The sequence below is a fragment of the Rhodobacteraceae bacterium M385 genome (assembly GCA_025141835.1).
In the GTDB taxonomy this organism is placed as follows: Bacteria; Pseudomonadota; Alphaproteobacteria; order Rhodobacterales; family Rhodobacteraceae; genus Gymnodinialimonas.
This window is the reverse complement of record CP081102.1, coordinates 3406728-3464398: the sequence shown is the minus strand read 5'-3', so window position 1 is coordinate 3464398 and position 57671 is coordinate 3406728. Positions and strand designations below refer to the sequence as shown.

Below are 57671 nucleotides of genomic sequence, written 5' to 3'. Positions count from 1 at the left end.
GTGCGGCCGCTGTTAAGCCTTCCGCCCGGGGAGAATTGGAAATCACCAGCCTTCTGGAAAGCTATCTTCAAGACGGGAAACTGACGGTAGAACGTATGGGCCGTGGGTATGCGTGGCTGGATACCGGCACCCACGAAAGCCTGTTGGATGCAGGCAATTTTGTGCGAACGCTGACGCAACGCCAGGGCCTGCAAGTGGGCTCGCCTGACGAAATCGCCTATGCTGCCGGGTGGATTGACGAAGACGGTTTGGCCGAGCGCGCAGCTCTGTTTGGCAAGACCCAATATGGCCGCTACCTCGCGACCACGGCGAAGGGATAGCGGCTCCGTGATCCACCGTCTCCAAACGCTCTATTTGCGCTACGCGGGGGTCCACGAAAGCCGATTGCGGGGCGTGGCCCTGGGGCCGGTTGGGCGGCGGATCGGTCAAGTCGAACAAGTCATTCGCCGCGATGACAGGGTCGAGATCACCGGTTGGGCCAACGCCCGCTCACAGCGGGTGACCTGGCCGGGGGGGGAGGTTGCGCTTACCCCTAACATCTATCGCAGCGATGTTGCCGCGCGTTTCGGCATCGCGCCGGAAACGGGGTTTGAGGGGGTGGTTCCCGCCTCGGCCAAGCCGCTGACATTGCATGTGGAACAAGATGACGGGCCCGAGTTTTCTGTCACGCTCCCCCATCCAACTGAAGCCGCGCCTGCATCGGCGCACCGCAGGCTAAAGCGAGCGTTTCTCCGTGACCTTTCCCGTGCCGGCCCCAGTATCGCCCGCTACCTGTGGAAACCCACGGCGCAGTCGAAATCCGCTGTGAAACGCGCCCTTGGGTTAGAGGTTTCGGCGCGTGGCCATCGGCTTGATCCCTCGTGGCTTCAGCCGCCCGTTCCGGTGCCCGCGGTCACGACGGGCATCACCATCATTCTACCGATCTATAACGCGCTGCCGTACCTCAAGAAGTGCCTCGCGCGGGTGGAGGCAGGCACCGATCTGTCTTGGCACCTGATTGCGGTTAATGACGGCTCAACCGATCCGGAACTCGGCCCTTGGATGGCGCAATGGGCCGCCGCGCGGGGCGACCGGGTCACGTATCTTCCGCAGGACAAGAACCTTGGCTTCATCGGCGCGGTAAACCTCGCCCTAAAGGCGGCCGAGGCGCAGGACCGCGACGGCCCTGTCGTGTTGTTAAACACGGACGCCATGGTGCCAAACGGGTGGGCCAGCCGCTTGGTCGCGCCCTTACGCGACCCCAACGTGGCTTCCGTCACCCCTCTGTCCAACGCGGCAGAGGTTTTGTCTGTGCCGGCGATGGGGCCAGGGATCGCGATCGGGGAAAACGACGTTGACGCGATCGATAGGGTCGCTGCCTCCTTGGGAGGGGAAATCTGCCCAGATGTGCCGACCGGCGTGGGCTTTTGCATGGCAATGTCGCGCCAATGGCTGGCGAAAGTGCCGCGCCTCGACCCGGCCTTCGGTCGCGGCTACGGGGAAGAGGTTGATTGGAGCCAGAAGACCAAAGCCCTAGGGGCGAGGCACCTGTGCCAACCGCGATTGTTCGTGGAGCATGTGGGCGGGCAAAGCTTTGGGTCCGACGAGAAACTGCGCCGCATCCGGGCGGCTAACGCACTGATCGCGCGGCGGTATCCGGTGTTTGACGCCAATGTGCAGCGCTTTATTGCCCAAGATACTCTGACGACGCCGCGCTTGGCCCTAGGGATTGCGCTGGCCGCTCAACGCAGCGGGCGCCTGCCGGTCTATCTGGCTCATACCCTTGGCGGCGGGGCGGAAATTGCCCTGCAAATGGAGGTTGAGAAATCGGGCGCGGCGGTCATTTTGCGCGTCGGGGGCGCGCGTGCTTGGCAGGTGGACCTATACGTGGACGGGCAAGTGACAGCCGGTCAGACCGATGATTTATCGGTCGTCGCAAAGGTCTTGTCCCCCGTGCCCGCCCTTGACCTGATCTATTCTTGCGGCGTTGGGGATCCAGACCCGATCCGCATTCCAAAGGCGCTCCTTTCCCTTCGCAGACAGGGCCGCGACGACACGATCGCCCTTCGCCTGCATGATTTTTACCCCGTCTCTCCCTCTTACACGTTGTTGGAACGGGGGGAGTTTCTGGGCACGCCCCATCGCGATAACGCTGACCCCAACCATGCTGTCACGCGCCCCGATGGATCGATGGTAACACTCGCCCAATGGCGCGATGCATGGGGCGCGTTAATTGATGCAGCGTCCGAGGTGACGGCCTTCTCCTCCTCCTCTGCCGAGCTTTTCGCGCAAGCCTATCCCGGCGCACCACTCGTAATCCGCCCTCATGAGCTGCCTACACCGGTGCGCCGGGCTCGTCCCAAGGCGGGGTCGTGCATTGGCATCCTTGGCAATATCAACCACCAGAAAGGCGCTTGGGTGCTGCGGGAAATCGCACTGAAGCACCCCGATCAGATATTTGTCGTGATCGGCAACGCTGACAGTACCATTCCCTTGCCGCGCAACGTGACCCTGCATGGCACGTATCGGCGCGAAGAGATTGCTGATCTGGCAGAGAGTTATGGCGTGTGCTGCTGGATGGTCCCCGCGATCTGGCCCGAGACTTTCTCGTTCACCACCCACGAGGCGTTGGGAACCGGGCTTCCCGTGGTCGGCTTTGCCTTGGGCGCGCAGGGAGAGGCTTTGGACAAGGCGGCCAATGGCATCACCGTCGCGCTGGAACCGAAAGAAACCTCGGTCGCGCGGCTTTTCGCGGCGCTCTGCCCAGAGGTTTCATCAATGGAGGCAGCTGAATGACGACCACGCTCCCCCCTCGGGCGTCGGACAAGATGCCTTTGTTTATCGTTGGGTCGATGCGGTCGGGCACTACTTGGCTGCGTGATATGTTGCGGCGTGTGCCGAATTTCATCTGCCCGGAGGAAACGCATTTTCTGCGGTGGTCTGATCCATTTCGGTCGCCCGGCGGCATGGGCCCTCATGTCAGCAACACTTTGCTACGCAAACACCGGGAAATGGATGGGGTCAGCGAAGAGGTGTTCGAACAACTGCTGGAACATTGCGCCACAAAGGCCAACTTGCAACGGCGCTATATCGGGGCCTTTGCCCAAGCCAAAGGCGTGGCCGAGCCGTTTCGGTGGTTCGATAAGACCCCTCAGAATATCTATGGTTTGCCCCTGATTCTGGCCGAATTCCCCCGTGCCCGCGTTGTCCATTTGGTGCGCAATCCGCTCAATGTCGTGGCCAGTTTGAAGTTGGGGCGACAGGTCTCGGTGCCCGATATAAACGGTGCGATCAATTGTTGGTCCGAGGCGGTGCTGACATGGGACGCCATGGTTCGAACTGCACCGCGTCGGATGATGGAAATCCGCTACGAGGATATGTTGGCCGACGTGCCCGGCACATTGTCGGCCCTGATGGATTTCGCCAAGATCGATTGCCCCAAGGATCTATGGCGCCCGTCCGACGCACACCGAGAAAAGAACCAATGGAAAACGGTTCTGACGCCGGAAGAGGCCGCCCTCGTGGCGCGAAGATGTGCCAAGGCGGCGGGCCGCCGTGGCTATGATTTACAGGCCCAAGTTGAGGCTGAGGTCAGCGCAGTTTAGCGCAACCGCGACTCAGTCTTAGCGTCGAAGAAATAGGCGTCGGCCACATCGAACGAGATGCCGGTTGGGGTGCCTGCTGGCGGTGCCTCTTGATCGTGGGCTTCCACCACAATCCGGGACCCATCGGGGGCAGAGACGTAGTGATAGCTCACGCCGCCCAAACGCTCGGACAGATCGACGGTATGGGTCGCACCATCAGTCAGCGTCACCTTATTGGGGCGCACGCCCACGGTCACCGGGCCGTCGCCGACCATCGAAAGCGGCGCCGCAAATTCCGCGCCGCCAAGGGCAGGCACAATAATAACGCCGCCGGTGCAATGCCCATCAAAGAAGTTCATCGCGGGGCTGCCGATAAAGCCCGCCACAAATTTGTTGTCGGGGTCGTTATAGAGATCCAGCGGCGCACCGACCTGCTCGATATAGCCTGCCCGCAGCACCACGATCTTATCGGCCAGGGTCATCGCCTCGACCTGATCGTGGGTCACATAGATCATCGTCGCGCCGATTTCCTTGTGCAGACGCGCAATCTCGACCCGCATTTCAACACGCAATTCGGCGTCGAGGTTCGACAGCGGCTCATCGAACAAGAACACCTCGGGGCCACGCACAATCGCACGGCCAATGGCAACACGCTGGCGCTGACCGCCGGACAGAGCCTTGGGTTTGCGGGCCAGATAGTCGTCCAGCTTCAGGATGCGAGAAGCCTCGTTCACCTTCTCGTCGATCTCGGCCTTGGGGTGGCCATTCATCTTCAGGCCGAAGCCCATATTTTCGGCGACGGTCATGTGGGGGTACAAAGCGTAGGTCTGGAACACCATTGCCACGCCGCGTGCAGCCGGGTCGGCGCGGGTCACGTCGCGTCCGCCGATATCAATCTGGCCTTCGGTGGTTTCCTCCAGCCCCGCGACCATGCGCAGAAGCGTGGACTTGCCACAGCCCGAGGGGCCGACGAAGACGCAGAATTCACCGTCGTCAATCGTAAGGTCGATCCCGTGGATCACCTGAGTATTGCCATAGCGTTTGATGACGTCTGTAAGTTGCAGGCCCGACATGTGCGGCGTCCTCCCTAGGGTTATTCTGCTGCATCGGGGAAGCGCCAGTCCTGGGCCTCCCCCGCAATGGATGAAACGGCCGCGTGGATGCGCGGCAGGTGGGCGTCGAGCCCGGCAAGCGACGTGCGCTCTGTCGAAGAGGTGACCGAGACGGCACCCAGCACCCGGCCCGCCCGGGTGCGAATGGGCACCGCGACGCAGATAATCCCCGGTTCATGTTCCTCGCGATCATAGGCGTGGCCGCGCTCAACAATGGCGGCCAGCTCAACGCGCAGGGCGTCGGCATCGGGGTAGGTGTGGGCGGTGAACGTGTGATAGCTTTGCTGGCGCAAGATCGGTTCCAGCTGGTCTTCGGGCAAGAAGGCGATCATCGCTTTGCCCACGCCAGTGCAATAGCAAGGCGCAACCTTACCGGCCTGAGAATACATTTGCAGCGGATCAAGGGCGTTGATCTTGTCCACATATAGGACCGAACCGCCATCGAGTTGCGCAAGATGGATCGTTTCGCCGACCTCTGCCGAAAGCGCCTCTAGGTAGGGGCGGGCGACGGGGGCGAGGGATGTGGTTTGCCAGGCGGCATGGGCCAGTCGCACAAGGCGAAGGCCCGGCGCATAGGTTTGTCGGTCCGGATCGTATGTCAGCATGGATTGCTTCGTGAGCACCTGAACCAAGCGATAAAGCGTGGCTTTGGGGTAGGGACTGTCGGCTAGAAGTTCGCCGAATCGAACGGGCCGCCCAAAGGACGCCACGGCATCCAACACGGAAAGAGCCTTGCCCACCGTACCGTCAGAGCTGTCGGCATTTTCGCTTGCCACGTCGTTCCTCCCCTTAATTTATTGGCCGGTGCCCTCAACACCGTCCAACGGATCGCCGCGATTTGCCAGAAGTCGCCGCGCTTTGCTGTTGACAAGACTAGGCAGGTTCGGACTAAGATTTCAATATAAGAAACCAAGTTTCACATAGTGGAACTAGATTTTTTGAGATCCTAGGGAGGACACCATGCGATCACTTTTCAAGACCGGCGCGGCTGCGCTGGCTGCGGCTACTATGCTTTCTGGCGTCGCTTATGCAGACGGCCACGGCGTTTCTGGCCCCCTGCGCATCTTCTCGGACATGTCGAACCCAGCACCGCGCGCGGTCATGGAAGGCATGGTCGAGCGTTTCACCGCCGAAAACCCCGACGTTGAGGTTGAGCTGGTCATCACCGACCGCGAGGCGTGGAAAACGCAGATCCGCAACGTTCTGCAATCTGGCACCGCTGATATCGTAAACTGGTACGCCGGTAACCGCATGGGCCCCTACGTTGACGCGGGTCTATTCATGGACATCTCCGACCTGTGGGAAGAGGGCGGCCTGACAGAAACGCTGGCTTCCACCCAAGGCTCCATGACGATGGACGACGGCATCTGGGGCGTGCCCTACACATACTACCAGTGGGGCGTGTACTACCGTGAAGACATCTTTGCAGAGCTTGGCCTGAGCGCCCCCACCACCTGGGAAGAAGAGCTGGCAAACTGCGAAGTGATCGTTGAATCCGGCCGCGCTTGCTACACCATCGGCACACAGTTCTTGTGGACCGCTGGCGGCTGGTTCGACTACCTCAACATGCGCACCAACGGTTATGACTTCCACATGGAGTTGACCGCTGGCGAAGTTGAGTGGACGGACCCCCGCGTTCGCGCCACGTTCGAGAACTGGGCAACCCTGATCGACATGGGCGGCTTCATTGCTGACCACCAGTCGTACAGCTGGCAGGAAGCGCTGCCCTTCATGGTTAACGGTGAAGCCACCGCATACCTGATGGGTAACTTCGCCGTTGCACCTCTGCGTGAAGCGGGCCTGACGGACGACCAGTTGGGTTTCTACCAGTTCCCGCAGATCGACCCTGCCATCGAGCCGGGCGAAGATGCACCAACGGACACATTCCACATCGCGGCCAATGCCGAGAACGTGGAAGCGGCAGAAGCCTTCCTTCTGTTCGTGGCATCGGCTGAAAACCAGACGCTGATTAACAACGGCGACAACCTGGGTCAGTTGCCTGTGAACTCCGGTTCCGCAGTGGATGACGACGAGTTCCTGAACGCGGGCTTCGACATGCTGTCGAACAACGCGGGCGGTGGCATCGCGCAGTTCTTTGACCGCGACGCCCCTGCTGAAATGGCGCAGGTCGCCATGCAGGGCTTCCAGCAGTTCATGGTTGATCCTTCCACGCTTGATCAGGTTCTGATGATCCTGGAGCAGGCGCGCGGCCGGATCTACTAAGCTACAATGCTACGGGCGGCGGGCCAGTGCCTGCCGCCCGTTCGCATCCAAGATCAGACGGCGGGATCGTTCCTGCCCCAAGGCCCGGATTTGACCGAGCCACGACTTTCAAACGCTTCGCGGGGGACCGGACCCATGGCATCTGTCACGACTGATACGCCTATGCACTCATCGCCAGCCCCACGCCGCAAGATCAGCCAGCAGGCCATCGCGCCGTGGCTTTTCCTTTTGCCCGCGTTCCTTTTCTTCGCGACCTATGTGCTCTACCCGATCATCCAGTCGTTCTACATCTCGCTGTATGAATGGAATGGTCTGTACTCGCCTCAATACCGGGGCATCGACGGCTTTACCGATCAACAATGCCTGGACCTTGGCAACCGCGCAGGGCGCGAGCCGGGGTGTGAACTGACGGGCGACACGGTTTGGAATGCCGAATATGTCGGCATGGAAAACTACCGCAACCTTTACACGGATCCGTTCTTCTGGACCTCGCTCAAGAACAACGTGATCTGGCTGCTGCTTTACTTCTTGGCGATCCCCGCGGGCCTGATGATTTCGCTGTTCCTCAACCAGAAGGTTGTGGGGATGCGTCTGTACAAATCGTTGTTTTTCTTTCCTTTCGTGCTGTCTCAGGTCGTTGTCGGTTTGGTATTTTCTTGGTTCATGTTGCCGGGCGCGGATGAGGGCCTTTTGAACGTGATCCTTGGGTGGTTCGGCGCGGGTCCGGTGAATATCCTCGGCAATAACTCGACTGCCACATACGGCATTATCGCCGCGGGCCTTTGGCCCCAGACGGCCTATTGCATGATCCTGTACCTGACGGGCCTGAATGCCGTGGACCCAGAGCAGATCGAGGCCGCGCGCCTTGACGGTGCCAAGGGCCCCAAGATGCTGTGGTACGTGGTTCTGCCCCAACTATGGCCCGCGACATTCATCGCGATCGTCGTGACGGTTATCGGCGCTCTGCGGTCTTTCGATCTTATCACCATCATGACCAACGGCGGACCGGGGTTCTACAACACCTCTGTTCTGGCGTTCTACATGTACGACGTGGCGCTTTCCGAATTCGGGTTCCGCATGGGCTACGGCTCGGCCATCGCGGTGATCCTGTTCCTTATCATGATGGTCTATATTGCCGGCTTCCTGTGGAAGATGTGGCGGGACGAGAAGGTATAAGCCGATGTTTCCACGTCCTATCGAACAATCGTCCCCCGCGTTGCGCATCGGTTATCAATTGCTGTTGCCGTTCATGCTGCTGGTCTGGCTGATCCCATTGTTGGCGGTCATGTTCTTCTCGATCAAGGCCGGCGAGGATTTTACCCAAGGCAACTATTGGGGCATCGGAGAGGGCGGCCTGCAAGGCTTTGCCAACTACTGGATGGTGTTCGCGGAATCCGACATGCCACGGTATCTGTGGAACTCGGTCGTCATCACGGTGCCCACGATGTTTGGCGCAGTAGCGCTGTCGTGCATGACAGGCTTTGCGTTGGGCGTTTACCGCTTCAAGGGCAACCTGTTGATCTTCTTCATGTTCGTGGCGGGCAACTTCGTGCCGTTCCAGATCCTCATGGTGCCGGTGCGGGACCTGACAGACCAGATGGGCCTTTACGACACCCGCATGGGTCTGATCCTGTTCCACATCGCGTTTCAGACAGGCTTCTGTACGCTGTTCATGCGCAACTTCATCCGAGCGCTGCCGCGCGAATTGATCGAGGCGGCACGGGTCGAGGGCGTCAGCGAATACCGCATCTTCTGGTACGTTGTGCTGCCCCTCATGCGACCCGCCATCGCCGCGCTTTGCGTGTTGATTTTCACCTTCATCTGGAACGATTTCTTCTGGGCCGTGGTCCTGACCCAAAGCCCCGAAAGCCAGCCCGTGACCGCTGGCATCACCGCCTTCAACGCGCAATTCCGCGCCATGTACCACCTGATGAGCGCGGGCAGCATTGTGGCCGCAATTCCCCCTGTGGCGATGTTCTTCTTGATGCAGAAGCATTTCATCGCGGGGCTAACACTGGGCGCTGTGAAGTAATGGACGGCACGACACAAAAAACCGAGGCCGCCGTGCGCACATGGCGGCTCGATGATGATGGCCGCCAGACAATGGTGCTGGCCGCCACGGGCGACCGCCTGCCGCAGGTCGTCTATTGGGGCGCGCCCTTGCCGATGGTCGAGGATCTGTCGGTCCTGCACGCGGCCCATGCCCCAGACATTACCGGGGGCATGTTGGACGAGAACCCTGATCTGTCCCTTTGTCCCGAGGCCGTGCGCACCTTTCCCGGTCAGCCGGGCCTGATCCTGCGCGACGGTGACGGCACGCCTTTGCTGCCCAAGTTCTGCTACAGCTGCGAGGAGCGAAGCGAGGAGGGGCTGGAGCTGCGCTACGTGGATCAGGCCAACGGCCTGACCTTGTCGTTCCTCTTCGCCAGTGATCCTTCGACCCGGATCATCACCGCAAAAACTAAGCTCGACGCGACGCGGCCCGTGCATCTGCATTGGCTTGCCGCGCCGGTGTTGCCTGCGCCGCAGCAATCGGACGAGATGATTGATTTCTCGGGCCGCTGGTGCGGTGAATTCCAACCCAACCGCACCGCGTGGTCCCCCGGTATGCGCTATCGTGAAAACCGCACAGGTCGCACCGGGCACGAGCATTTTCCCGGCCTTCTGGTGCCCGTGAAGGGCTGTACGAATACCCAGGGCGAGGCTTACGGCTTTCACTACGGCTGGTCCGGCGGCCATAAGATGATCGCCGAGGAACTGCCGGACGGGCGGCGGCAAATCCAGTTCGGCCATTCCGCCCGGATGGAGACTCAGGCCGCCAAATCGTTCGAGTCGGCGACCCTCTACATCACCTATTCGCAAACCGGACTGAATGGATGCGCGGTCAGCTTCCAACGCCACCTGCGCGACCGGATAGTGACTTGGCCCGACCCCGACCGCCCGCGCCCGGTGCACTACAATTGTTGGGAAGCGGTCTATTTTGACCACTCCCTGCCGGTTCTATCCGACATCGCCAACCGCGCCGCCGATCTGGGGGCCGAACGTTTTGTGCTGGATGACGGCTGGTTCGGCCAACGCGACGACGACACCCGGTCCCTTTCCGATTGGGAGGTCGACGCACGCAAATACCCCGATGGCCTCGGACCGCTGATCGACCACGTTCATTCCCTTGGGATGACCTTCGGCATCTGGTTCGAGCCCGAGATGATTAACCCCGATAGCGACATCCACCGTGCCAACCCCCATTGGGCTTTGGGCGGAGAGGATCAGACCTTGGGGCGCCAGCAAAAGGCGCTCAACATGGCGCTGCCGGAAGTGCGGGACTTCATCTATGACCGCATGGCCGCGATCTTGGCGGCGCATCCCATCGACTATGTGAAGTGGGACCACAACCGCGTGCTCCCCATGCCCGACGCGGACCAGACGCGAGGCTCCTACGCCTTGATCGACCGCCTCCGCGCCGCGTTCCCCCATGTAGAGATCGAATCCTGCGCCTCGGGCGGCGGGCGGATTGACTTTGGGATCATGAAGCGCACCCAAAGGGTGTGGCTGTCCGACAGCAACGACGCGCTGGAGCGGCTGCGAATCCAACATGATGCGGCGCTGTTTTTGCCCGTTGCCGTGACCGGATCTCATGTGGGCCCGCGCCGGTGCCATACGTCGGGACGCGTGTTTGATATCTCGTTCCGGGCGTGGGTAGCCGCGCAACGTCACATGGGGTTTGAGATGGACCCCCGAGAGTTGGACGACCACGAAGCAGCCGTTCTGCGCGAGGTAACCGCGTGGTGGAAACACAACCGTCACTGGATGTTGCAGGCCGATATTCTGCGCCTCGACAGCGCCGACAAGGCCGTGATCGCCGAGCAGCAAATGACCCGTGAGGGAGAGCGTTTCGTGGTTTTCGCCGGCAAGGCGGCCACCTCCGATCAGATCACCCCGCGCCCCCTTCGCCTGACGGCGTTGGATGAAAATGCACGCTACAAGGTCACGCTCATGAACCGCGGCACCGCTCCTGCGCTTAGCCGCGGGATGCCCGCCCTAAAAGAGGGGCCGATCGAGGTCTCGGGCGCGTGGCTTATGCATCAGGGCCTGACCTTGCCATGGAACTACCCCGACACAATGTGGGTGCTGGAGGGCGAACGCCTATGAATGATCTTGCGACATACCCCGATCTCAACGGTGCATCCGTGTTCATCACCGGCGGCGGTTCTGGCATTGGCGCCAGCCTGACCGAGGGCTTCTTGCGCCAAGGGGCCAAAGTCACCTTCGTGCAACGCACCGATGCCACGCCCTTCGCCGATGAGATGGAAGCCAAAACAGGTAGCCGCCCCCTCGCGCTGATCTGCGACATCACAGATACTGACCGTCTCAAGGATTGTATTGCCGAGGCGTCAGATACCCACGGGCCGGTCACCGTACTGGTGAATAATGCCGCCAACGATCAACGCCACTCGACGTTGGAGGTGGACGAGGCGTTTTGGGATTGGTCCCAATCCATCAACCTCAAGGCCTATTTCTTCGGCTGCCAATCGGTGATTGAAGGTATGCAAAAAGCGGGTGGCGGTTCGATCATCAACATGTCGTCGATCAGCTACATGATGGGCAACGCAGGCTACCCCGCCTACACCACCGCGAACGGTGGGATCACCGCCATGACCCGCTCGCTCGCACGGGAATTCGGGCCGGACGCCATTCGCGTGAATGCGCTGGCACCGGGGTGGGTTTTGACAGACAAGCAGCTGGAACTTTGGGCCTCGCCAGAAGATCTGGACGCCCATATGCAAAAGATGTGCCTGAAGGAACATCTGAAGCCGGAAGATATCGTCGGCGGCACGCTGTTTTTGGCCTCCAAGGTGTCCAAAGCGATGACGGGGCAAACGATGGTAATTGACGGCGGCGTGGTGACGACAGGATGACCCAGGCATGAGCAACAGCAACACGACTTACGCAGATTGGATCGCGGTCGATTGGGGCACGACGCATCTGCGCGCATGGGCGATGGTGGGTGATACCGTCAAAGCCGAAGCCTTTAGCGAAGATGGCATGGCGACCCTGACCCGCGATGGGTTCGAGCCCGCGTTGCTGCGCTTGGTGGAGCCTTGGTTGGACACAGCGCCGATGCCGATTGTCGCCTGCGGCATGGTCGGCGCGCGGCAAGGCTGGTTCGAGGCCCCCTACGTGGCCGTTCCTACCAAGCCCGGCGACCTCTCCGTCGTGTCCGCGCCCACCGAAGATCCTCGCCTGAACCTGATGATCGTGCCTGGCCTGAAGCAAGCCGACCATGCCGATGTGATGCGAGGCGAAGAAACCCAGATTGCGGGCTTTTTGGCGTCGAACAAGGATTTCGACGGCGTGCTTTGCTTGCCCGGAACGCACGCGAAATGGGTGCGCATCTCGGCCGAAGAAGTCGTCAGTTTCCAGACCTGCATGACCGGAGAGATGTTCCAACTTCTGTCCGAGAAATCTGTCCTGCGCCATTCCATCGCGGCACGCGGCGACGCGCCCGAGGCCTTTGTGGAAGCCGTGTCCGACATCATCTCGCGCCCTGAAAAGCTATCTCAACGCCTGTTCGGGTTGCGCGGGGAAAACGTTCTCAACGGTCTTGATCCGGTGACCGCGCGGGCGCGCCTTTCCGGCTATCTGATTGGGGCTGAACTGGCGGCAACCAAGCCCTATTGGTTGGGGCAGGACGTGGCGCTGGCCGGAAGCCCCGCCCTTGTCGCGGCCTATGCAGCAGCCTTGAAAACCCAAGGGGTGGAGGCGCGCAGCTATGACGCCGCCCCTTTGACTCGCGCGGGTCTTGCCCGTGTCCACGCGACCATGACGGAGTCTGTCTGATGTCTCGCCCCCTGATTGCGATCCTTCGCGGGATCACCCCACCCGAAGCTGTTCCTATGGCCGAGGCGCTGATCGGTGCCGGGATCGACCGGATCGAAGTGCCCCTGAACTCTCCTGATCCGCTGGAAAGCATCGGCGCGATGGTCGCGGCTTGTGGTGACCGGGCGCTGATCGGGGCGGGGACTGTTCTGACGACCGCCGATGTGCAAAGCGTGGCCGATGTAGGCGGCAAGCTGATCGTTTCGCCTAACGCCGATGTCGCCGTGATCCGCGAGACCAAGCGCCTTGGCCTGCAAAGCTTCCCCGGAGTGATGACCCCCACGGAATGCTTCGCGGCCCTGCAAGCCGGCGCCGATGGCTTGAAGATTTTCCCCGCCTCCCTGCTTGGCCCCAAGGGTCTTCAGGCGGTGCGCGCGATCCTGCCCAAGGGCACGCTCGTGTTTGCCGTGGGCGGCGCGGGCGCTGAGAACTTCGGCGAATGGATCGACGCCAGCGCTGACGGCTTCGGCATCGGCTCGGCGCTATATAAGCCGGGGCTGAGCGTGGATGACGTGGCCCGTCGCGCCCGCGCGATGGTCGAGGCCTATGACACCGCCACCAAAGGCCCCCTCGTATGACAATCGAGGTGTTTGACGACCGCGCCTGCACCTTGGGCGAAGGCCCGCTGTGGCATCCGACAAGACAGCAGTTGTTCTGGTTCGACATCGTCGGCAAGCGCCTTTTGACGCGCACGGAAGACGGCCCGCAGGAATGGCAGTTTGACCGCCATGTCTCGGCCGCCGGTTGGGTGGACCACGACCGCCTTCTGATCGCCTCGGACGTGGACCTGTTTGTGTTTGATCTCATTGAAGAGACCGAGACATACCTCGCCCCCCTGGAAGTCGATAACCCCGTGACCCGCTGCAACGATGGTCGCGCCGACCCGCAGGGAGGTTTTTGGATCGGCACCATGGGCCTGAACGCCGAGGCCGGGGCAGGGGCGCTTTACCGCTACTATCGCGGGGAGGTTCGGCTTCTGCGCGATAAGGTCACGATCCCCAACGCCACCTGTTTCAGCCCCGATGGCCGTTTTGCCTATTTTGCCGACACCGCCAAGAACCGGGTTTGGCGCTATGGGCTGGATGCCGAGGGCTGGCCGGAAGCGAAGCCGGACCTTTTCCTTGATCACCGGGATACCGGCTTGAACCCCGATGGCGCCGTGGTCGATGCTAAGGGCAATTTCTGGTGCGCTGAATGGGGCGCATCGCGGGTGGCTTGCTATGATCCATCCGGAGAACTTGTAGAAGAATTGACCCTCCCTGTGCCGCAACCCACATGCCCTTCCTTCGGGGGCGGGCACCTTTATGTCACCACGGCCCTCCAGGGCTTGCCCGATGACGCCTTCGACACAGCCCCCCAGTCGGGCAAGACCCTGCGCGTGGCAACGGCGGTCCAAGGCCAAAAAGAACACCGAGTAATTCTATGACCCTACAGCGCACTCTTGGCACCTGTTACTATCCCGAACATTGGCCCGAGGAGATCTGGGCCGAGGACGCCGCCCGCATGGCCGATCTTGGCCTCACCTGGGTTCGCATCGGCGAATTCGCGTGGAGCCGTCTGGAACCCACCCCCGGAGACCTGCACTTTGACTGGCTCGATCGGGCCATCGACGTACTGCATGGCGCGGGTCTGAAGGTTGTGCTTGGCACGCCCACCGCCACCCCGCCCCGTTGGATGCTGACAAAACACCCCGACATGCTGGCGGTAGATGCCGCGGGGAACCCGCGCAAGTTCGGCTCTCGCCGCCATTACTGCTTCTCTCACGACGGCTACCGGGCCGAATCCGTGCGTATAACCACGCTGCTGGCGGAACGCTTCGGCCACAAGGTCGAGGCATGGCAAACCGACAATGAATACGGCTGTCATGATACGATCTACAGCTACTCGGACCCGGCCCGCGTGGCGTTCCGCGACTGGCTGGCGCAGACCTATCAATCCACCGATGCCCTGAACCGCGCGTGGGGGAATATCTTCTGGTCGATGGATTACGACAGCTTTGATGACATCGATCTGCCCAATCTCACGGTGACAGAACCCAACCCGTCCCATGCTCTCGACTTCCGCCGCTTCTCCTCCGATCAGGTGGCGCGCTTCAACGCGGCCCAAGTCGCAGCGATCAAGCAGCACTCAGACGCGCCCATCAGCCATAACTACATGGGCCGGATCGTGGAGTTTGACCACTTCGCCACCGGCCGCCAGATGGAAATCGCCACATGGGACAGCTACCCCCTTGGCTTTCTCGAGGACCGGCTAGAGGCCACGCCCGAACACAAACGCCGCTATGCCCGCCAGGGCGACCCGGATTTCCAAGCCTTCCACCATGACATCTACCGTGCCGTAGGTCGTGACCGATGGTGGGTGATGGAACAGCAACCGGGCCCGGTGAACTGGGCCCCCCACAACCCCGCGCCGCTGCCGGGCATGGTGCGCTTCTGGACTTGGGAGGCCTTTGCCCACGGCGCCGAATGCGTCGCCTACTTCCGTTGGCGCCAAGCCCCCTTCGCACAAGAACAATATCACGCGGGCCTCCTGCGCCCTGATAGCGCCGAGGCCGAAGGCTTCGCCGAAGCCGCCGCCGTGGCCCGTGAACTCAAAGACATGCCCTCTGTGGAAATCGCCCAAGCGCCCGTGGCGCTTGTGTTTGACTACGCCAGCGCTTGGGGTTGGTCTGTGCAACCCCAAGGGGCGGGATGCGACTACTTCCGTCTGGTGTTCGAATTCTATCGTGGCTTGCGGAAACTGGGCCTCTCGGTAGATATCTTGCCGCCCGATGCAGCCTCTCTCGTTGGCTATGCGCTCGTCCTTGCGCCGGGCGTCCTCACCCTGTCCGAGTCCCTCAAACAGGCACTCGCCGCCACCAACGCGCAAGTGATCCTCGGACCGCGTACCAACGCCAAGACCCATAACCTCAGCACGCCCATTCCCTTGCCTCCGGCGATCTCCGGCCTCAACGCCACGATATCCCGCGTCGAAACCATCCGGGCCGACATGCCGATCCCGGCCCAAGACGATGGCCACGTGAAGCTCTGGTTCGAACAGCTAGACACCACGGAAACCGCCACCGAACGCACCCAATCAGGGGCTCCGATCCTGATCCAATCCGGCAATACAGCCTACCTCTCCGGCTGGCCGGATGAGGTGCTGCTCAAGCGCATCCTGACCCGTGCCGCCAGCGCCGCTGGCCTCTCCCCCCAAGACCTTCCGCAAGACATCCGCATCCGGGACACAGGCCAAACCCGGTTCACCTTCAACCACGGCCCCGAACCCGTCACCTTCAACGGCGAAACGATCCCGCCTGCGGGCGTCACCTGGACGTAGGCACCCGGCGCTCCTTCATCTTGGCCATACAACTCTCGGGGGTCCGGGGGGCGAGCCCCCCGGCTGGTCGTCCCGGCCAAAGCCGGGGCGACACCTTAGAAACCCTTAAATACCGTCGATACAGACGTATTTCGTCTCCAGATAATCTTCCAACCCCTGCGAGCCGCCTTCTTTCCCAAGGCCGCTCTCTTTCACGCCGCCAAAAGGCGCTTCCACCGTTGTGATCAGGCCCGAGTTGATCCCGATCATCCCGTATTTCAGCCCCTCGTTCAGACGGAACGCACGCCCCAGATCTGAGGTAAAGGCATAGCTCGCCAATCCAAAGACGGTGTCATTGGCCATCTCGATGGCCTCTTGCTCGGTTTCAAACTTGAAGACCGGTGCCAGCGGCCCAAAGATTTCCTCTTGCGCAAAGGCCATGTCCTGGGTCGCACCGGTAATCACCGTCGGCTCATAGAACGACCCGCCCAAAGCATGCGCCTTGCCGCCGCAAGCGACACTGCCGCCTTTTGCTGTCGCATCGTCCAGCAACTCTTGCACCTTGGCGACGGCATCGACGTCAATCAACGGCCCCTGCTCGACGCCGTCTTCGCGGCCATCACCCACTTTCATCGCTTTCGTTGCCGCCACCATTTTTTCGACGAACGCATCATGGATGCCCGCCTGCACATAAATCCGGTTTGCGCAGACGCATGTTTGGCCCGAGTTGCGGAACTTGGACACCATCGCCCCCTCCACAGCCTTATCCAGATCGGCATCATCGAATACAATGAACGGCGCGTTGCCGCCCAATTCCATCGAGACTTTCTTGACCGTATCTGCCGACTGGCGGATCAATTCCTTGCCCACTTCGGTCGAGCCGGTAAACGTCACTTTCCGCACCTCTGGCGCGTCCATCATCGCGCCCGCGATCTTCCGCGCCGATCCAGTCAATACGTTCACTACGCCCGCGGGATAGCCGACTTCTTCAGCCAGTGCCGCCCATGCAAGGCCCGAGTAGGGCGTTGCCGTTGCGGGTTTTGCCACCACTGGGCAGCCCGCCGCCAGCGCAGGGGCAATCTTTCGGGCCAACATCGACGAGGGGAAGTTCCAAGGCGTGATCATCCCCACAACGCCCACGGGATGCTTGGTCACCAAAATCCGGCGTCCGTTCACGCCCGCAGGCACGATTTCACCCTTCGCGCGGCGTGCTTCTTCGGCAAACCAGCGCACGTATTGCGCTCCGATGCCGATCTCGCCTCTGGCCTCGGCCAGGGGTTTGCCCATCTCGATGGTCAGCAGTTCTGCCAAAGCTTCCTGATTATCCATCAATGCATCGTGCAACTTCCACAATAACCCGACCCGATCCATCAACGACATCGCGGCAAAGTCACCAAAAGCGCCCTGCGCGGCAGCAATGGCACGCTCGGTCTCGGCTGTGCCGCAGTTCGGGACATGCCCGATCACTTCGCCCGTGGCGGGGTTGGTCACGTCGATGGTGTCGCCGCTGTCAGCATTGACCCATGCGCCATCCACATATGCCGCTTCTTTCATCCATGCTTGCCAATTTGCCATCCTAGGCCTCCATTCTGTCGTACCGCGCTTCGCGCCGATTGAGGGGTGTTCCGTTCAAGATTTGCCACTTCCTATCACGGTGAAGCGGCTTCTGCCCACGCTAACTCTGCATGCTCATCATGCGGGCTACATCCAGCATACGGCAGGAAAATCCCCATTCGTTGTCGTACCAGCCAAACACCCGGAGCATTCCCCCCTTGGATCGTTTGATCTCGGGGCCCGCCACAATCAGCGACTCGGGGCGCGCGCGATGGTCCGAGCTGACAAGGGGCTTGTCGGTGTAGCCAATCACGCCGTCCACACGTTCTTGCAGCAGCGCGCGCGCCGCTTCGGCCTTGGGCATTTCGCGCGTCATTACCGCTAAGTCCACGCACGATACAGAGGCCGCAGGCACCCGCACCGCGGAACCGGTGATCCGGCCTGCCAAATGTGGCAAGACAACATCCACCAACTTCTCGGCTGAGGTTGTCGTGGGCACCATCGACAAGGCCGCCGCCCGCGACCGGGCCGGGTCACGCATAGGCATATCCACCGTGGGCTGGCTGCCGGTGTAGCAATGCACCGTTGTCATCAAGGCGCTGTCGAGGCCCCATTCCTCGTCGATCAAGCGGACCAAGGGCGCGATGGCATTGGTGGTGCAGGACGCGTTGGAGACGATCCGATGATCTGGCCGTAACGCTTCATGGTTTGCGCCCAAAACCAAGGTTAAGTCAGCATCCGGTGCAGGGCCCGAAATAAGTACCCTGCCAGCGCCAGCATCCAAGGCGGCTTCGGCCACATTCCGCGTACCGCGCCCGGTGCATTCCATCAGGATATCGACGCCGGAAAGGTCCAATGCCCCGGTGTCGCGTTCTTGTGTCAGAGGGATATGGCGACCGTTCACGATCAGATCGCCGTCAACAATCGCAACGTCGCCGGGAAAGGCCCCAAAGACGCTGTCGAACTCAAACAAATAGGCGCAGGTTTCAGGGGCGGCAATATCGTTAATCGCCACGATTTCAACGTCGGGCCACGTCGGACCAAGCCGCCCGCCGCCCAAGGCCCAAGCCCGTAGAACGGATCGTCCGATCCGGCCAAAACCGTTAATCGCCACTCGGATGGTCATGGGATGCCTCCTATGGGCCGAGTGATGCACCCCTACCGCCCCATGCGCAAGGGACGCGCAGGGGTGGTGTTATGGGATTTAGTGATTGGCTTCAGTGGCGTTTGTGATGGTTCGTGGGGGCAGGTGGCCCTACCGCCCCACCTTTCCGGCGCCGTCTGGCAAAGGTTGCCCCGCATGGGCCGCCGCCGCTTTTGCCAAGGCCGCAGCGACCTCTGCGCCGGGAAGGCTCGTCTTTCGGGTGGTCAGATTAACATGCAAAAGCAGGCTTTCCACGGTCGCAGCCAGTGCTCCATCACCGCGAAACAATCGGTGAAACAGGTGCAATTTCTTGCCTTCGGCGTTCAGCACCAATGTCTCGGCCCGAAGGGTATCGCCTGCAAGAACCTCATCCAGATAGCGGACGTGGTTCTCTACGGTGAAGTAACTGCGCCCGCTGGCGATGTAATCGGCGTCCGCCCCGACCATTTCCATGAATCGATCCGAGGCTTTTGAACCGGCCTCCAGATAGTGTGTCTCGTTCATATGGCCGTTGTAATCGGTCCAGCCCTGCGGCACCTGCCGGTCCAGCGTCACGGGCAGTTCGGCCTTGGGCAGAGTCGCTTCATGGCGGGCCACAACGCCCCCTGCGCCCGAGCCGGAGTGCTTCAGCGCCCGCATAATCCCCACAAGATTGTCATCGCGCAGACGCTCAAGCTCTCGGATGCTAAGGTGGCCGGATTGCGCGTCCGATTGGCCAGCGATCAGGTCGACAAGCTCGTCGGTGAATTCGGGCACATCCATCAGCTTGGTCCAGGGCCATGTCAGGCAAGGACCGAACTGCGCCATGAAGTGTTTCATGCCCGCCTCTCCGCCCGCCACGCGGTAGGTCTCGAACAAGCCCATCTGCGCCCACCGAAGGCCAAAGCCCATGCGGATGGCCTCATCAATTTCCTCGGTGGTGGCGATACCGTCTTTGACCAGCCACAGGGCCTCGCGCCAGACGGCCTCTAGGAAGCGGTCGGCAATATGTGCGTCGATCTCTTTGCGGACGTGCAGGGGGTACATGCCAAGGGTTCTGAGCGTTTCCGCCGCTTTGGCACAACGGTCCGCGTCGCCGACCAACTCGATCAAAGGCAGCAGATAGACCGGATTGAAAGGATGGGCGACGATGACGCGCGCGCCTTTTTCAGTCAGCTCCGAGGGTTTGAAACCGCTGGTGGATGATCCGATAACAGCGTGTTCCGGTGAAAGGGCCGTTAGGTCTGCGTGGACCGTGTGTTTGATAGAGAGCCGTTCCGGCACACTTTCCTGGACCCAATCCGCACCCGTACAAGCCTCTGCCAGATCATCGGTGAAGGACAGCGTGCCTTCCGCTGGTAGGGCTGTGTCATAGAGAGAGGGCAGAGCGCGCCGGGCGTTGTCCAAGACCTCGCCAATCTTGCGTTCGGCTTCCGGGTCGGGATCGAAGACCGTGACATCCCACCCATTCAACAAGAACCGCGCGGCCCATCCGCCGCCGATGACGCCGCCGCCAATGATCGCTGCTTTCATGGGGTTACACTCCGGGTCAGTTGGGTGAGGTCATAGCCGTTGAAATCAAGCACTTCGCGGGCGGCCGTCAGACGATCGGCGGGAATGTCGGGGTCTCGGTTCAAGATCCACCCCACGCGCCCGCTTGGACTGCCGACAACTGCGGTGCGGTAGCCCTCATCGACCCAAAGCACCCAATAGGGGGCGGCCACGGGGACGCCCTGCAAACGAACAGATAGGCGACCAAGCCCTTCATCCGTGGCAGTGCCCGTGATTGTGCCAGAGGGCTGCCCGTTGGCATCAAGGCAAGTATTCGTCACAGCCAAGACGCCCGGTGCGTCGGTAAGCGCGTAGTCGGCAATTGCACCGGGGCAATCCTCTTGGAACGGGTTTGGGTAGCGCGCCACCTCATACCAGCGCCCCACATAGCGGGTCGGATCGAAGTTGGCGGAGGACGCTATAGTGACGTTATCGTCGCGGTAGGACGGCCCCACGACCGCCCCGCACGACGCGACTGCGAGGAGGGCTGGAACAAGCCCGAGAAGAGTAGGATTCATTTCGGTGCCTGCTTGGTCAATCCAAGGTTTTCACGGACTTGGGCGGGGCCAATGATCTTGGCGCCCATCCCCTCAATAACCCCCGCGGCGCGTTCCACAAGCTGCGCGTTGGTCGCGAGAACTCCTTTGTCGAGCCACAGGTTATCTTCCAACCCCACACGCACGTTCCCGCCCGCCAGTACCGAAGCGGCCACATAAGCCATCTGGTTGCGTCCCAAGGCAAAGGCGCTGAACGTCCAATCATCGGGCACATTGTTCACCATCGCCATGAAGGTGTTCAAATCGTCAGGTGCCCCCCAAGGCACGCCCATGCACAGTTGGACCAAGGCGGGGCTGTCGAGCACGCCTTCCTTCACCAGTTCCTTCGCGAACCACAGATGCCCGGTATCGAACGCCTCAATCTCGGGCTTCACGCCCAGATCGGTCATCATCTGCCCCATCGCCCGCAACATGCCGGGGGTGTTTGTCATCACGTAGTCGGCCTCGGCGAAGTTCATCGTGCCGCAATCAAGCGTGCAAATTTCGGGTAGGCATTCGGCAATATGGGCCACACGCTCTGCCGCGCCGACCATGTCTGTGCCCTCTCGGGTGGGGAGCGGCGCATCGGTGGGGCCGAAGACGATATCGCCGCCCATTCCAGCGGTAAGGTTAAGCACCACGTCAACCTCAGCATCTCGGATGCGATCGGTCACTTCCCGATAATAGGCCAAATCCCGTGATGGCGTGCCTGTCTCCGGATCGCGTACGTGGCAATGTACAACCGCAGCCCCTGCCTTCGCGGCCTCGATCGCGCTATCGGCAATTTGTTTAGGGGAGCGTGGCACATGAGGGCTACGATCTTGAGTGGAGCCCGAACCGGTCACGGCGCAGGTGATGAAGACATCTTTGTTCATGGTCAGTGGCATGTGATTCCCTATGTCGCTGCTGCGTTTTCGTACGAAAACGCATGTGTGAATTTTCGTACGAAAATTCGTTACCGCCCTTTCCAAACCGGATCGCGTTTCTCGGCAAATGCCCGCGCGCCTTCCAGTTGATCTTCTGATCGGTAGAGCTTCTCGACGGTTTCAAACTGGCTCTTGGTGATTTTGTTCAACGCATCTTGGAACTTCATATCTTCCGCCTCGCGCACCACTTCCTTGATCGCGGCGTAGACAAGGGGGGGGCCACTGGCCAGCAGGTCCGCCATTTCTCGGGCTTGATCCATCAGATCCTTCGCCGGCACGATCCGGTTTATCATTCCCCAGCGGGCGGCCTCTTCGGCATCCAGCCAGCGACCGGTGAACAGCATTTCCATCGCGATGTGATAGGGGATGCGCTTCGGCAGCTTGATCGAGGCCGCATCGGCCACAGTACCGGACCGGATTTCCGGCAAGGCGAAGCTGGCATGATCGGCGGCCAGAATAATATCCGCGCCCAAAGCCAGTTCCAGCCCGCCGCCACAGCAGATGCCGTTCACCGCGGCGATCACTGGTTTGTTCAGCCCGCGCAACTCTTGCAGGCCTCCGAAACCGCCGACGCCATAATCCCCATCCACGGCGTCGCCATCGGCGGCGGCTTTCAGGTCCCATCCGGGGCAAAAGAACTTCTCTCCCGCGCCTGTCACGATCGCCACGCGCAGGTCGGGGTCGTCGCGGAAGTCGGTGAAGACCTCTCCCATGACCCGGCTGGTTGCCAGGTCGATGGCGTTCGCTTTTCCCCGGTCAAGCGTGACTTCCAGAACGTAGCCCCGGCGGGTGGTTTTGATGGGCGTGTAGGTCATGGGGCCTCTCTTAATTGGATCAGGGCGTCGGCGGCGACGGCGCGGGTGGGAGTGCAGAGAAGCGGGTTGATCTCAACCTCAACAACGTCCTGCGAATGGGCGGTTACATATTCCTGCACGGCGAGTACTGCGCTGGCAATCGATGTGATGTCGGCGGGGGGCGCCCCGCGGTATCCCTTCAGGCGCGGGGCTAAACGCAAGCGGGAAAGTGCCGCGGTGATCTCCTCGGCAGAGCACGGCAATAGCAGCTGCGTGGTGTCGTCAAGAATCTCGGTTAACGTACCGCCAGCGCCTAGCGTTAGAACGAACCCGTGGGCCGGATCGCGCACTACACCTATCAAGAGCTCGATGGCCGGTGCCGTAACCATTTCTTCTACAAGAAATTCATCCGAAGGCATCCTTTCCGCCGCCGCAACGATGGACTCGGTGGTTAACCCCAAGCGGACCGCCCCGGCCTCCGTCTTATGGGCGACACCCATGCCTTTCAGCACGACCGTACCGCCAAGAGATGCCGCCGCTTGTGCTGTTTCATCGGCGCCATTCACCAACAAGGAAGCAGGAACTTGTAAACCAAAATACGCCAGCCGCCGCTTGGCCTCATCTTCGCTCAGCGTCACACTAGGCCCGTCCACGCCCGGCAATAGAACCGGCGCCGACGTCTCAAAGCGGCCTAACCGGGCGGCCACGGCAATCGCTTCCAAAGCCTCCGTAAACCCAGACATCGGCACAATTCCCCGAAGGATCATGGTCTGGGCTAAGGCTTCCGGCATCGTGTCGGGCAAGCTGGACAGGATCGCAATGGGGCGGCCCGTGGCCTTTTGCGCATCAGCTACGGCTTCAATGACCAAGTCCCAATCCGGTGCAGGGCAGCGATCGGGCCGAGGGAAATCAAGCACCACGACCCCCAAGGCCAAGGTCTCATCCATCATGGCAGCGAAACACGCCGTCATCGCGGTTCGGTCCGCCCAGATGTAGGTGTGATAGTCCAATGGGTTTGCCAAGGCGACCTTGGGACCAAGTGCCGCGCGCAAGTCAGTCCGTTGCCGCTCCGACAACTCGGGGAAATCTACGTCAAAAGACAACGCGGTGTCCGCGATCAAACAGGCCTCGCCCCCGGAACATGACATGGAGGCGATGCGATTGGACGTCAAAGGCCCGGTAACATGGAGCAGCTTCAACGCTTCTAGCAGGGCAGACAAACTGCTGACTTGCCCAATTCCAATCTTCGCCAGTAATGCCCTCGCGCCTGCGTCACTCCCCGCCAGCGATGCCGTGTGGGATACCGTCGCGGCCTGTGCCTGCTCTGACGCACCCACCTTCAACGCCACGATCGCCTTACCCAGAGCGCGCGCCCTGTCTGCCAGTGCCTCCAACCGGCGAATGTCCTGTATCCCTTCAATGTGCAGCCCCAGCGCTGTAACGCGGGGGTCATCCAGCAACGCCATGCCAATCTGCGCCAAATCCCTCTGCGCCTGATTGCCCGCCGTGACCACATAGGCCAGCGGCAAACCCCGGGTTTGCATCGTCAGGTTGATCGCAATATTCGACGACTGCGTAACAATCGCTACGCCTCGATCCACGGGCACCATTCCGTGATAATCTGGCCACAAGGCGACGCCATCCAGTGCGTTGACCAAGCCGTAACAATTGGGCCCAAGGATCGGCATCTCTCCCGCCGCCTCCAGCAAGGCCGCCTGCTTGTCCGCCCCGTCGGACAGCTCCTCAACCGCCTCCTGAAAGCCCGATGCAAAGCAGATCGCCCCTCCGGCTCCCATCGCCGACAACGCGGCGATCACCTCGACCGTAGCCAAACGGTTCACGCCGACAAAGGCGGCATCCGGCGCCGCGGGCAGCGCCTCCACGGACCCAACCGCGGTCAGGCCTTGGATCTCTACCTTCGTCGGATGGACGGGCCATATCTCACCGGTGAAGCCGATCTTTTGGCATTCCCGAATGACACTCTCACACCATACGCCTCCCCCGATCACAGCGATCGAACGCGGCTTCAACAATCGGTCCATCGCGCGCCCCTGCTTCATCTTTTCAAAAATATCGTGGGGGTGCGGGGGGGAACCCCCCGCTTGGTCACTTTGCATCGCAAAGGGAAATCTACTCTCATGCGCCCAAGGGCCGAAACAGGTCACGACTTATGATGTGCCGCTGAATTTCAGAGGTGCCATCCCAAATCCGCTCGACCCGCGCGTCACGCCAGAACCTCTCAATCGGGAAGTCATCCATCAACCCCATGCCGCCGAATATCTGCAACGTGGTATCGGTTACGCGCGCCAGCATTTCCGTCGCATACAGTTTGGCCGAGGCAATCTCCCGGTTCGCCGGAAGGTCCTTGTCCAACCGCCAAGCCCCCGCCAACGTTAGATGATCTGCGGCGTCGATCTCGGTAATCATATCGGCGATCTGGAAACTGACGCCTTGGAACTTGGCGATCTGTTGCCCGAACTGCTTGCGTTGCGCGGCATAGTCCACGGCCATGTCAAAGCACCGCCGGGCCCGCCCCACGCTAAACGCGGCCACCGTCAGGCGCGTCGCATAGAGCCATTCGTTCATCACCGCAAAGCCGCCATCGACTTCGCCCAAGACCTGCGCATCGGGTAGCCGGCAATCATCAAAGGTGAGGATGCAATTCTTGTAGCCCTTGTGGCTTACGGAATTATATCCCTCGCGCACCTCAAACCCCGGGTGGCCGCGATCCACAAGGAAACAGGTGATCCGCTTCTTGGGGCCACGGGGTGTCTCATCCACTCCAGTTGCCACAAAAACAATAAAGAAATCCGCGTGCTCTGCGCCCGAGATGAAGTGCTTGGAGCCGTTCACCACCCAATCCCCGCCGTCACGCACGGCCGAGCATTTCATCCCCCGCACGTCCGACCCGGCATCGGGTTCGGTCATGGCCAGCGCATCCATCCGCTCGCCTCGCACGGCCGGCAGAAGATAGCGCTCAACCTGATCGCCTTCGCAGGCCATCAAGATATTCTGTGGCCGTCCGAAGAAATGGGTAAGCGCCATGGACCCGCGCCCCAACTCTCTCTCGACCAAGGTAAAATCCAGATGTGACAGACCGGCACCGCCCACGCTTTCCGGAAAGTTGCAGGCGTAGAACCCAAGGTCGATGACCTTTTGCTTGATCTCCAGCCCCAGTTCCAACGGCATGTGGCCCGTCCGTTCAACCTCGGCCTCATGGGGGTAGATCTCATTTTCCACAAAGCTGCGGACCGTGGATACGATCATTTCCTGTTCGTCGCTCAGGCCGAAATCCATATGCGCCTCTCCCCTGCATTCGGGAACATGGTTAGGCCTCGTTTTGTACTCTACGTTGCTGTATGCGTTGAAATCATGCCGGATACGTATTCAATGTTGCTGTTCGAGGGGTTCTCAAACCTCTGCCTTGCCAATGCGGTGGAGCCCCTGCGGGCGGCCAATACGCTGGCACGGACAGAGCTTTACCGGTGGAATTTCCTGTCCCTTGATGACGCGCCCGTCTGCTCCTCCAGTGGGTTGCCCGTGCAGGCAACGCAACTGTCCTCGCTGCTGTCGGGATCGCATCTGTTCGTGATGCCAAGCTACGGGCACGAGGCGCTTGCCGTCCCCGCCACCGCCCGCGCGCTTCGCGCGTCCGCAAGGCGGTTTGATACGATGGTGGGGTTGGACACCGGCGCCTATCTTTTGGCCTATGCTGGCCTGTTGGATGGCCGCCGCGCGACGTGTCACTGGGACACTTTGGGGCAGGCCGCAGAGACCTTCCCCGAGGTCGACTTCACCGAAGATCGCTTTGTTATCGACGGCAACCGGGTCAGTTGCGGCGGGGCAAGTACGACGCTGGAGCTGATGTTAGAGTTGATCGAGCGCCGCCACGGCTCGGCCCTATCGCTTGAGGTGGCCGCCCTGTTCATGTACGGAGAACGCCCCCCGGACCTTGATCCACAGCGGCTAATCCCCACCCACCGGACGGTCAAAGCAGCCGCTGCCCTGATGCGCCGCCATGTGGAAGCGCCGCTTGGGATCACGGCATTGGCCGCCGAACTAAACCTGACCCGTCGCGCGTTAGAAATCGCGTTCCAAGCCCATGCCGGGATGTCCCCCGGCGCGCTCTACCGCAGCATCCGCTTGGGCGAAGCGCGGCGCAGGCTAGAGCAAACCCGCGACAGCGTGTCCGAGGTCGCCTTGCGCTCGGGCTACCGGGATGCCACGGCTATGGCTCGGGCCTTCAAGGCGGAGTTTGGGATCACCCCGTCAGCTGCCAGATTGGCTAGGAAATCCAAGGGCGCATAGAGTCCGCGTACAGATCGGAGAGGCCATGAAACGCACGGTAGGCGAAGTGTTGATCACGCTGTTGGAACGGCGCGGCGTGGATACGATCTTTGGCATCCCCGGCGTGCATACGGTCGAGATGTATCGCGGCCTCTCCGGGTCCGGCATTCGCCATATCACGCCCCGCCATGAACAAAGCGCGGGCTTCATGGCTGATGGCTACGCGCGCGCCTCGGGCAAGCCGGGGGTGTGTCTGCTGATTACCGGGCCGGGGGTGACGAATGCGATTACCCCCATGGCACAGGCCCGTGCGGACAGCATCCCGATGCTGGTGATTTCCGGCGTGAACCGAGTGGCAACCTTCGGGCAAGAAGAAGGCTTCCTGCACGAGTTGCCAGACCAACAAGCGATGATGCGAGAAGTCGCGCTCCTGTCGCAAACCCTGCACCGTGCCGAAGATCTAGAGCGGGTTCTGGACCGGGCCTTTGCCGCCATGACAGCCGGGCGTCCCGGCCCGGTGCATATCGAAGTGCCGCTGGACGTGATGAAGCAGCAGATCGATACGCCAGCGGAACGGGAAATGGTGCCCACGCGTAAAGCGCCTGACCCTGCCATTATCGCGCAGGCAGCACGCCTGTTGGAGGGCGCGACGCGCCCGTTGATCCTTGCCGGTGGCGGCGCTGTGGGCGCGGCGGATGTGATCACTGAACTGGCAGAGGCGCTTGATGCGCCCGTCGTGACGACAACGAACGCGCGGGGTATTTTGGGTGGTCACCGGCTTTGTGTTCCCGCCAGCCCCTCGCTAGGGACGGTGCGCAACCTTATGGCCTCTTCCGACGCGGTGCTGGCCATTGGCACCCAATTCGGGCGCACCGATTTTGATATGTATGAAGACGGCAACGCCCCTGCTCTGGCGTGCCTGATCCGTGTTGATTGCGACGCGCAGCAAATCACGCGGGGCCGTTTGCCCGACGTGGCAATTGTGGCCGACGCGGAAGCCGCCGTGCAAGCCCTGACGCGACAGATAACCGATGCCGACAGGAACAAGGGGCAAGGCAACCTGCGGGCCGCGCAGGCCCGTGGCGCCAGTCTTGCAGAACTGCCGCCCGCCTACCTTGACCATATCGACGTGATTGACACGATCACCAAAGCCGTACCCGGCTGCCGTATCGTGGGCGATAGCACGCAGGTGATCTACGCGGGTAATATGTACGCCTATATCAGCCAGCCGCGCGGTTGGTTCAACGCCGCCACGGGCTACGGCGCGTTGGGATATGGCCCCTCTGCGGCCATCGGCGCGGCTTTGGGTGATGCCGCTTCTACAACAGTGTGCATCACCGGTGATGGCGGCTTGCAATTCTGCCTGTCGGAACTGGGCACCGCGATGGACGAAGATACGCCCGTGATCTTCATCGTATGGAACAATAACGGCTACCAAGAGATTGAGCGTTACATGCGCGACAACGATATTGTGCCGGAAGGTGTTAAACCCTCAGCCCCGGATTTCGTCGCGGTGGCAGGAGCCTACGGCATGGCTGCCGAAAGGATTGAGGGAACAGATGATTTGACCGCAGCCCTCGACCGCGCAACGGCGTCGGGCAAAGCCTATCTAATCGAGATAATTGTCCCGTAAACCGGACTTCGGCCCTGCCCGCGTCCAACACCCTTGGCCCGATCCGCACCCCGTAGACCGGGCCTCGGCCCGGGGCAGGGCGTTTCAGCGCGAAACGGGATAGGGCAGGAGCCGGGCCAAGGCCCGGTCTACCTTAGTTGCCCGCGCCGTCGACCCCTGCGCCTGCGCCACCTGAGGCGCGTTCCTTGAGCAGATCAGTCAGCCAGTCCGGGTCCATTTCTGGGACTGAGGACAACAACAGCTCTGTGTAGGGATCGTGGGGCGGTTGGAACATCTCGGCCTTGGGGCCTTGCTCTACCACGACGCCCTGTTTCATCACGACCACCTCGTCGGCGATGGCTTTCACCGTCGCCAGATCGTGGGTGATGAACATATAGGCGAGGTTGAATTCCCCCTGAAGCTTGTCGAGGAGTTTGAGGATACCCTCGGCCACCAATTGGTCCAAGGCGCTCGTCACCTCATCGCAGATGATGAACTGAGGTTCCGCAGCCAAGGCCCGTGCGATACCGATCCGCTGTTTTTGCCCACCCGAAAGCTCGGACGGAAGGCGATCAATGTAGTCGTCGGGTTCTAGCTCGATCAGTGACAGCAGTTCGCGCACACGTTCTTCCAGCGCACGGCCTTGCAGGCCCAGATACATCTGCGCAGGCCGCCCGATCAATTCGCGTAACTTTTGCTTCGGGTTCAATGCGGTGTCGGCCATCTGATAGATCATCTGCGCTTGGCGCAGCTGTTCCTTGGTCCGCCTGCGATAATCCAACGGCAAGGCGGTGCCGTTAAACAGAACCTCCCCCGCGCGCGGAGGCAACAGCCCAGTGATGACCCGCGCGGCAGTGGATTTGCCTGATCCGCTTTCGCCCACAACTGCCACGGTGCGTTTGGCGTGAATGTCGAAGCTGATGTCCGACAGCACGTCCAACGTCCCATAACCCGCCGTTACATTGCGCACGGAAACCACAGGCACCGCATCAGCGGCCACTGGCGGTTGGTCAGCGCGTGCATGGCTGCGCACGGCCCAAAGGGATTTGGTATACTCCTCGGTCGGGGCAGACAGCATGGTGGCGGTGTCGGCTTCTTCCACCTCTTCGCCCTTCAGCAGTACTTTGATCTTGTCGGCCATCTGCGCCACCACGGCGAGGTCATGGGTGATGTAGATCGCGGCGGTGTTGAACTGTTCCACGATGTCGCGAATGGCCGAAAGCACCTCGATCTGCGTCGTGACATCCAGCGCCGTTGTCGGCTCATCAAAGATGATCAGATCAGGACGGCAGGACATGGCCATCGCCGTCATCGCCCGTTGCAATTGCCCGCCCGAGACTTGGTGCGGATAGCGGAAACCGATGGTGCCGGGTTGTGGCAGCTGCATCTTCTCATACAGATCCGTGGCGTCTGCGGCGGCCTCGGATCGGCCCATGACGCTGTGCTCTACCGGGCCTTCGCAATATTGGTCGATCAGCTTGTGGGCCGGATTGAAGCTGGCAGCGGCCGATTGCGCCACATAGGCGATGCGTTTGCCGCGCAGCGCCCGCTTAGCGTCCTCGGATGCTGCGCGCAGGTCGATCCCGTCAAAGGTGATCTCACCGCCGGAAATGCGGCACCCGTCGCGGGCAAAGCCCATGGCGGCCAGACCGATGGTGGACTTGCCTGCACCGGATTCTCCAATCAGGCCCAAGACCTCTCCCTTATGGAGGGTCAAGTCGACGCCTTTTACGATTTCCAGCCATTCCTCATCGGCGCGGCCTTCAATGCGCAGGTCTTTGATCGTCAGAAGGATTTCTTGGTCAGACATCAGATTATTCCTTCAAACCAGAGGCGCGGTGAAGCTGCCAATCGACGACAAAGTTCACGCTGACCGTCAGCAGCGCAATGGCCCCCGCAGGCAGCAGCGGCGTGATATCCCCAAACGTGATGAGCGTGGCGTTATCCTTCACCATCGAGCCCCAATCGGCGGTCGAGGGCGGCATCCCAAGGCCAAGGAAAGATAGGGCCGAAATCATGAGGAACACAAAGCAGAAGCGCAGGCCAAATTCGGCCACCAACGGCGCCATGGCGTTGGGCAGGATTTCCCTTGTGATCAACCGCCACAACCCTTCGCCGCGTAGTCTTGCGGCCTCTACGTAATCCATGACGACGATGTTCATCGCCACGGCCCGCGCGAGGCGGAACACACGGGTGCTGTCGATCAGCGCGATGATGACGATCATATTTATGATCGACGTGCCCACAATGGTCAGCAACAACAGCGCGAAAATTAGCGACGGGATCGCCATCAACACATCGACGGTGCGCGACAGAAGTTGGTCCAACCAGCCTCCGACAATCGCCGCCAGAAGCCCTAGGATTGAACCGACGATGAACGCCAGCGCCGTGGTGACGAAGGCGATGCCCACGGTGTTGCGGGCCGCATAGATCATACGCGAAAGCATGTCGCGGCCCAGATTGTCCGTCCCGAGAATATTTTCATCGTTCCAGGCGGAATACTCTCGGCCCACGATCTCGGTTTCTCCAAACGGCGCGATCACGGGGGCGAGGACGGCGACGACCACGTAGATCACGATCATCATCATCCCGAAACTCGCCGTCATTGGCGCGGTGCGCAGCTCTTTCGCGACGCCCTTCGGGGCAACGGCGATGACGCCTTGGCGGAAAAGCAGGCCGAGCCCCATTGCGACAGCAATGGCCACGACCAACCAAACAAGACCCATAAATAATGCCATGTCCGATCCCCCTCAGCGACGGTGCACAAGGCGGGGGTTGGACAAGGTCGCCAACACATCCGCTGTGAGGTTCAGCAGCACGTAAGCCGCGGCAAAAACAAGGGCGATCCCTTGCACGACGGGCATGTCACGGGCGGACACGCTATCGACCATCAACTGTCCGAGGCCGGGGTAGACGAACACGACCTCGACCACGACGACGCCAGTAATCAGATAGGCAAGGTTCAGGGCCACCACGTTGATGATCGGGGCCAGCGCATTGGGCAGCGCGTGCTTCACGATCACACGCATAGGCGACATGCCCTTCAGGCGCGCCATCTCGATATAGGGGCTGGCCAACAGGTTGATGATCGCGGCCCGTGTCATCCGCATCATATGGGCGGTAACGACCAGCGTCAGGGTCAGGGCCGGCAGGAAGGCGCGGTGCAGGTATTCGCCAAAGGCGACTTCTCCGCGCATGGACGAGATGGACGGGAACGGCCCCCCTGCGCCTGCAAGGTAGAAGATCAGGATATAGGCCACAAAGAATTCCGGGAACGAAATCGACGTCAGGGCCGAAGCATTGGCGAAGCGGTCAAAGAAAGAGTTCCGAAACAGCGCCGCCAGAATGCCCAAGGTCAGCGACAGGGGCACCGCAATGACGGCGGCATACAGCGCCAGTGACAGGGTCCAGCTTAGCCGCCGCCCGATCAGTTCAGACACCGATTGCCCATTGGCAAGGCTTTGGCCCAAATCCCCTTGCACCACATCTGAGAGCCAAGCGACGTAGCGAACGTGCATCGGGTCGTTCAGGCCCAATTGATCCCGCAGGGCTGCAACAGTTTCGGGGGTTGCGGATTGGCCAAGGATCTCTTGCGCGAAGTCACCGGGCAAAAGCTCGGTGCCGAGGAAGATAATCAATGACACGACGAACAGCGTGACAAGGCCAAGGGCCAGTCGCTGTGCGATCATCGTCAAGATATGTGACATGGGGTCCCTTCGGGGCGGGCATTTGCCCTATTTCTTGCTATTTTTGGTTCCGGGTGGAACGGACGTGGCGCGGTCTAAGTAGAACGAAAAACCCCCGGCCAGAAAACTGACCGGGGGCGTTTCAGATTAGGACGCGAAGGACCAACGCTCTGCGATCCGCTGGCCATCGTTGCGCCAGTTGGCGGCGATGGCATCGGGACGCACCAGCGCATCGGTATGGGCACCGACGTAAGAGGCGAACATCGGGATAAGCGCCCCACCTTGGTTGGCGCAGATGTCTTGCATCTCGTAGTACATCTCCCGGCGCAGGTCTTGGTCCAACTCAGACCGGGCCGTGTTCAGCAGTTCATTGAAACGCTCATGGGACCAATAGGTCTCGTTCCATGCGGCACCCTCGGAATAGGCGGTGGAGAACATGAGGTCTTCCGTCGGACGCCCGCTCCAATAGGTGCCGGCAAAGGGCTTCTGCATCCAGACGTTGGACCAATACCCGTCATCGGGCTCGCGCACGACTTCAAGGTTGATACCTGCGGCTGCCGCGGATTCCGCGAACAGAACGCCCGCATCCAACGCGCCCGCAAAGGCGGCGTCGGCAAGGTGGATTTGCACATCAAGGCTTTCCATGCCCGCTTCACGCAGGTGGAACCGCGCGCGGTCGGGGTCATATGTGTGCTGTTCCAGTTCGGCGTTGTAGAACTGCTGGCCCGAACCAATCGGATGGTCGTTACCGATCTCGCCATAGCCGTTCAGGATCGTGTCCACCAACTGCTGACGGTCGATGGCGAATTTCAGCGCCATGCGGATGTCGTTGTTGTTGAAGGGCTCGGCCCGTGTGTCCATGGGCAAGCCATAGTGCTGCGTGCCTGCAACCGACAGAATCTCGATCCCCGGCGCGCGTTCCAGCAGATGCACCGTGTTCAGGTCCGCAGTATCGATGTAATCAACTTCGCCCGAGATCAGCGCGTTCTGACGTGCCGCGTTGTCGTGAATGACGATCTGTTCAATCGCGTCGAAATGGGCGCGATCCGTCTTCCAGTAGCCATCATGGCGCGTGTAGCTGGCCGAAACCCCGAACTCGAGGTCGTTGAGGACGTAAGGACCACAGCCGTCGGTTGTCATCGGATCAATCGCGCCATCGTTGACGGCCGGCAGGATCGGCAAGTGATAGTCAGAGACGACGAAGGGGAAGTCGGCGTTGCCCGATTCCAGCGTGAAAATAACGGTCATGCCATCGGCAACGATATCAACGATGGGCGCCACGATAGGCGCAGCCGCCGAGGTTGAATCTTCGCCACGGTGATAGTTGATCGACGCAATCACGTCCTGGGCGGTCATGATGTGACCGGAATGGAACGCCACGTTTTCACGCAGGCGGAAGGTCCATGTGGCCGCGTCGGCGGATGCTTCCCAGCTTTCTGCGAGTTCCGGTACCAAAGAGCCGTCGGCCGCAATCTCGGTCAGGTAGTTGTTGCGGGTGTGGCCCTGCAAAATCGTGAAGTCGTTTTCCCATGTGCCCGGATCAAGCGAGTCAGTGGTAGAGCCATGGGCCATACCGATCCGCAGCGTGCCACCGCGAACAGCCTGCGCGCGCAAAGGGGTGCCCCAAGGGGTGATCAGCGCGGCGGTGCCGACGGCGGCGGTGCCCTGAAGCATCGTCCGACGGCTCACGCCACCGGGTCGGTTGAACTTGGTCATAGTAGTCTCCACTGTTGTGACGTCTGGCCGGTTTTCCCGGCCTGTTTGTCAGGTCATTCTGCGCACGATTGTCTGTGGTTCAAGCTTTAGATGCAACAGCCAAGGGCGCAGTGTCAGTAGGCCACCCCCGCAACTGACCCGTTTTGGGGGTGGTTTTGGGCCGCTGAAACGGCTTTCTCCATGCGCTAAAACATGCGCCCTACGGTGTGGCGAAACCGGCGCCGCGCAGGTCCTGCCTCGCAACATCCCCGGCATCAGACAGAGCGCGTGATGCCGCCATCCACACGGATATTTTGTCCAGTAATATAAGCCCCGCCGTCCGAGGCAAGAAAGGCTACGACACTGGCAATCTCGGTCAGGGAGTTGCCGTAGCGCCCCATCGGGATCATCTCCCTGAATTCATCTTTCTCGGGAAGGCTATCATTGAAGCCGGGCAGGACGATGTTCATCCGGATATTTTCGGCCGCATATTTGTCCGCGAACAGTTTGGAGAACGCTGCCAATCCGGCCCGCATTACCCCCGAGGTCGGGAAGACGGCATTGGGCTCGAACGCCGCAAAGGTCGAGATGTTGATGATCGCGCCGCCGCCCTGTTTTTGCATGATCGGCGTCACAAGGCGCGTTGGTCGCACAGCGTTCAGGAAATAGACCTCCATCCCCTCGTGCCAATCGTCGTCGGTCAGTTCCAGCACAGGGGCGCGCGGACCGTGACCCGCAGATTCACCAGCACATCGACGCGGCCCCAATGGGTCACTGCCGCATCGACAAGGGCCTGCAAATCGTCCTCGGATTTGTTGGAGCCGGTGATGCCCACGCTGGCCTATTCCTTGGCCAAAGCTTCTCCCTTGCTGGATGAGGACAAGATGCTGACCTTAAAGCCGTCAGCGGCCAACGCTCTTGCGCTGTCTGCGCCCTTGCCGCTGCCGCCGGCAGTTATCAATGCTACTTTGGTCACTGTGCTTCTCCCGCAAGGGGGGCGTTCAAACGTCCTCACCACGGGCCACAGCGGCGGCGACGGCGGCGATATCATCGGCTGACAAGCCGTAGTCTTGTGCGGCCTCTTCGGCGCTGATGTAACCGCGCGCCAAGTCGCGTTTGACTAGCGCGGGGTCGCGCTCGGCTGGGTTGCCGTAGCCCGCACCACCGGGGAAAGCCATTTCCACGCGGCGTCCCTCTGCCACGAATTGCTTGCCTTTCACGCGCATCTTGGTGCCGTCGTCTTGGGCGATCTTGGTGGCGCCGCCCGCGTGTCCGCCGCGCCGGCCGCGTGCCGGGTGATCGCCCCGGTCAAACATCGCTTGCAGGTCAAACTCATGGCCTGGCATCGCGCTGACATCCATATATTGCCCAAGGCCCCCACGGGTCTTGCCCGCGCCGCCTGAGCCGGGGCGCAGTTCTTTGCGCCAGATGATGACGGGGCCCGCGTGTTCAGTGGCCTCGATCGGCATGGTCATCACGCCGCTGGGGAAGGCGGTGGCGTTTAGCCCGTCAAAGCCGGGCCGTGCGCCGGACCCGCCGGAGTTGAACGTCAAAACTTCGGCCCTGCGCCCCTCGGGCCCGGTGGGGCGCACCGACATCTGGAAGTTACACAGGCAGCCCGCGCCCTCGGCGGGCACGAGGCCGGGCACGATCTTATCGAAGGCATCGAACACGACATCTGGCACGAAATGCCCGACGATATGGCGCAAGGCCACCGGCGCGGGGTGGACGGCGTTGACGATTGTGCCTTCGGGGGCTGTCACCTCAAACGGCGCCAGCGAGGCCGCGTTGTTAGGAATTTCCGGCGCAATCGCGACTTTTAGAGCGTAACAGGCATAGGCTTTTGTGTAGACCATCGGGCAGTTGATGCCTTTGGGGTCGACGCCCGATGTGCCGGAGAAATCGGTGACGATGCGATCTTCATGCACCGTGACGCTGGCCTTCAACGTGATGGGCGTGTCGAAACCATCCACCGTCATTTCGCCCTTGGCCGAGGTGCGGGGCAGGGCGTTGATCCGTTCCAACGTCGCCCGTCGTGAATTGTCGAGGATGAACGCCGCGATGCCATCCAGATCGGGCAGGTCGAATTCTGCCATCATGTCGATCAGGCGGCGGTGGCCGATTTCGTTGCAAGTGGCCAAAGCGTACATGTCGCCAACCAGTTGGTCCGGCTCGCGCACATTGCCGCGCACGATGCGGATCAGGGACTGGTCGACCTCTCCCCGCTCGGCGAACTTCATGATCGGCAGGTAGATGCCTTCCTCGTAGACGGAATGGGCATCGGCTCCGAACCCGCGCCCACCCACGTCCACCACATGGGCGGTGCAGGCGAAGAAGCCGACCAAAGCGCCGTTGCGGAAAGAGGGGGAAACCATGGTGATATCGTGCAAATGGCCGGTGCCTTCCCAAGGGTCATTGGTGATGTAGACATCGCCCTCGAACATATTCCCGCGCCCAATACGGCGGATGAAATGCGGCACCGCGTCGGCCATGGCGTTGACGTGGCCGGGCGTGCCCGTGACGGCTTGGGCCAGCATCCGGCCATGGGTGTCGTAGACGCCTGCGGACAGGTCTCCGGCTTCGCGGACCGAGGTGGAGAACGCCGTGCGCACCAGCGCTTGCGCCTGTTCCTCGACAATGGAAACCAGGCGGTTCCACATGACTTGATAAGCAACGGTTGAAGGCTGGGTCATTGTGCGGCTCCTGTGTTCAGTTGCTTAGCCACAACGTCGATACACCCATCGCCAGCGCGTATGGCATCGCGGCTGGACGGGACAATGATCGTGGTCTCGTCTTCGACAATGACGGCGGGGCCTTCGCCGATCTGACCTATCTGCATATCACCCCGCGCCACGATCTGCGCCTCGGTGAAAGCGCCCAAGGCGGGATCGAACAGCTTGCGCTGTCCCCGTGTTGCGGCAGCTCCTGCGGATGCAAATGGCGCGTTACGGGCCACGTCCTCGGGCGGGGTCGTAGCGTTGACAGACCAGACGGTGATCTCAATATCCATGCCAGCCACCGTGCGCCCGAACAGCTTGGCGTATTCCTCCTCGAACCGGGCCTCGAACGTGGCGGCATCGGGGGCCAAGGCTTGCGCCTCGGTCAGGTCGATGGGGATTTCCCAGCCTTGCCCGGTGTAGCGCATGTAGACCTTGAATTCCGACAGGATCGGCGCGTCCGCATCGCAAGTGCGCACGAACCCCGTGGCCTCCTGCTGCAAATCGCCAAGCAGCGCTTTGATCGTGTCGGGCGCGAAGTCCGACAGTTTCATATAGACTGATCGGTTTGCCTCGAACGAGAACGGCGCGCGCAGGAAGCCGATCGCGCTACCCACGCCTGCACCCGGCGGCACAAGGCACCGCTCGATACCAAGCTTTTCGCACAGCCGTCCGGCGTGCAGCGGCGCCGCGCCACCAAACGCGATCATCGTGTATTCGCTCAGGTCCTCGCCATTTTCCACCGCATGGACCCGTGCGGCATTGGCCATGTTTTCATCCACCACTTCGGCCACGCCAAACGCGGCTTCTGTGGCGTCCATGCTGAGCGAAGCGCCGAGGACGCCCTCCAGGGCGGAGGAGGAGGCTGCGGCATCAAGGCGAATGGAGCCCCCGGCGAAATTGTCCGGGTCCAATTTCCCCAAGACCAAATCCGCGTCAGTCACCGCAGGACGTTCGCCGCCGCGCCCGTAGCACGCCGGTCCCGGCTCGGACCCCGCGCTTTCCGGTCCCACACGGATCTGTCGCAGGGCGTCCACATGGGCCAATGATCCGCCGCCTGCGCCGATCTCGACCATATCAATTACCGGAATTGATATAGGCATGCCCGAGCCCTTCTTGAAACGATAGGTCCGCGCCACTTCGAACACGCGGCTGGTCTTGGGCGTCTGGTTCTTGATCAGGCATATCTTCGCAGTCGTCCCGCCCATGTCGAAGGACAGCACCTTGTCCAATCCATACCGTGCCGCGATATGCGCCGCGAAGACCGCGCCGCCAGCGGGGCCGGATTCCACCAACCGTACCGGAAATTCCGCCGCGTTCTGGATCGAGATGATGCCCCCGCCCGAATGCATCAGGAAGATGCGACAGCTTACGCCTTCATCGGACAATCGGTCTTCCAACCGGCCCAGATAGGATGCCATCAACGGCTTGATATAGGCGTTGGCAACGACGGTGTTGAAACGCTCATACTCTCGCATCTGGGGCGAGACTTCGCACGAAAGCGACACCGACACATCCGGCACCACTTCGGCCAAAATATCGCGCACGGCCCGTTCATGGGCGGGGTTCAGATATGAGTGGATCAGACCCACCGCAACGCTTTCGAACCCGGCTTCCTTGATCTTCAATGCCACGTAGCGGACCTGTTCGGGATCAAGGTCGATCATCACTTCGCCCTTCGAGTTCACCCGCTCTGTCACGGTGAACCTCATCTGACGGGGCAATAGCGGCTCGGGCAGGGTGAGGTTCAGGTCGTACTGCTCAAACCGCGACTCTGTCCGCATCTCGATCACATCGCGGAAACCCTCGGTGGTGATCAGCGCGGTCTTCGCCCCCCGACGCTCGATCAGCGCATTTGTGGCCAGCGTCGTGCCGTGGATGATCTGGGTGATCTGGCCCGGCGTTATGCCCGCCTTGGCGCAGACCTGTTGCATCCCGTCGATGATCGCGTTTTCAGGGGCAGCATAAGTCGTCAGCACTTTGGTCGAAAACTGCGTGCCCGCGGCGTCTTCCAGAACGACATCAGTAAACGTGCCGCCGATATCAACACCGAGGCGGAAAGAGGCGGAAGAAGTCATGGGCTGGTCCTTGGGCGATGGGGGTCAGCGCCATAGAACGGCATTGGAAAGAAGAGGTCCAATCAATTGAATCGCAAGGGGCGATAAGTAAAATCTATCCTGTCAGACTCATCGCCAACTCAGCGGCATCGCGGACGAAATGCGGCGTACGCTTTGGGTCGTAACGGGCGAATAGCTGAAGCGTATCAGGCAGCCAGCCACAGCTAAATTCTTGCAGCCGACCGGCGGCAATATCCTCGGCCACCATCGCTTTGGGCAGCAAGGCGGGCCCCATGCCGTCCACCGCCATGGCCACGCAAGACGTGAGGCTGCTGGAATGCACGATCTGGTTCACCGCCACCCCCTGGGCGCGGGCCTGTTCTGCCAACCCTGCCGAAGCGCGCGTGTCGCGGCCATGGCTGATAACCGGACCGTCAAACAGATCGGCAAACCCGGTCGGCAACGGGAGCGACGGGGCCACAACCCAACAATAGGGCGCTTGGCCAAGGGGCAAAGTCCCCGCCATCTTGCGCGTGAATGGTCCGGTTTGCAGGGCAAGATCCAACTGGTTTGCGACAAGGTCTTTCTCGATCTCGACCGACAGGTTCACGTCCAACTCCACCCGGACATTGGGGTACAGCCGCTGAAAGGCGCGCAGGAAATCGTGCAGCCATGTGCAGGCGACAAGTTCGGTCACCCCAAGGCGCAGGCGATCATCGATGAGGTCTTGCCGCCCCGCGATGGCAAGGAAGTCCTCGCCCGCCAGAAGCACTTTTCGCGCGGCCTCGAGCAAGGTTGCCCCCTTCTCGGTCAGCCGGACAGAGCCCGCATCGCGGTGCATCAACACGGTTCCCAATGTCGTTTCTAGCGCCGCGATCCGGGTCGAGATATTTGGCTGCGTTGTCCCCAAGACATCGGCGGCCTTCCGAAACGTGCCCATATCCACGACGCTGATAAACGCCTCTAGCTGCTTTAGAGTGATCTGGCTTTTTATCATGAAGCGTGATCCGATAAGAAAACGTGATCTTATACGGATACGCAGACCATCCGTCAGAGTCTACGCCGCGAAGGTGATCCGAAACCGTGCGCCCTTGGCCGAGGGTTCCAGCGTGATCGCCCCGCCAGCCGCTTCAACGGCAGAACGCACGATGTTGAGGCCCATCCCCGTGCCGCCCGCGCCCCGGCGGGTCGTGAAGAACGGCTCGAACACACGGGCGCGGTTGCCTTCGCTAATACCCCGACCGTCGTCGGTGATTGTCAGCCCATTGGCGTCGGCGTCGATCTGCACAGACGTCGCGCCGTGATCGGTGGCGTTTTCCAGTAGGTGGGTCAGGACCATCGCCAGTACATCGCCGGGGATGGGGGCAGTCGCCTCTTCCGGTGCGACCGAAACGTTGAGCCCCGTGACTGATGGTACGATATCGCGCACCATGCATTCGCCCCGAAGGGTCTCGGCCCCCACGGCGGAATAGTCGCGCATCCGTGCCAGCAAATCCTCAATCCGTGCGGCGTCGGCGCGGATGTTGTCCAGAAACCGGGTGCGGACCTCGGGCGGCATGTCGTCTTGCATCAGCTCTGCCGCGCCTTTGATGGAGGTCAGGGGCGATTTCATCTCGTGGCTGACATGGGCGGTGTAGGTGGTCAGCGTATCGCGCTGGTGATGCAGCCGCTCGGTCAGGGCTTGGAAGCTACGGGCCAATGTCTCCACCTCTCGGGTGCCGTAATGCTCCAGTGGTTCCCATCTGGAGGCCGCCTGCATCTCGTCGGTGCGCCGGATCAGCGCCCGGATGGGTTGCGATACGAAACGCCAGAAAACGAAGCCGATCGCTCCGGTGGACAGCAACACGAAGACCGCTGCTTGCAGCAGGTTCCACCGTTCCCCGTAAAGAAAGCGGAAGATGTGGTTGGGGGTGCGGCTGAGGTAGACAACGCCGATGATGTCGTCGCCGACCATCGCTGGCATGGCCACGAAGATGCGGACCCTTGTGCCTTGGGACAGCCGATAGAGCAAAGGTTCCCCCGCGGGCCGGACCCGAGTGCGCGCGACCGAGGCGACATCGCCGTTTAGTGCCATCGCGACTTCGTTCACGTGCCCCAGATAGGTGCCATCCTCAGCACTGCCCGCGATGACCGTGCCGTGCCGGTCTAGGAAGCGGTAGCCTGCCAAGGTCTGCTCTTGCGCGCGCAGGGCGATAAGCGACAGTTGCGGGCCGATCTGGGTGTAGGCCGCGCCAATGGCCTCAGTCGCGGGCAAGGGATCGGGGCGCGGGGGCAGGATCGCCTGAGGGTTCATGGTAACCGAGGGGAACAGCGGCTGATAGCTGCGCGTCTGAGGAGAGATCGCAGGAAGTTGCGGCGTGTTCGTGACCTCGGCGGCATCGCGGTACAATTGCTCATAGGCGGCGGTCAGGACGGCGGCCTGCATCAACAGGCTTTCCTCGGTCTGTTGCACCAATTGGTTGGCGTAGAAGCGGAACAGAAACAGGCCCGCGATGGGCAAGCACAGCACCAGCGCCAACACCGCGAGGATCACGAGCCCCAAACCGGGCCGCCATTTGCGTCTTACAGAGTGCATGGGCCCATCCGCAGACCGACGCCGTGAACCGTGGCTATGGCATCGGGCAAGCCTGCGTCTTTCAGCTTGGCACGAAGATTGCGGATATGGCTGTCAATCGTGCGATCCGAGACGTGGATATTTGCGCCGTAAACCTCATCCACCAGCTGAGCGCGCGACACGACATGATCGGGCCGCCGCATCAGGGCCGTCAGAAGCGAAAATTCCGAGGTCGTCAGGGGCACCTCTTGCCCCGCAATTTGGCTTTGGTGACGTTCAGTGTCCACCGTCAGTGCCCCCCTTGTGAGGGGTCCCTCGGTGGCAGGGGCAACCCGCGCTGTGCGTTTCAAGATGGCCTTGATCCGGGCCACCAATTCGCGCGGGCTGAACGGTTTGGTGACGTAGTCGTCGCCGCCAATTTCCATTCCCAACACACGGTCAATCTCATCGTCGCGGGCGGTCAGGAACAGGATTGGCACCTCGGATGTGCGGCGCAGGGCTTTGCAGACTTCCAGCCCGTCCATCTCGGGCAGCCCGATATCGAGCACCACAAGATCAAACGCGCCGCTTTGCGCCTTGGTCAGCCCCTCGGCCCCGTCGCTGGCGTAGGCGGGGGTAAACCCTGCCGCCTCCACCGCGAAGCCGATGACGTCTTTGATGTTGGGATCATCGTCGATGATCAGGATTTGCGTGGGCATCGCGCGGGCCTTCAAAGGTCGTGGTAGGTTTCAAGGTAGCGTTGCAGACGCCACCGGCGAAAGCCCCATTCCTGCCAATCGGCGATCGGATCGAACCGCAGGGCAGGCAAACCGCCCCGCCCGCAAGCGGTATCGTCGGTGATCTCACCGAACTCCATCATCGCGGGGATCACCTGTTCGCCAAGATTACACAGATACTCTAGGTCCAACTGCTCGGGAGTAGTCTGAGACATGTTATAATCGGTAATCAGGTAGGCGAAATTGATGAAGCAGCAGACATAAAGGGTTGCCGCCACCGCGATGCCGTTGCCGCGCATCAACCAAGCGGTCGGGCGATTCTGCGCCATCTGCACGATGATGAGCACGATTCCGACAAAAATCAGCCCCATCCAGATGAACGCAGCGACCCGCAGGTAGGTGAGCGTATAGGCCTCGACATAGAGTCCAAGACGGATGGCGGCGGTCAGCACCAGAAACAGGGTTTGCCCCAACCATAGGTACATCAGCCCGCGCAGCAACGCGCTTTGGGCCACCATGGGTCGGATCGCTATGGCGAACGCTCCCGACAGCAACGCGGTGATGAGCAAAGGGTAGGCACCTCGGTGGGCGTAGCTTGCGTAGGTCATCCCCTCGGGCAGGGTCATGCCGCCCGACAGCACCCCAATGTCCGAGAAGGTCTGGACTGCGAACATCACGTTGAACAGGATCAATGAGGACCGCACAGAACCCGCGTTAACCAATCCGGTCAGCGGTAAGGAAATCGCCGTGGGCTTATGGGTGAGCGCCGTAAACCGGCTCGACGCGGTTAGGTAGGGCCACAACAAGCAAGCCCCGATGACCCAAAACACCCCCCGAGAGAACTGCTCGGACGAGATCAAGTGGAAAGCGGTCACGCGGCCCAATCCGGCCTCCACCAAAGGGTTGGCACTGGCAAACAGGATCAGAAACAACCCGCCGATGCCAAGAGGAAGGGCCGTGGCCCGCAGCGCGGCCTTTGCGTCAAAGCGGGAGGTGCTTGCCCGCAGGTCTGTTGCGGCCTCGATCGGGAGGAGCAAAGGACCGATGAACCAAACCTCGATCAGCGTTTTGGTGGTTTGCAACAACTTTGGGTAAGTGCCCGTGGTGATCCATGCCAACACGCCGATGATCGCTGCCACGCAAAACAGCAGCGAAAGCGGTTGCACGAGCTCCACCACCGGAAGGACGCAGACCGCCACAAAGGCCATCGCCAATCCCGCCTCTTTTCGGGTCACACCGCCGGGCTTCATTGCCAACATGCAGGCGGCCAGCGCCAAGGTGTATAGCGCGACGGATATGCCAAGCTCGGTCTGCCAAAATAGTTGATCCGCCAGCAGGATCATCACCGCCAATGCGCCGATTGCTTTGGGCGACATGCGCCCGGTCAGGAAAAGACTTCCATGCGGCGCGGCGATGTTCGCGGTCGCCGTCTTTTCGCTTGCCTGCGGGGTTTGGTGGACCTCGTCCAGAAACCACCATGCGTCCTTTGCGAGCCGTTCGGGCAAGCCGCGGATGACCAATTGCGTGTCCATGACATCTCTCCTCATCGGGTGCGTTTTTTCTGACGCCAGATGTGACCGCTTGGTTTGCAGATGAGCCGCCCTAGCTGTGCAGCCGGCGGGGGCGTATTGTGCAGAGTTTGTGCAGGGATGGCCTGCGCCAAATCGGAGCTCGAATGAGGCGTGTTGGATATGTAACCGTTTTGTAACAGGCTGGAGTCTTCGGCAGTGGAGACTTGGGAATCGTTGATTTTGATTAGCTGCCAGCGATAACAGCGCTCGAAAATTGGGGGCTAATATGACACAACAACAAGGCGATCCGCGTCACTTAGAGACGCTAGACCGCGACCTTGCGCGCTTCTCGTATCTAGAGAACGCGACAAACATGGTTGCACGACCAATGGTGGGGACAGGGGTTTCCTTGGTCTTCGTGCTGTTGGCCGGTTTGGGCGCGATGCTGTTTTTTGGGCAAGCGAACAATACGCTGATTGTGGTGGTGGCGGCCTGCCTTGGCGCTTACATGGCGCTGAATATTGGCGCCAATGACGTCGCCAACAACATGGGTCCCGCCGTGGGTGCAAACGCGCTTTCCATGGGCGGCGCCATCGCGATTGCGGTGATTTTCGAGAGCGCAGGCGCGTTGATCGCGGGCGGAGATGTTGTCTCTACCATCGCCAAAGGCATCATTGCGCCAGAAAGCATGGGCACCGCCGCCGTATTTGTATGGGCGATGATGGCGGCTCTGTTGGCCGCGGCCCTTTGGGTAAACCTTGCTACATGGGTCGGCGCGCCGGTTTCCACGACCCATTCGGTTGTGGGCGGCGTGATGGGCGCGGGCATTGCAGCGGCAGGCTTCGCGGCGGTCAATTGGCCCACGATGGGCGCGATTGCAGCAAGTTGGGTGATCTCTCCGGTTTTGGGCGGCGCTGTGGCTGCTTTGTTCCTGGCCTTGATCAAGTCGCGCATCATCTACCGTGAAGACAAAATCGCCTCGGCCCGCGTTTGGGTGCCAGTGCTGGTCGGCATCATGGCGGGTACCTTCGCGGCATATTTGGCGCTGAAGGGTCTGAAGAAGGTCTTGCCGATTGATATGCCCACGGCACTGATGATTGGCGCGGCGATTGGCGTCTTGGTTTGGCTGGTGATGATCCCTGTGATCCGCAAACAATCCGAGGGGCTGGAGAACCGCAACAAGTCCTTGAAAGTGTTGTTCGGTATCCCTCTCGTTGTCTCTGCCGCGCTGCTCAGCTTCGCCCACGGCGCAAACGATGTGGCTAATGCAGTTGGTCCCTTGGCTGCCATTGTTCAGGCATCGCAATCGGGTGACTTTACACAGGCCGTTTCGATCCCTTTCTGGGTCATGGTTATTGGCGCGTTCGGAATTTCCTTTGGGCTGTTCCTGTTTGGCCCCAAACTGATCCGTATGGTCGGGGGCCAGATCACCAAGCTGAACCCGATGCGGGCTTATTGTGTGGCGTTGTCGGCGGCGATCACCGTGATCGTTGCAAGCTGGTTGGGCTTGCCTGTCAGCTCCACTCACATCGCAGTGGGGGCGGTCTTTGGGGTTGGCTTTTTCCGCGAATGGGACGCAGAGCGGCGGATCAAGAACGCCCGCCTCGCCATGCCTGACCGCACCCAATATGCGCCAGAGGAACGCCGTCGCCGCAAGTTGGTCCGGCGCTCGCACTTCATGACGATCATCGCCGCATGGGTCATCACAGTGCCTGCCGCAGCGGTCTTGTCCGCGATCATCTTCTTCCTGATCTCGACCGTTATGGGTTAAGTCACCTTGGGGCGAGTGCCGCGCATTCGGCGCTTGCCCGCAGATGGCCCTAGGCGCGGGCCATGAGCCACCACGTCTCGACCGGGCCGATACCCTTCACGTCGATTTCTCCTCGGGGCTCGAACACGAAATCCTCGCCCAACTGCGCGTGCGCGGCGGGGGTCACCAGAACGCGCCCCGGTGCACTGTAGCTTTCCATGCGGCTGGCGGTGTTCACTGTCTCACCCCAGACGTCATAGAACAGCTTGCGGTTGCCTATGACGCCGGCCACGACCGGGCCCACATGCAGGCCGATCCTGATCTCGAACCCCTCGGGCAAAAGCGCCGACGACGCCTTGGCGACCCGCAACATATCAAGGGCCATATCGGCAGCGCGATGGACCGGGTCACCTACGGGATTGGGCATGCCCGCGGCCACCATATAGGCGTCGCCGATGGTCTTGATCTTCTCCATTCTGTGGCGGTCGGCCAGCGCATCGAAGTCCGTGAAAACGCTGTTGAGCAGTTCCACCACCTCTTGCGGGTCCAGCCGGATCGAAAGGGGGGTGAAATTGGCGATATCGGCAAACACGATAGCCACATTGGGCAGGCTATCGGCAATCGTAGTATGGGGGGCGGCCTTGAGGCGGGTAGCGATTTCGCGGGGCAGGAGGCTATAGAGCAGGTCTTCTGAGCGGGCATATTCCACTTCCAATGACCGCTCGGCCTTGTCGGCGTGTAGAAAGCCCACATAGACGCCAAGCGTGGCGAAGCAAGTCACCACCACGAAGGCGCTGACTTGCAGGAAGGCCAGCAATCCATCCCCCACGCGGATGAAGGATGCGGGCGCCAGAAGCGCCATCTCAGAATAGACCATGGCCGCCGCGCACAGAAGAACAAGGCCGATCAACATGCCGATGCGCTGCGTGCCAAAGCACACGATAGCGATGACGGGGATGCTGAGGAAATACAGGTGCAGGCCAGACCCTTTCCCCAACAGCCAAACCAATATGGCTTGCACAATCACGGCAACGCTTGCCCCGAATATCCAAGCGGCCAGCGTGTTGCGCGCCGCAATCATCGGCCAAAGAAGAAACAGGCCAAACAGCGATACCGCAACCGCCGCAGGCCACAGCCCCTGTGCATCCATCGTCAGATAGAGTGAGGCATAGGAACTGCCCGACAGAGGAATAAGCGCCGAAATAATGTTGAGCGTGCGCCGCTGGCGCAATTCCGGCCCCGTCAGGCCCGCCGTGCCATAGCTGACATACCAATGCGCCCAATCGGGCAGCCGCCAACTTCCCAGATAGATCCGTGATGGCATCCCGAACACTCCCCGAAAAGGCTGGCCAACAAAACGCGTGCCTTTGGGAGAGGATAGGCGACGGGGCTCTGTGGCCAAGCTCTTTTTGCCACGCCGCTTCGCCTCGACAATGGCGGTGGGGCTGATACGGTCGGTTGACTGGCCTCAGCGCCGTGCAAGCGACCCAACGTGTTGATGAGGAAGCCAGTGTCCGAAAGCATCGCCTATGTAGAGCACCCCAGTGATGTGCTTGCCCATGCGACAGGCCTGATCGCGCAGGACCGAGGTTTCGCGTTGATTACCTCGGTCGCGATTGAGGGCGGCGCGGCGCGGGAAGTAGGCTCATTGGCGCTGGTAGAAGATACCGGGGCAATGGTCGGTTATCTGTCGAACGGCTGCATCGACAAGGATATCCAGTTCCATGCCGCCGAAGCGTTGCAGAGTGGCACAAAGCGCGTGGTGCGTTACGGCAATGGCTCACAATTCCTGGACCTCAAGCTGCCCTGCGGTGGCGCGTTAGAGGTGTTGATTGACCCTGCCCCCGACACCGAGGCACTGACCGCAGCCCATGAAACCCTCGTCGCGCGGCACCCCGCGACGCTGCGTTTTGACTGGCCGGAAGGGGCGATTTCGTTCACCTATACGCCCAAGATGCGTCTTGTGCTGGCCGGTCGTGGGGCGGTGTTTCGGGCCACGGCAGAGGTGGGAAAATCGGCCGGTTTCCAGATTTTCCTGCTGTCCCCGGACGAGGATGATATCGCGGCCACGACGGCGCTTTGCGAACAGCCGCCGGTTCATCTTACCTCTCTGGGGCTAGGGGTGCCGCTAGCGGAGCTGGATGAGCATTCGGCCTTCCTGACGCTTTTTCACGATCACGATTGGGAGCCCGAGCTTCTGCGTGCCGCCGTACAGACACCCACAAGCTTCATCGGCTGTTTGGGCAGTCAACGCACCCACGCCGCACGATTGGATCGGTTGGCGACCTTGGGGGTGAGCGCCACGGACCTTGCCCGGGTGCGCGGCCCCATCGGGCTCGTACCATCGTTGCGCGAAGCGCCGCTGATCGCGCTATCCGCCATTGCCGAGGTCGTATCGGCCCTGCCAACGGGCATTCGCGGCGTCTGAACCTAGCGGGTTGCCTCGGGCAAGCCGTCTGCGAATTGCGCTGCCACGACTTCTTGCAGCTTGTCCCACACCCCGGCAGAAGCGCCCAGGCACATGCCAAGTTTCGCATCGGCGGGGTAGGGATGGGTCACACCGCCCGCCTCACGGATCATCAACAACCCTGCCAGACTGTCCCATGGGTTCATCGCGTTTTCCACGTAGCCCCCAAGCCGCCCGGCGGCGACACAGGCCAGCATGTTGGCGCCTGATCCGTTGCGGTAGAACATGCCGCCTGCTTGCATCAACCCAAGGATGATCCCTGCCGCAGGTTCCGGCGGGGTCCGGTCCGATGCGCCGACGGCCACAAGGCACTGATCTATCCGGCGCGTCGGGTCGAGCGTGCTTTTCACCCCGTCAATGGTAAAGCCTTGTCCTGCGCGGGCCATGAATTGTTCGCCTTGCAGCGGCACGTCGATCACGCCCACCAAGGTTTCTGCGCCTTGAACCACAGTGATGACAACGCACCAATGGGGCAGGCCCATCAGGAACGGAACGGTGCCGTCGATCGGATCAATCACCCATGTGTAGCCCGAGCTTCCGCTTGCTGCGCCGCCCTCTTCGCCCAGAATGGCGTCGTCGGGGAACTGACTGGCGATCTCGGCGCGGATCATGTCCTCCACCGCGCGGTCGGCGATGGTCACAAGGTCCAGCTCTCCGTTCTTTGTCTCGATCTCCAGCGCGTCACGGTTGCGGTAGTAATCAAGCGCGACCTGCCCCGCGCGGCGCGCAAGGTCAGAGGCAAGGGCGGCGCGGGCGTCAACGGCATCGGTCATGGAAGGTCCTATTGCACAAGAATAAGGTCGTCGGGGTCAATCTTCAGATCGACCGTATCCCCCGCCGTAAGCCGGGGTTCAGAGATCGGGCGCGACACTAGAAATTCTAGGTCTTCGTCTTGGACCACATATTCCATCCGGCTGCCAAGATAACTTGCTGAGGTTATTGTCGCGACGCCGCCCTTGGCCAGCGTGATCCGCTCGGGCCGGATTGTTGCCGTGGTCGTGCCGTCGGGGGCTGCGACGGGCAAGTTCAGGTGAGCGGCAGTGAAACGACCGCCATCAATGCGCCCTTCGATCAAGTTCGCATCGCCGATGAAGTCCGCAACAAAGGCAGAGGCCGGCTTTTCGTACAGCTCCGCCGGGGTGCCGATCTGGGCGATTTGGCCCATCTTCATCACCACGATACGGTCCGATACGGCCAATGCCTCTTCTTGGTCATGGGTGACGTACACAGCCGTTAGCCCGAAACGCTGCTGAAGGTCGCGGATTTCGGCCCGAACCTTTCGGCGCAGCTTAGCGTCGACGTTGGAAAGGGGCTCATCAAATAGCAAAACATCGGGCTGTTGCACGATGGCGCGGGCCACGGCGACGCGTTGTTGCTGACCGCCTGACAACTCGGACGGAAGTCTCGCTTCCAAGCCGCCAAGTCCCACTTGATCCAAGATCGCTCGGGCTTGGTCGCGGGCATCAGCCTTGGAGACCCCCCGGATCGTGGGCCCGTAAGACACGTTATCCAGCACCGTCATGTGGGGAAACAGGGCGTAGGATTGGAACACCATGCCGACATTGCGCTCGGATGCGGGGTCACGGCTTACGTCGCGGCCTGCGATCTTTACTTGCCCCTCCGTGGGTAGCTCCAACCCCGCAATAAGGCGGAGCGAGGTGGTCTTGCCGCAGCCCGAGGGGCCGAGGAAGGTCACCAATTCGCCCTTCCCGATCGAGAAGTTGATGCGATCCACCGCTGTTGCATCGCCGTAGCGTTTAACAACGTCCACAAATTCGATTGCCGTCTCGGTCATACCTTGCCCCTTATTCTGCTGGCTCGGGTACTTGGCCCTTGCCTTGCAATTCTTTGCGCCGCCCCAGCTTCCGCGTACCCACAAGGGCTTGGATCACCACCACGCAGACGATCATGACGATCATCAGCACCGCGGAGTAAGCAATGGCGAGCGCGTATTCCCCGGCTTCGACGCGGCCCATGATGTAGGCCGTTGCCATGTTATGCCGGGCCGAGACGAGGAAAATGACCGCCGAAACCGCCGTCATCGCCGTCACGAAGGAATAGACCAGCGCCGTGAAGACCGCAGGCTTGATCAGCGGCAATACCACTCGGCGCAGTGTCGTAAGCCCCCCTGCGCCCATAGTCTGCGAAGCTTCCTCCATGCTTCGGTCAATCTGTGCCAATGCCGCAAGTCCTGCGCGCATGCCGACGGGCATGTTGCGGAACACAAAGCAGATGATCAGGATCGCCGCCGTTCCGGTGATGTCGACGGGCGGCACGTTGAACGCCGCCACATAGGACACACCCACAACAGTGCCGGGAATGGCGAAGGACAGCATTGTCCCAAACTCGAACGCGCGGCGTCCTGCGAAATCCTGCCGGGCCACAAGCCATGCTGTCAGGATACCGATGAGCGTCGTCAGAGGAGCCGCCATCGCGGCCACCCAAAGCGTGGTCATCATCGAATCCCAAGCCGAGCCATAGAGCTGTAGTCCATCCTCGGCGAACTCAAACCGGAAGGCGGTGACGATATGCTCAAAGGTGGGGGTCAAATCCCAGCGGCCCACATCGGTGACGAAACCGCCACTAACGATGATGACATAGACGGCCAACGTGAAAACAACCCAAGGAAGCACCACTGCCAGTACGCCGATCTTCAGGACAGGCGGCAAAGGCGACGCAAGCCCTGCATCAGATTTTCCCGTCACCGTCACATAGCTTTTGTTGCCCATCCAGCGCATTTGCAGCCAGAAAGCGATCAGTGTCAGGGCCAGCAAAATGATTGCAAGGGTGGCGGCATTGCCAAGGTCGTAACGGGCGCCCACGACTGCGAAGAATATCTTGATCGACAACACCTCGTACCCGCCGCCAAGCACGATCGGGTTGCCGAAATCAGCAAGGCTTTCGATGAACGCCAAAAGAAACGCAGCCGCAAGGCCGGGGCGCAGAAGGGGCCAAGTGACGGATCGGAAGGTCTTCATACTGCGCGCGCCAAGGGTCCGCGCGGCCTCTTCCAAGGTCGGGTTGATCGCCTCCAACGTCGAAAGCAGGACAAGAAACGTCACCGGCGCAAAGGCCAGAACTTGGGCAATCAGAATGCCGGGAAGTCCGTAGACCCACCGGCCCGGACGCACGCCCAACAGATCGGCGACGCCCGAGGTTACAAGCCCGGTACGGCCAAAAAGAAGGATGATCGCAACGCCCACCACGAAAGGCGGTGTAATGATCGGAAGGATGGAAATCGCGCGCAACGCACGCTTCAAGCGGAAATCCGTGCGGTTCACAAGCAGCGCCAGCGCAAGGCCAAGCAGCGTGGCCAAGGTCGCCGAAAGAACGCCCAAGATAACCGTGTTGATAACGACACCGCAGCGCCCGCCGCCCACAAGGCAGTTGACGCCCCAAAGACCAGGCGCAGTGATCCGTTCCCAAAACGTCGCCAGCGCAAGGTTGCCGTCTGTATCGACAAAAGCCGCAACGCCAAGCTTCAGGATCGGGAAGAACACGAATGCGGTCAGCGCCGCGACAATGGCGGTAATGCAAAACGAGGCAAAGCGTTCACCGCGGCAAAAGCCGCGTGATGCGATCAAGTCAGACAGAAGACCCACAAGGGCCGCGCCCGCAAGGAAACCGCCCCAGCCGATACCGGATTGACCCTCGGCGGCGGCTTCAAATGCACGTCCGACCCAGGCTTGCGATGGCCCCCGAAGGCCCACAGCGAAACCCTGCCAAAGATAGAGGGCAACGCCGCCCAATGTCAGCCAAAGCGCCGCGTTAGATTGCTGCCATCGTCGGGTGAAGGCCATCAAAGCCAGCGCAGCGGCCACAAGGATCAACGGCCAAAGCCAGCCTCGGCCAGACAGGGCCTCGACCAAGGCAGATGCCGTGGGACCAGTCCAAAGCGACGCGCCTTTATACCAAGGAAACGCCACCAACGAGAGGGCGAGCAGACCGAGCCAAGCTGCGCCAGCTCGGTCTGATGTTAGGGCAAATCTCACGCTGTTTTACTGCGCCAAAGAGCCGATGTCTGCGTCCCAGCGCTGCAACAGTCGGGTGCGTTCTTCGGACGAGCCATATAGCGCGAAGTTGTAGTCGATCAGCGTGATATCCTCGAGCCGTGGAGACGCCTCAGGAGTTGCGGCGTTCAGGTTGGAGGGGATCTGATAGCTATTGTTCGCCGCCCCGATTTCCTGCGCCTCAGGCGTCAATGCCCAGTCGTAGAAAACCCGCGCGTTGTCAGGGTTCGGACCGCCTTCGATCAACGACATGGAGCCAACCTCGTAGCCGGTGCCTTCGCATGGCGCCACCGCTACAATCGGCGCGCCTTGTACCGTTTGTGCTACAGCGTCGTGCATGAAGACGATGCCAACAGCCGTCTCACCGGTTGCCGCTGCACGGATCGGCGCAGAACCCGATTGTGTGTACTGCGAGATGTTGTTGTGAAGTTGCGCAAGGTAGGCGAAAGCCTCGTCCTCGCCCATCAACTGAACCATCGTGGCCAGCATGGTGTAGGACGTGCCCGAGGAGTTGGGGTTTGCGACCTGTACGTCATCGGCAAAGCGTTCGTCCAGCAGGTCGGCCCAACAGGCGGGCGGGTTCTCATCCACCAGATCCGAGTTGTAGCCAAAACCCAAACCACCGGCATAGATACCCACGGTACGGTAGTTGGCCGTTTCCGCTTGGCGCACGGCCCAATCCTGCAAGTCGCCCAACATCTCGGACTGGTACTCTGCGGTCAGTCCTTCTTGAGCGGCTTGCAGATGCGGATCACCGGTACCGCCCCACCAGACGTCTCCACGGGGTTGTTCAGCTTCAGCGGCGAGCTGTGCGAAGGTTTCACCTGATGAGCGGCGCGTCATCAGCACCTCGATGCCGGTCTCGCGCTCAAAGGCTTCAGACATGCCACGGCACCATTCTTCTTGAACAGAACAGTAGAGCACCAATTCATCAGCTTGCGCCATTGTGGGCGCGGCCATGTAAAAGCCTGTCGCGGCCATCAACGCGGCAGTTGTATAACGATTTTTCATTCTATCCTCCCAAAGGTCGAAATTCTCCCTTGGCCATTAGCGCGATAAAATGGTTGACGATCAAGTAGTTTACGTATCGTCAGTCAACGCGGCCGAGGCGATGCGCCCCGCCGTCATCGGCTCTACCACGCCAGTCGTGCCCCAGAACGTCACCGGAAGCTCCCGCAGGCGGCGCATCGCCAGAAACGCAAAGCACTGTGCTTCTGTGGCGTCACCTTCCCAGCCATGATCTTCGGCCTTTTCCACCGCTACAGCGGCGTAGATGCCGATCATTTTCAGGAGCGTCGGATTGTGCCGCCCGCCCCCACACACGATCAAGCGGGTGGGACGCACGGGCAGGCGGTCCAAGCCGCGCCCAATCGCAGCGGCGGTAAAGGCGGTAAGCGTCGCGGCACCATCGGCGTCGGAAAGCTGCGCCACCCAATCGTGGCCGAAATCAAAGCGGTCCAAGGATTTGGGGTAAGGTTTGGATAGGTACGGGTGCTCTAACGCGCGACCAAGTAGAGTGGTGTCAACGGTGCCCGTGGCCGCGAGCCTTCCGTCGCGGTCCATCTCGCCCAGTCCCCGCAGGCCCATGAAGTCGTTTATCGGCGCGTTGGCGGGGCCGGTGTCAAAGGCGGCAAGGGCGCCGTCTGCATCGCGTCCTGTGACATTCGCTACGCCGCCAAGGTTTAGGATCGCCGTTCCTTCGGCATCATCGAGAGTCGAAAGCAGCGCATCGTGGTAGATCGCCGACAATGGCGCACCTTGCCCGCCGGCAGCCATGTCAGCACTGCGGAAATCATAGACAACTTCCGTGCCCAAACGACGCGCCATGGCCGGGCCATCGCCTAACTGCCGGGTCTGCCCAAGTTGTCCAGCGGACGGCGCGCGGTGCAGGACAGTTTGCCCGTGAAAGCCCACAGCCGCGATATCGTCCATGGTCAGGCCCGCGTCCTTGACCAGCCTTGCCACCGCGTCCGATTGCGCCCGGGTGATCCGCGCCTCGGCCTGCGCGAAAATCGCAGGCTCGGGGCCGTCGAAGGCCCAAGGCTTCGCGTCGCTCAGGCATTTCGCAAGGATTTCGTTGGTTTCCGTGTCATAGGGATAGAGCGCGTAGGGTCCGAACGCGCCAATGGTCTCTCCATCGGTTTGCAGGAGGGCGACGTCGATATTGCCGTCCAAAACGGTGCCGGTCATCAAGCCGACGCACCAGCGCATTTTCCTGTCATGAGCCATAGAGCGCCTCTCCCACTTCTTGTCGTAGCGTCGCGATCCCAGTCTCGGCGTGACGAGTGGGGTGAACGCGATTGGTCAGCAGGGTCCAGACTTGGCCCGCGGAGTGATCCACCCAAAGGCCCGTGCCGGTAAACCCGGTGTGTCCGATCGTTTTCGGCCCGCATTTCTGTCCGCCCGACCAATTGGGATAGCGGATTTCCCACCCGTGGGTGCGCTGTTCGGAAAGGGCTTCGCATGTCAGGTCGGGGCCGCGTTCCAACAGACCTTCCCCGAAATCTAACAGAGCGTCTGCGGTGCCGAACAACCCCGCGTGGCCGGTGCCTTGCAGGGCATAGCAATTTTCATCATGGACCTCGCCGTGCATCACGCGACCCCGCCACGTGCAGGCTTCCGTCGCGGCACAAGCCTCGGGCGGGGGGGTAAAGGTGAAGCCGGGGCCGGGGTCCATGTCGTGGATCAAGCAGCCCTCGATCCGTTCCAACGCGATGCCAAGGAGGATGAAGTTGATGTCCGAGTAGACTGGGTTTTCAACCCGGGGCCATTCCCGTTGCAGCACGAAGGCGCGCAGGGTCGCGGGGTCATGGCCGTAGGTGTAAATCGGCGCCACGGCGGGAAAGTGCGTGCGATGGCCAAGGCAGTCGCGAAACGTGGTGGCGCGCTCCCAACAATCGGCGTCGTATTGGCGAAAGTCGGGGATGACGCTGGTCAGCGGCGCATCAAGGTCCAAACGTCCGGCGCGGACATGGGACAGAATGCGTTCCGTGGTGAACACGGGCTTGGTCAGAGAGGCGAGGTCAAAGATCGTGTCCCGCGTCATGGGCGCGGGATCGGGCACCAAGGCCGCAGACCCAGCCCAAGCCACCTGCCGCCCTCGCCCGTTCACCACGCCAAGCACCGCGCCGGGGATGCGCCCGGCATCAACGGCCGCTTCAGTCGCTGCCCATGCGGCCTGAAAACTCATGCCGACGGCTCCACTGCGAAGCGGTGGTGGGGGCCGTTTTCTTGCCACGTCACCGGGGCGGGTTCCCACCCGATGGGGCGCAGGGTGGAGGGGACCTCGTCGGTCTCCAACGCGAAATCCACATGGCGACGTTCCAGCGACGGCACCGCCGAGATCAGCTTGCGCGTGTAAGGATGCTGAGGGGACGACAGCACATCGCGCGAGGGGCCGATTTCCACCACTTGGCCCGCATAAATCACTGCAATGCGGTGGGCGATGCGTTCCACCACCCCCATGTCATGGGACACGAACAGATAGGCCAGATCGAAGTCGCGTTGCAGATCAACCAAGAGGTCCAGAACCTTGGCTTGCACAGAGACATCGAGGGCAGAGACAGCCTCGTCCAGCACAAGGATTTTGGGCTCTGGCATCAAGGCACGGGCAATGCAGATACGTTGCCTTTGCCCGCCTGAAAATTCGTGGGGGAAGCGGTCCAGCGTGTCTGCCGGAAGGTCCACCTTCCCAAGCAGCATCTGCATTCGCGTCAGCGCCTTATCATCCACGCGCTGGCCCGCCGCGATCACCGGTTCCGCCAGTAGTTGGCGCACCTTCATGCGTCCGTTGAGCGAGGCGTTGGGGTTCTGGAATACCATCTGCACAGCGCGGTTCCCATCGGCCTCAATACGCCCCTTGGTCGGCTCATTCAGGCCAAGGATCGCGCGGGCCATGGTGGATTTACCCGATCCGCTTTCGCCCACGATCCCCAAAGTCTCCCCCGGTTGCAGATCAAACGACACGTCGGAAACCGCATGAACAACGCCCTTGGATTTGCGCAGAAAGCCGCCGCGCACGGGGAAACGCACGGCAAGGTCACGCACGCTCAGGGCGGGTTTGGGGCGCGTTTCAGAGAGTGCACGGGCGGCGTCGCCGTTGCGGAAATGAGGCACCGCACTCAGCAGATGGCGGGTGTAGGGGTGGGTTGCCCGGTCAATAATATCATCGGTCGTGCCGCTTTCCACGACCTCGCCATGCTGCATGACCACGGTTTTATCTGCGATCCCCGCCACAACGCCGATGTCGTGAGTGATGAAGATCAACCCGGTGCCAGTATCGCGCTGCAACTCTGCCAGAAGCGCCAGAATCTGCGCTTGAATGGTCACGTCCAAGGCTGTTGTCGGCTCATCGGCGATCAGAAGGCGCGGCTCTCCGGCCAAGGCCATCGCGATCATGATCCGTTGCAACATGCCGCCCGACATTTGATGAGGCGATTGATCAAGCCGCCGCGCGGCATCGGGGATGCGCACGCGGTCCAGCGCTCGGATAGCGGCCTTGCGCACAGCGCTGCCGCTTAGGCCGTGGCGCTTTGCGAAGATCTCTCCGATCTGGGTGCCGACCTTCAGAACAGGATTGAGGGACGTCATGGGTTCTTGAAAGATCATCCCAATCTCGCGCCCGCGCAGGCGCTGCATCTCGGCCTCAGACGCGTTTACGATATCGGTGGTGCCGTCCAAGGTGATGTTACCCCCCAACACGCGGCCCCCGCTGAAATCCACCAGCCGGTTGATCGACATCGCGGTCACGGATTTGCCGGACCCGCTTTCGCCCACAATGGCCAGCGTTTCACCCGCCGCCACGACAAAGCTGACGCCGTGGACGACCTCTTTCTCTTGGCCCTCAACGCCGAAGCCAACGCGTAAGTCTTGGACGGATAGAAGCGTCATGCCCGCCCCTCCTGCGATTTGGGGTCAGTGATATCGCGCAGGGCGTCGCCCAGAAGGTTAAAGCCCAGAACCGCCAGCATGATCGTCACCGCAGGATAGATCAGCAGCCAAGGGGCCAGCTCCATCAGGTTGCGGCTGTCCGAGAGCATCACCCCAAGGGAGGGCGCGGGCGGCTGCGTGCCAAGGCCAAGGAAGCTAAGTGCCGCCTCCGTCAGAAGCGCCCAAGCCAGCGCCAAAGTGAATTGCACCGTCAGAGGCGCGACAAGGTTGCCAAGCAGATGTCGCGACAGGATGTAGGTGCGAGAGCTGCCGAAGGTCCGCGCCGCATCCACAAAGCTGCGCGTCTTCAGCGACAGCGCCGGGCCACGGGCGACGCGGGTGAAAATCGGCGTATAGACCAAGGCAATCGCGAGGATCGAGGTCCACATGCTCGCCTGCAAGATCGCCACGATCAACAGCGCCAACAGGATCGCGGGGAAGGCCAGCAGGATATCCATCGTGCGCATGGCGGCCCCATCCCAAAGCCCGCCGAACCACGCGGCGGTCAGGCCCAGAAAGGTGCCAAGGGTCGCGGCGATGGTGACAGAGGACAGCGCTACAAGGAACGAACGGCCCAACCCCTCCATCAACCGGCTCAGCATGTCGCGGCCAAACAGATCGGTTCCCAGAAGGTAGGTGCCGTCCGGCGCTTGCATCCGGGCAAGGCGGTCCTGGCCCAAAGGGTCATGGGGCGTCAAACCCAGCAGCCCAAGAAGCGCTGCGATGCTGAGCAGGCCGATGATCATCAAGCTGATGCTGCCCGCAGGATGGCGGGCGAGGGCGCGCAGAAGGTTCATGATTTGCCTCCATAGCGGATACGCGGATCAAGGGCGGCGTAGGCCAGATCGACCAGAAGGTTCACCAACATGAAGTTGAAGGCGATGAACAAGATGACCCCTTGGACGAGGGCGTAGTCCCTTTCCAATATCGCGTCGAGCACGACACGGCCCAAACCGGGCAGGGCGAAGATCTGCTCCACAATCACCGCGCCGCCCAGAAGGTAGCCGAATTCCACCCCGCTGAGTGTCAGCACGGGGATCAGCGCATTCGGCAGGGCGTGGCGCCAGATCACATAGCCTTGGCTGAAGCCTTGGGACCGCGCCGTGCGCACGTAATCCTCGCTC

General features: G+C 61.2%; 46 protein-coding genes and 1 pseudogene (2 of these 47 cut by a window edge). 16 read left to right on the top strand and 31 right to left on the bottom strand.

The window, feature by feature from the left end; genetic code table 11:
• The 3 genes in view from rfbA to K3728_16940 are tightly spaced (at most 7 nt apart) and all read left to right on the top strand, a layout consistent with a single transcriptional unit that may run on beyond the window.
• Positions 1 to 320 carry the final stretch of a glucose-1-phosphate thymidylyltransferase RfbA gene (rfbA, locus tag K3728_16950; GenBank protein ID UWQ95345.1) on the top strand. Its footprint begins 553 nt before the window's first position, so the window shows 320 of its 873 coding nt (coding positions 554–873); its start codon lies beyond the left edge, outside the window; it ends in the stop codon at positions 318 to 320.
• Between the two features lie 7 nt (positions 321 to 327).
• Entirely contained in the window at positions 328 to 2775 is a 2448-nt protein-coding gene (locus K3728_16945; protein UWQ95344.1) for a glycosyltransferase, read from the top strand.
• On the top strand, positions 2772 to 3584 hold the full coding sequence (locus K3728_16940) for a sulfotransferase (GenBank protein ID UWQ95343.1): 813 nt from the start codon (positions 2772 to 2774) through the stop codon (positions 3582 to 3584). The genes K3728_16945 and K3728_16940 overlap by 4 nt, the downstream gene beginning before the upstream one ends.
• Here K3728_16940 and ugpC read toward each other — a convergent pair.
• Together ugpC and K3728_16930 are read right to left on the bottom strand one after the other, a co-directional pair.
• Positions 3581 to 4636, bottom strand: a complete 1056-nt coding sequence (gene ugpC / locus K3728_16935) for a sn-glycerol-3-phosphate ABC transporter ATP-binding protein UgpC (protein ID UWQ95342.1) — start codon at positions 4634 to 4636, stop codon at positions 3581 to 3583. The genes K3728_16940 and ugpC overlap by 4 nt on opposite strands.
• Before the next feature lie 20 nt (positions 4637 to 4656).
• Positions 4657 to 5451 (bottom strand): IclR family transcriptional regulator, encoded by a 795-nt coding sequence (locus K3728_16930; protein UWQ95341.1) that lies wholly within the window; start codon positions 5449 to 5451, stop codon positions 4657 to 4659.
• Positions 5452 to 5635: 184 nt separating this feature from the next.
• Between K3728_16930 and K3728_16925 the strand changes: the two genes are divergently transcribed.
• The 9 genes from K3728_16925 (at position 5636) to K3728_16885 (ending at position 16093) form a co-directional block, all read left to right on the top strand.
• A complete protein-coding gene (locus K3728_16925) occupies positions 5636 to 6898 on the top strand; it encodes an ABC transporter substrate-binding protein (GenBank protein UWQ95340.1) in 1263 nt (420 codons plus the stop codon).
• Between the two features lie 135 nt (positions 6899 to 7033).
• Positions 7034 to 8074 carry a sugar ABC transporter permease gene (locus K3728_16920; GenBank protein ID UWQ95339.1) on the top strand — a complete coding sequence of 347 codons (1041 nt, stop codon included), beginning with the start codon at positions 7034 to 7036 and terminating at the stop codon, positions 8072 to 8074.
• A 4-nt stretch (positions 8075 to 8078) separates the two neighbouring features.
• On the top strand, positions 8079 to 8930 hold the full coding sequence (locus K3728_16915; GenBank protein ID UWQ95338.1) for a carbohydrate ABC transporter permease: 852 nt from the start codon (positions 8079 to 8081) through the stop codon (positions 8928 to 8930).
• Positions 8930 to 11047, top strand: coding sequence for an alpha-galactosidase (locus tag K3728_16910; protein UWQ95337.1), 2118 nt, complete (start codon positions 8930 to 8932; stop codon positions 11045 to 11047). Before K3728_16915 ends, K3728_16910 begins: the two co-directional genes overlap by 1 nt.
• Positions 11044 to 11814 carry an SDR family oxidoreductase gene (locus tag K3728_16905; protein UWQ95336.1) on the top strand — a complete coding sequence of 257 codons (771 nt, stop codon included), beginning with the start codon at positions 11044 to 11046 and terminating at the stop codon, positions 11812 to 11814. The genes K3728_16910 and K3728_16905 overlap by 4 nt, the downstream gene beginning before the upstream one ends.
• Positions 11815 to 11821: 7 nt before the next feature.
• Positions 11822 to 12736, top strand: a complete 915-nt coding sequence (locus K3728_16900; protein ID UWQ95335.1) for a 2-dehydro-3-deoxygalactonokinase — start codon at positions 11822 to 11824, stop codon at positions 12734 to 12736.
• On the top strand, positions 12736 to 13353 hold the full coding sequence (locus K3728_16895; protein UWQ95334.1) for a 2-dehydro-3-deoxy-6-phosphogalactonate aldolase: 618 nt from the start codon (positions 12736 to 12738) through the stop codon (positions 13351 to 13353). Before K3728_16900 ends, K3728_16895 begins: the two co-directional genes overlap by 1 nt.
• A complete protein-coding gene (locus K3728_16890) occupies positions 13350 to 14201 on the top strand; it encodes an SMP-30/gluconolactonase/LRE family protein (protein ID UWQ95333.1) in 852 nt (283 codons plus the stop codon). Before K3728_16895 ends, K3728_16890 begins: the two co-directional genes overlap by 4 nt.
• Positions 14198 to 16093, top strand: a complete 1896-nt coding sequence (locus K3728_16885) for a beta-galactosidase (GenBank protein UWQ95332.1) — start codon at positions 14198 to 14200, stop codon at positions 16091 to 16093. The genes K3728_16890 and K3728_16885 overlap by 4 nt, the downstream gene beginning before the upstream one ends.
• 105 nt (positions 16094 to 16198) lie before the next feature.
• Here the strand turns inward: K3728_16885 and K3728_16880 are convergent, their stop codons facing one another.
• The 8 genes from K3728_16880 to K3728_16845 all read right to left on the bottom strand — a co-directional run bounded on the left by K3728_16880 (position 16199) and on the right by K3728_16845 (position 25853).
• The gene (locus tag K3728_16880; GenBank protein ID UWQ97602.1) at positions 16199 to 17626 is read right to left on the bottom strand and encodes an NAD-dependent succinate-semialdehyde dehydrogenase; all 1428 of its coding nucleotides are present in this window, start codon (positions 17624 to 17626) and stop codon (positions 16199 to 16201) included.
• 121 nt (positions 17627 to 17747) lie between these two features.
• Entirely contained in the window at positions 17748 to 18752 is a 1005-nt protein-coding gene (locus K3728_16875) for an aldehyde dehydrogenase (protein ID UWQ95331.1), read from the bottom strand.
• A 129-nt stretch (positions 18753 to 18881) separates the two neighbouring features.
• Positions 18882 to 20282 carry a carnitine 3-dehydrogenase gene (locus K3728_16870; GenBank protein ID UWQ95330.1) on the bottom strand — a complete coding sequence of 467 codons (1401 nt, stop codon included), beginning with the start codon at positions 20280 to 20282 and terminating at the stop codon, positions 18882 to 18884.
• On the bottom strand, positions 20279 to 20818 hold the full coding sequence (locus K3728_16865) for a lipocalin family protein (protein ID UWQ95329.1): 540 nt from the start codon (positions 20816 to 20818) through the stop codon (positions 20279 to 20281). The genes K3728_16870 and K3728_16865 overlap by 4 nt, the downstream gene beginning before the upstream one ends.
• A complete protein-coding gene (locus tag K3728_16860; protein UWQ95328.1) occupies positions 20815 to 21723 on the bottom strand; it encodes a 3-keto-5-aminohexanoate cleavage protein in 909 nt (302 codons plus the stop codon). The genes K3728_16865 and K3728_16860 overlap by 4 nt, the downstream gene beginning before the upstream one ends.
• 68 nt (positions 21724 to 21791) lie before the next feature.
• Complete coding sequence (caiD, locus tag K3728_16855; GenBank protein ID UWQ95327.1) at positions 21792 to 22577, bottom strand: crotonobetainyl-CoA hydratase; 786 nt, start codon at positions 22575 to 22577, stop codon at positions 21792 to 21794.
• On the bottom strand, positions 22574 to 24598 hold the full coding sequence (locus K3728_16850; GenBank protein ID UWQ95326.1) for an acetate--CoA ligase family protein: 2025 nt from the start codon (positions 24596 to 24598) through the stop codon (positions 22574 to 22576). Before K3728_16850 ends, caiD begins: the two co-directional genes overlap by 4 nt.
• Before the next feature lie 94 nt (positions 24599 to 24692).
• A complete protein-coding gene (locus tag K3728_16845) occupies positions 24693 to 25853 on the bottom strand; it encodes an acyl-CoA dehydrogenase family protein (protein UWQ95325.1) in 1161 nt (386 codons plus the stop codon).
• 75 nt (positions 25854 to 25928) lie between these two features.
• Between K3728_16845 and K3728_16840 the strand changes: the two genes are divergently transcribed.
• Both K3728_16840 and K3728_16835 read left to right on the top strand, forming a co-directional pair.
• Positions 25929 to 26864 carry a helix-turn-helix domain-containing protein gene (locus K3728_16840; protein UWQ95324.1) on the top strand — a complete coding sequence of 312 codons (936 nt, stop codon included), beginning with the start codon at positions 25929 to 25931 and terminating at the stop codon, positions 26862 to 26864.
• Positions 26865 to 26889: 25 nt separating this feature from the next.
• Positions 26890 to 28476: a 5-guanidino-2-oxopentanoate decarboxylase gene (locus K3728_16835; GenBank protein UWQ95323.1), complete on the top strand. Its 1587-nt coding sequence runs from the start codon at positions 26890 to 26892 to the stop codon at positions 28474 to 28476.
• Between the two features lie 133 nt (positions 28477 to 28609).
• Here the strand turns inward: K3728_16835 and K3728_16830 are convergent, their stop codons facing one another.
• From K3728_16830 to K3728_16780, 11 genes and pseudogenes are all read right to left on the bottom strand, one after another.
• Complete coding sequence (locus tag K3728_16830) at positions 28610 to 30265, bottom strand: ABC transporter ATP-binding protein (protein ID UWQ95322.1); 1656 nt, start codon at positions 30263 to 30265, stop codon at positions 28610 to 28612.
• 4 nt (positions 30266 to 30269) lie between these two features.
• The gene (locus tag K3728_16825) at positions 30270 to 31193 is read right to left on the bottom strand and encodes an ABC transporter permease (GenBank protein UWQ95321.1); all 924 of its coding nucleotides are present in this window, start codon (positions 31191 to 31193) and stop codon (positions 30270 to 30272) included.
• A 12-nt stretch (positions 31194 to 31205) separates the two neighbouring features.
• Positions 31206 to 32162, bottom strand: coding sequence for an ABC transporter permease (locus K3728_16820; GenBank protein ID UWQ95320.1), 957 nt, complete (start codon positions 32160 to 32162; stop codon positions 31206 to 31208).
• 126 nt (positions 32163 to 32288) lie between these two features.
• The gene (locus K3728_16815; GenBank protein ID UWQ95319.1) at positions 32289 to 33857 is read right to left on the bottom strand and encodes an ABC transporter substrate-binding protein; all 1569 of its coding nucleotides are present in this window, start codon (positions 33855 to 33857) and stop codon (positions 32289 to 32291) included.
• Positions 33858 to 34111: 254 nt separating this feature from the next.
• Positions 34112 to 34887, bottom strand: a pseudogene (locus K3728_16810) (SDR family oxidoreductase).
• The gene (locus K3728_16805) at positions 34838 to 36529 is read right to left on the bottom strand and encodes a hydantoinase B/oxoprolinase family protein (GenBank protein ID UWQ95318.1); all 1692 of its coding nucleotides are present in this window, start codon (positions 36527 to 36529) and stop codon (positions 34838 to 34840) included. Before K3728_16805 ends, K3728_16810 begins: the two are co-directional and overlap by 50 nt.
• Entirely contained in the window at positions 36526 to 38631 is a 2106-nt protein-coding gene (locus K3728_16800) for a hydantoinase/oxoprolinase family protein (protein UWQ95317.1), read from the bottom strand. Before K3728_16800 ends, K3728_16805 begins: the two co-directional genes overlap by 4 nt.
• A gap of 94 nt (positions 38632 to 38725) precedes the next feature.
• Positions 38726 to 39607: a LysR family transcriptional regulator gene (locus K3728_16795; protein UWQ95316.1), complete on the bottom strand. Its 882-nt coding sequence runs from the start codon at positions 39605 to 39607 to the stop codon at positions 38726 to 38728.
• A 60-nt stretch (positions 39608 to 39667) separates the two neighbouring features.
• Positions 39668 to 41152 (bottom strand): sensor histidine kinase, encoded by a 1485-nt coding sequence (locus tag K3728_16790; GenBank protein UWQ97601.1) that lies wholly within the window; start codon positions 41150 to 41152, stop codon positions 39668 to 39670.
• Between the two features lie 20 nt (positions 41153 to 41172).
• A complete protein-coding gene (locus K3728_16785) occupies positions 41173 to 41862 on the bottom strand; it encodes a response regulator (GenBank protein ID UWQ95315.1) in 690 nt (229 codons plus the stop codon).
• 11 nt (positions 41863 to 41873) lie between these two features.
• The gene (locus K3728_16780; GenBank protein ID UWQ95314.1) at positions 41874 to 43412 is read right to left on the bottom strand and encodes a DUF4173 domain-containing protein; all 1539 of its coding nucleotides are present in this window, start codon (positions 43410 to 43412) and stop codon (positions 41874 to 41876) included.
• Positions 43413 to 43677: 265 nt separating this feature from the next.
• Between K3728_16780 and K3728_16775 the strand changes: the two genes are divergently transcribed.
• Positions 43678 to 45162, top strand: a complete 1485-nt coding sequence (locus K3728_16775) for an inorganic phosphate transporter (GenBank protein UWQ95313.1) — start codon at positions 43678 to 43680, stop codon at positions 45160 to 45162.
• Positions 45163 to 45211: 49 nt separating this feature from the next.
• Here the strand turns inward: K3728_16775 and K3728_16770 are convergent, their stop codons facing one another.
• Complete coding sequence (locus K3728_16770; protein ID UWQ95312.1) at positions 45212 to 46465, bottom strand: hypothetical protein; 1254 nt, start codon at positions 46463 to 46465, stop codon at positions 45212 to 45214.
• A gap of 174 nt (positions 46466 to 46639) precedes the next feature.
• Here K3728_16770 and K3728_16765 point away from each other — a divergent pair, with 174 nt between their 5' ends.
• The gene (locus K3728_16765) at positions 46640 to 47569 is read left to right on the top strand and encodes an XdhC family protein (GenBank protein ID UWQ95311.1); all 930 of its coding nucleotides are present in this window, start codon (positions 46640 to 46642) and stop codon (positions 47567 to 47569) included.
• 2 nt (positions 47570 to 47571) lie between these two features.
• Here K3728_16765 and K3728_16760 read toward each other — a convergent pair whose 3' ends face one another.
• From K3728_16760 to K3728_16720, 9 genes are all read right to left on the bottom strand, one after another.
• Positions 47572 to 48381, bottom strand: coding sequence for an inositol monophosphatase (locus K3728_16760; protein ID UWQ95310.1), 810 nt, complete (start codon positions 48379 to 48381; stop codon positions 47572 to 47574).
• Between the two features lie 8 nt (positions 48382 to 48389).
• Positions 48390 to 49403, bottom strand: a complete 1014-nt coding sequence (locus tag K3728_16755) for an ABC transporter ATP-binding protein (GenBank protein UWQ95309.1) — start codon at positions 49401 to 49403, stop codon at positions 48390 to 48392.
• 10 nt (positions 49404 to 49413) lie between these two features.
• Positions 49414 to 51600: an iron ABC transporter permease gene (locus K3728_16750; GenBank protein UWQ95308.1), complete on the bottom strand. Its 2187-nt coding sequence runs from the start codon at positions 51598 to 51600 to the stop codon at positions 49414 to 49416.
• A 6-nt stretch (positions 51601 to 51606) separates the two neighbouring features.
• Positions 51607 to 52629, bottom strand: coding sequence for an ABC transporter substrate-binding protein (locus tag K3728_16745; GenBank protein ID UWQ95307.1), 1023 nt, complete (start codon positions 52627 to 52629; stop codon positions 51607 to 51609).
• Positions 52630 to 52698: 69 nt separating this feature from the next.
• The gene (locus K3728_16740) at positions 52699 to 53847 is read right to left on the bottom strand and encodes an anhydro-N-acetylmuramic acid kinase (GenBank protein UWQ95306.1); all 1149 of its coding nucleotides are present in this window, start codon (positions 53845 to 53847) and stop codon (positions 52699 to 52701) included.
• Positions 53837 to 54808 (bottom strand): beta-lactamase family protein, encoded by a 972-nt coding sequence (locus K3728_16735; GenBank protein ID UWQ95305.1) that lies wholly within the window; start codon positions 54806 to 54808, stop codon positions 53837 to 53839. Before K3728_16735 ends, K3728_16740 begins: the two co-directional genes overlap by 11 nt.
• On the bottom strand, positions 54805 to 56508 hold the full coding sequence (locus K3728_16730; protein ID UWQ95304.1) for an ABC transporter ATP-binding protein: 1704 nt from the start codon (positions 56506 to 56508) through the stop codon (positions 54805 to 54807). The genes K3728_16735 and K3728_16730 overlap by 4 nt, the downstream gene beginning before the upstream one ends.
• Entirely contained in the window at positions 56505 to 57344 is an 840-nt protein-coding gene (locus K3728_16725) for an ABC transporter permease (protein ID UWQ95303.1), read from the bottom strand. The genes K3728_16730 and K3728_16725 overlap by 4 nt, the downstream gene beginning before the upstream one ends.
• On the bottom strand, positions 57341 to 57671 hold the end of the coding sequence (locus tag K3728_16720) for an ABC transporter permease (protein UWQ95302.1). Its footprint extends 632 nt past the window's final position; only the last 331 of its 963 coding nucleotides appear in the window; its start codon lies off the right edge, out of view; the stop codon is at positions 57341 to 57343. Before K3728_16720 ends, K3728_16725 begins: the two co-directional genes overlap by 4 nt.

Excerpts from the sequence above, each read along its gene's own strand:
- K3728_16730 (UWQ95304.1), bottom strand. The coding sequence starts at position 56,508 with ATGACGCTTCTATCCGTCCAAGACTTACGCGTTGGCTTCGGCGTTGAG.
- K3728_16925 (UWQ95340.1), top strand. The coding sequence starts at position 5,636 with ATGCGATCACTTTTCAAGACCGGCGCGGCTGCGCTGGCTGCGGCTACT.
- K3728_16910 (UWQ95337.1), top strand. The coding sequence starts at position 8,930 with ATGGACGGCACGACACAAAAAACCGAGGCCGCCGTGCGCACATGGCGG.
- K3728_16755 (UWQ95309.1), bottom strand. The coding sequence starts at position 49,403 with ATGACCGAGACGGCAATCGAATTTGTGGACGTTGTTAAACGCTACGGC.
- K3728_16825 (UWQ95321.1), bottom strand. The coding sequence starts at position 31,193 with ATGGCATTATTTATGGGTCTTGTTTGGTTGGTCGTGGCCATTGCTGTC.
- K3728_16815 (UWQ95319.1), bottom strand. The coding sequence starts at position 33,857 with ATGACCAAGTTCAACCGACCCGGTGGCGTGAGCCGTCGGACGATGCTT.
- K3728_16830 (UWQ95322.1), bottom strand. The coding sequence starts at position 30,265 with ATGTCTGACCAAGAAATCCTTCTGACGATCAAAGACCTGCGCATTGAA.
- K3728_16915 (UWQ95338.1), top strand. The coding sequence starts at position 8,079 with ATGTTTCCACGTCCTATCGAACAATCGTCCCCCGCGTTGCGCATCGGT.
- K3728_16805 (UWQ95318.1), bottom strand. The coding sequence starts at position 36,529 with ATGACCCAGCCTTCAACCGTTGCTTATCAAGTCATGTGGAACCGCCTG.
- K3728_16785 (UWQ95315.1), bottom strand. The coding sequence starts at position 41,862 with ATGCCCACGCAAATCCTGATCATCGACGATGATCCCAACATCAAAGAC.
- K3728_16800 (UWQ95317.1), bottom strand. The coding sequence starts at position 38,631 with ATGACTTCTTCCGCCTCTTTCCGCCTCGGTGTTGATATCGGCGGCACG.
- K3728_16780 (UWQ95314.1), bottom strand. The coding sequence starts at position 43,412 with ATGGACACGCAATTGGTCATCCGCGGCTTGCCCGAACGGCTCGCAAAG.
- K3728_16765 (UWQ95311.1), top strand. The coding sequence starts at position 46,640 with ATGAGGAAGCCAGTGTCCGAAAGCATCGCCTATGTAGAGCACCCCAGT.
- K3728_16900 (UWQ95335.1), top strand. The coding sequence starts at position 11,822 with ATGAGCAACAGCAACACGACTTACGCAGATTGGATCGCGGTCGATTGG.
- K3728_16840 (UWQ95324.1), top strand. The coding sequence starts at position 25,929 with ATGCCGGATACGTATTCAATGTTGCTGTTCGAGGGGTTCTCAAACCTC.
- K3728_16865 (UWQ95329.1), bottom strand. The coding sequence starts at position 20,818 with ATGAATCCTACTCTTCTCGGGCTTGTTCCAGCCCTCCTCGCAGTCGCG.
- K3728_16885 (UWQ95332.1), top strand. The coding sequence starts at position 14,198 with ATGACCCTACAGCGCACTCTTGGCACCTGTTACTATCCCGAACATTGG.
- K3728_16845 (UWQ95325.1), bottom strand. The coding sequence starts at position 25,853 with ATGGATTTCGGCCTGAGCGACGAACAGGAAATGATCGTATCCACGGTC.
- K3728_16875 (UWQ95331.1), bottom strand. The coding sequence starts at position 18,752 with ATGACCATCCGAGTGGCGATTAACGGTTTTGGCCGGATCGGACGATCC.
- K3728_16920 (UWQ95339.1), top strand. The coding sequence starts at position 7,034 with ATGGCATCTGTCACGACTGATACGCCTATGCACTCATCGCCAGCCCCA.
- K3728_16760 (UWQ95310.1), bottom strand. The coding sequence starts at position 48,381 with ATGACCGATGCCGTTGACGCCCGCGCCGCCCTTGCCTCTGACCTTGCG.
- K3728_16725 (UWQ95303.1), bottom strand. The coding sequence starts at position 57,344 with ATGAACCTTCTGCGCGCCCTCGCCCGCCATCCTGCGGGCAGCATCAGC.
- K3728_16740 (UWQ95306.1), bottom strand. The coding sequence starts at position 53,847 with ATGGCTCATGACAGGAAAATGCGCTGGTGCGTCGGCTTGATGACCGGC.
- K3728_16820 (UWQ95320.1), bottom strand. The coding sequence starts at position 32,162 with ATGTCACATATCTTGACGATGATCGCACAGCGACTGGCCCTTGGCCTT.
- K3728_16850 (UWQ95326.1), bottom strand. The coding sequence starts at position 24,598 with ATGGACCGATTGTTGAAGCCGCGTTCGATCGCTGTGATCGGGGGAGGC.
- K3728_16890 (UWQ95333.1), top strand. The coding sequence starts at position 13,350 with ATGACAATCGAGGTGTTTGACGACCGCGCCTGCACCTTGGGCGAAGGC.
- K3728_16870 (UWQ95330.1), bottom strand. The coding sequence starts at position 20,282 with ATGAAAGCAGCGATCATTGGCGGCGGCGTCATCGGCGGCGGATGGGCC.
- K3728_16940 (UWQ95343.1), top strand. The coding sequence starts at position 2,772 with ATGACGACCACGCTCCCCCCTCGGGCGTCGGACAAGATGCCTTTGTTT.
- K3728_16860 (UWQ95328.1), bottom strand. The coding sequence starts at position 21,723 with ATGCCACTGACCATGAACAAAGATGTCTTCATCACCTGCGCCGTGACC.
- K3728_16895 (UWQ95334.1), top strand. The coding sequence starts at position 12,736 with ATGTCTCGCCCCCTGATTGCGATCCTTCGCGGGATCACCCCACCCGAA.
- K3728_16775 (UWQ95313.1), top strand. The coding sequence starts at position 43,678 with ATGACACAACAACAAGGCGATCCGCGTCACTTAGAGACGCTAGACCGC.
- caiD (UWQ95327.1), bottom strand. The coding sequence starts at position 22,577 with ATGACCTACACGCCCATCAAAACCACCCGCCGGGGCTACGTTCTGGAA.
- K3728_16880 (UWQ97602.1), bottom strand. The coding sequence starts at position 17,626 with ATGAAAGAAGCGGCATATGTGGATGGCGCATGGGTCAATGCTGACAGC.
- K3728_16795 (UWQ95316.1), bottom strand. The coding sequence starts at position 39,607 with ATGATAAAAAGCCAGATCACTCTAAAGCAGCTAGAGGCGTTTATCAGC.
- K3728_16905 (UWQ95336.1), top strand. The coding sequence starts at position 11,044 with ATGAATGATCTTGCGACATACCCCGATCTCAACGGTGCATCCGTGTTC.
- ugpC (UWQ95342.1), bottom strand. The coding sequence starts at position 4,636 with ATGTCGGGCCTGCAACTTACAGACGTCATCAAACGCTATGGCAATACT.
- K3728_16835 (UWQ95323.1), top strand. The coding sequence starts at position 26,890 with ATGAAACGCACGGTAGGCGAAGTGTTGATCACGCTGTTGGAACGGCGC.
- K3728_16745 (UWQ95307.1), bottom strand. The coding sequence starts at position 52,629 with ATGAAAAATCGTTATACAACTGCCGCGTTGATGGCCGCGACAGGCTTT.
- K3728_16735 (UWQ95305.1), bottom strand. The coding sequence starts at position 54,808 with ATGAGTTTTCAGGCCGCATGGGCAGCGACTGAAGCGGCCGTTGATGCC.
- K3728_16770 (UWQ95312.1), bottom strand. The coding sequence starts at position 46,465 with ATGCCATCACGGATCTATCTGGGAAGTTGGCGGCTGCCCGATTGGGCG.